This window comes from Gemmatimonadaceae bacterium (assembly GCA_019752115.1).
Lineage (GTDB): Bacteria > Gemmatimonadota > Gemmatimonadetes > Gemmatimonadales > Gemmatimonadaceae > Gemmatimonas.
The window spans coordinates 173,015-220,539 of the sequence record JAIEMN010000002.1 but is presented as its reverse complement, the minus strand read 5'-3'; the positions used below and the strand labels follow the sequence as shown (position 1 = coordinate 220,539).

Sequence of the window (47,525 nt, the reverse complement as noted above, 5' to 3'; positions counted from 1 at the left end):
TCTACCGCACCCAAGCGGCTCCTGCGGAGCGCTTGGCACTCAATTAACCGAGTCTCCTCCAAACCCGGGGCGGTTCAAGGAGTTCTGGCAACTACTGCCAAGAGTTCCGGAGGCCGTCACCGGGGTCGGGCCGGGTGTTCGATTTCGGTACGCCCTTGACCGAGAAATCTCGTAGTAGAACTGCCAGATCGCCGTCTGCGCACCGTGAGTACTACTGCTCGGTGGCGCCCTTTGGCGGGAAATCGGCCGAGGCGTGCCGATGCTGTCGCCCGGAAATCATCTGATCAGGAATTATGGCGAACGCCGAACCGGAGTTCTGGTGGCCGACACGCTCTGGATTGGCTTTCATCAGTTCTGGCACCAGCATCATGACGTCCAGCCAAGACGTACCTCGAGCTCTTGGATGCGCTGCACAAACGGATCGCGCTTGCGATGACCAACGTCGACAAAACGACGGCGCCCGTTGAGGCGGGCCTCGGCACGCTTGAACTCGAACTCCTCGCCGATCGCGGCGCAATACTCATTACCGTGGAGACCCGAAATCAATCGCTGCAGATCTTAGAAGCTGCCCAAGTCGCAGCCAACGCTCCATGGCCACCCGACCATGCCGGCCAAGCCAACCGCAGAATCGAAGTCCTAGAGAAGCTAACGAGGGCGGCGACCGTTCTCATGGATTTGCTTCGATTTAGTTAGGTTGACCCCAGGTGAGACACGAATCCTCCGTATGGTGTACCCACACGGAGGATTCGTGGACAATTGCGAAGAGCGATCGTCGGCTACTGTCGTGCAATCCTTTCGCCGGTACTTGGCGCAATACCCAGAACGGTCATCTACGTTAGTTGACACGTTGGCGGCTGAAATCAGAGATCGCGCGACGGCGGCAAACTGCGCCGACGACTACAACCAGCGGATCATCAACGCGTGTCGAGACGACACCCCAGAGAACGTGGCGCCTTACTTCGCGCTGCTTCTCGCCCTCGGGGATGCGGGCGTCTCCGGGTTACGCCCGTCCCCGGATTGTCGTAGCTGATAGGGCACCGCCAGTTTGACAGCATGGTCAAGCCTTTTGGTCCACCCTTACTTCGCCTTCTATAACCGCTCGCGCGTCGCTTGTCTTGCGAGGGAGCGCGAAGTCTCTGGTCTCCGGGGTCGTTCACCTTGCAAATGCAACGCGGTGGTCGTTTAGTGAAGGTAACCCGGAGGCACGATGACAATCGCGACCAATCACGAGCTGAACCTCGAGGCGCTCAGCAAGCGAGGTGAGAAGCTCGGCCTTGAGCTGCAGGAGCTGGCGGGCATCCTCGGTGTGGACCAGAGCACGTTCTACCGATGGCGCCATGGACAGGCGGCCCCACGGGCGCTCGCCATTTCTCGCATCGAGCAGACCCAGGAGCTCTTCGAGCTGCTTCGTCGACTCTTTGCCGGTCCCGACTTGGCGCGCACGTGGCTTCGCACAGCAAAGCCGGCATCCCTCGGGGGCGCCGCGACGCCGATCGAAGTCATGCTGCAAGGCCGCATCGACCGCGTGCTTGCGGTGCTGCACACGCTGGCGTCCGGCGGGTAGCCAGCCGGCCTCGCGCCCCGCGCCAAGACCGGGCGCGGTGCGCAAACCGCGTCGTTCATGCACTCGCCCAGAGCGACGTCCGCCAGAAGTCGTGATCAAGCATTCTCGGGCGTCCGCATCGCTACACTGTGGTCGACTTTCGACCAAGCCAAGCCCGCCAGCAGCAGTACTAATGTTGGGCCAACGGTGGATGGATAGTTCTATTGAGGCTCGCGCAAAATCGGGCTGTACCGACATCGGGCAGCCTGGCGTACACGATCCGTGCCCGGCGGCACTCGATCAGTTTCTCGCTCTTCATAGGCCGGACGGTCTCAAATTGAGACCGTCCGGGCCGCCGGCGCCTGTGATATGGCCTAGTGGTCATATTTTCGCCGGATGGACCGATGAGCTCGCGCGCTATCCGACTTTTGGACGGGACTTGCGAGAGCATAGCAAAACTGCTATCCTGTGAGGAGTAGATGGGCAAATCGCCCGTGCGGTTCCGAAAGCCGCTCAAGTTTGTTCCTGGAGTGGAGAAGGCGGTTAAGGAGCTGCCATCAGATGTTCAGGACGTCTTCGGTAAGGCCTTGATGGCCGCGCAGTACGGTGACCCGGTGCCGGGGGCACGGCCGTTTGGCGAAGGGGTGCCCCGCGACGTTCTGAAGCTCGTTGAAGATGACGATGGGGAGACCTACCGGGCCGCGTTTGTTGTGGCGTTTGAAGGGCTGGTGTATCTGCTCGACGTGTTTCAGAAGAAATCGAAATCGGGAAAAGCTACCCCCAAAGCCGATATCGATCGCGTGACCGCACGATACCAGGCGGCGGCGCTGGACTATGCGGCTAACAAGGCTGAATACCTCCGCGCGACGGCAGCCGCGAAGGCCGCCGCTACTGCGAAGGCCGCGCAATCCGCCGTACCGCGCGCAGTGAGATCGAGACGGGGCAAGAAATCATGACGAACCACTTCGGAGTGCGACGGATGCCAGCAACACGAAAGCCCAAAGCGTCAGCAACACGCACCAAATCATCGCCTGCCCCGACTCCACAGGCCAGCGCGACAGCGTCCGTGGCATTCAGTGCGATGCACGACAACTTCTTCGAGGCAATGGGCCTGCCCGATAGCGCGGAACGGGTTGCCAAAGCAGAGATGGCGTTGGCGATTGAGCGCGTGGTTCGGGCTAACGGATGGAATCAGAAGCGTACCGCTGAAGTGCTCGGTATCGCGGCCTCTGACGTCTCAGACTTGTTCCGGGGCAAATTGGCGCGCTTCAGCCAAGAGCGGCTTGAGAGGCTGCTCAATGCGCTCGACCTCGATGTCGTGATTCAGATCGGACCGCGTCCAGCCTGGAAAACCCACGCGAGTGTCACGGTGGAGCAAGTGGCGCAATTTGGTCGCGCCTCGTAGCGCTTCGCTCAGGTCATAAACAACAGCGCGGCGCCCTTCATACTCGGAGGGCGCCGTTTTTTGTGCGACTGTCGCGCGACTGACATCACGGAAAACTCGCCCGATCAGGACGTATGGCAAACCCGAACCGGACTTCCGGAAACTACAGCCAAGAGTTCCGGAGGCCGTCAGCCAGGACACGCCTCCGGAGGGGTGACCGGTTTCGGTACACCCATGGCTCGCACTTCGCGAAGTAGAACTACTTCCGTGACCCAATACTGAGTAGCTACTGCTGCTCACCGGTCCGGTTCGCCCGGATATCATACAAACTGCCGCGATACTGACGTCCGAACTTCAGTCGCTCAGGAATTATGGTGACGCTCGCTCCGGAATTCTGGTAGCCGACAGCGCGATCACGCCATCGCCGTGATCGCGCGCAACGCCCCGTACGCGGCGCGATAGCGCGCGTACGCGGGCGCGTAGGCGAGCCAGGCGCCAGGCGCCGGCTCGGTCACCCCCTCGGCATGCACCGTTTGCGCCGCCGCGTCGGCCACCGACGCGAAGGCGCCGACCCCAACGCCGGCGAGCAGGGCGGCGCCGAACGCGGGCCCCTCGTCGCGGTTTACCGTCCACACGGGCCGGTCATAAATCTCCGCCTGCAGCTGCCGCAGGAAGGGGCTGCGGGCGCCACCGCCGGTCAGGCGCAGTTCGCGCGGGCTGATGCCCAACTCCGCCAGCACGCCGAGCGCGTCTTTCATGGCAAAGCCGATTCCTTCGAGCACCGCGCGCGTGGTGTGCGCCCGCCCGTGCGCCAGGCTGAGCCCCAGGAACGCGCCGCGTGCCGACGCATCGCGATGCGGAGTCCGCTCGCCCTGCAGGTACGGCACGAAGGTGATGCCGTCGGCACCCGGAGGAATGGTCGCCGCCTCCGCATCGAGCAGGGCATCGGTCGCTCCACGCGCGAACTGCTCGCGATACCACGCGAACGCACCGCCCGCCGACAGCACCACACCCATCACATACCACGTCTCCGGCGCCACATGCGCAAAGGTGTGCGCCCGCATGGCGGGGTCCACGAGCGGCTGCGCCGTGGGCGCGAGCACCGTGCCTGATGTCCCCCAGCTGGCCACGGCGCTCCCCGGCGTCACCACGCCCACGCCGAGGGCGCCACAGGCGTTGTCGGCGCCACCGCCCACCACCGGCGTGCCGGCGCGTAATCCCGTGAGCGTCGCGGCCTCGCTGGAGACCACGCTGTGCACGACCGCCGACGCCTCCACTGGTGGCAACAGATCAGCCGAGAGTTCCATCGTGCGGAGCAGTTCCGCCTGCCACGCGCCGCGCACCGGGTCGAACATCAGCGTGCCGGACGCGTCACTGGGTTCGCTCGTGGCCCGGCCGGTGAGCCGCAGGCGAATGAAGTCCTTGGCGAGCAGCACCGTCCGCACCCGCGCGAATGCCTCGGGTTCGTGGGTGCGCAGCCAGAGCACCTTGGGTAACGTGAAGCCTTCGAGGGCGGGGTTCGCCACCCACTCGCGCAGCTGCGCGTCGCCGCCGGCGCGTGTCACGATCTCGCGGCACTCGGCGGTGGTGCGACCGTCGCACCACAGCAGGGCAGGGCGCACCACTGCGCCGCTGGCATCGAGGAAGACCGACGAATGCATCTGCCCGGACAGACCGATCGCCGCAATCTCCACGGCTGGGTGCTGCTCGAGCAGCGTGCGGATGCTGACACACGTGGCGCGCCACCAGTCATCGGGATGCTGCTCCGCCCACCCCGGGAAAGGCGTCGCGAGGGAGAGCGGCGTATGCGCCTGCGCGAGACACCCCCCGCTCGCCTCGACGAGCATGGCCTTCACCCCACTGGTTCCGATATCGAGACCCAGCAGCACTGCAGTGGCAGCAGACATACCGTGACGGTCAAAGGGCACAGCGATAGCTTGGACCGATGCAATCTCTCGATCCATCGGGCGTCTCGCCATCAAGCGCGGGGCGCGGCGTCATCCGCGCCCCGTTCGGCGCCGACGACCTGGGGCGCCCCGTTGACGTGTTCACGCTCCGCAATGCCACGGGCGCCGAGGTGGAGGTCCTTTCGCTCGGCGGCATCATCCGGGCGCTGCGGGTCCCCGATCGGCACGGCGTGCTCGGTGATGTGGTGCTCGGCCATGACGACGCGGCGTCGTATCGCACGAGTGGCTACTATCTGGGCGCGCTGGTCGGCCGCTATGCCAATCGCCTCGCCGACGGTGCGTTTTCGATTGATGGCGTGCGCTACGAAGTGCCCGCGAACAACGGGACCAACGCGCTGCACGGCGGCCCCGAGGGCTTTGATCATCGCCTCTGGCAGGTCGAGCCGTTCGTGCACGACGACGCGGTGGGCGTGGTGTTGCAGCTCACGAGCCCCGATGGGGATCAGGGATTTCCCGGCGAGCTCGCCGTGCAGGTCACGTATCGCTGGCGCGACGACCACACACTCGTGGTGGACTATCACGCCACGACTACCGCGCCGACGCCGGTGAACCTGACGCAGCACAGCTACTTCAATCTGCGGGGCGATGCGAGCGCCACGGTGCTGGGGCACCAGCTCACGATACACGCCTCACGCTTCACGCCGGTGGACGAGCGGCAGATTCCCACGGGCGAGCTCCCATTCGTGGATGGGACGCCCTTCGACTTCCGCTTCCCGCGCGCGATTGGCGAGCGCATCCGCGAGCGCAATCCACAGCTCGCCACGGGGCACGGTTACGATCACAACTGGGTGCTCGATCACGCGAGTGGCGCGTGCGTGGAAGCGGCGCGGCTTCATGATCCGGTAAGTGGGCGTGAGGTGGTCATCGCCACCACGGAGCCGGGCCTTCAGGTGTACACCGGTAACCACTTGAACGGCAGTACGCCGGGAAAGGGTGGCGCGCCAATCGCGAAACACAGCGGCGTCGCGCTCGAAACGCAGCACTTCCCGGACTCGCCCAATCAGCCCGCGTTTCCCAGCACCATCGTGCGGCCCACGCAGCCCTATACATCGTGTACGCGTTTTCATTTTCGCGTCACTGAATAATTGCTGCGCGCTTCATCATGGGCGGCGCGCCGTTTCTCCGATCTCAGGACGGGGAATCCCCGATGACGTGATCCGCAGTCCGCGTCGACATTCACAATGCGTACGATGCGGAACGCGGGTTCGACGACGAACGGCGTCCGGTCGTGGCCGCCCCGTGATTGGTCCCGCCTATGTCGAATCTCACCGGAAGTCTCGAGCGGTTCGCGCTGCCGGTATTATTGGTGGAGCCGGAATCGAGCATCATCGTTGAGATGAACACGGCCGCGGCGACATTGTGTGGATCGCGCGCCGCCGGTCGTCGGCTTGTCGACTTTCTGGGATTGCCGTCGCAGGCCACGCGTGCGCTGCTCAGTGCGGGCATGAGCGTGGGGCTCTGCGAGAAGCCTGTGCAGTGGACGATCGTCGGCGGCGCTCCGCGTGACGTCGTCATCGATGCGTGGGCGTGGCCCGAATCGCGGCGTCCGCTCCTGCTGGTCGTGGTGCGCGACGTGAGTCAGCGTGTACTCCTCGTACAGACGCTGGAACGGACACAACGGCTGCTCGACTTCTGCACCAAGGCGTCGGCGCTCGCCACGGCACAGCCGCGTGTCTCCGATCCCTTCGATGCCATCTGTCGGCTCGCCGTCACCACCGGCATTGCGGTGGGGGCGCGGATCACCCATGTCGCCGCCAACGGCCTCACGCAGTCCGTGTCCGCCGCCGGCCATGTCTCACGCACGGGAGTCGATGGCGCGGTGCTTGGCGTCCAGGAGATTCCCTTCGCTGGCGCGACGGGTGCGCGCGGTGAACTGCAGCTGTTCCACCTCAAGCAGCAGCTGCCGATTGCCGACGAGCCACTGCTGGCGCATCTCGTGGGGCTGTTGGCCTCCGAGCTGGACGCGCATGTTCGCGCCGAGGGACCGGAACCACCGGCGCCCGCGGCGACCGTGCAGGCGGATGAGGGGCGCCTCGGCGTGTTCGAATTCCGAATGGAACGCGGCGAGGGCACCTGCAACGAAGATTTTGCTCTCATGCTCGGATACGATCCGTCGACGTTCGAGCTGACGTACACCTGGTGGCAGTCGCACATTCATCCCGATGATCTGCCGCGCGTGCTGGAGCACCGGCAGGCCATGCTCCACGGCGAACTGCGCCAGCTGCACACCGAGTTCCGGATGCGAACCGCCGATGGGCAGTATCGGTGGTTACGGGCCGCGGTGCATGCCACCGACCCGGACAGCCGCGGGCATCCGCGTCGCCTCATCGGTACGCATACGGATATCACGACGCAGCGCACGACCGAACATGCCGCGGCCCGTCGCGGACGTGGGGCGCATGCCACCCTCGAGATGCCGGCGCTCGCCGAATCGCTTGAACCCATGGCATTCCTGCAGGCTGGGCTCGACATCGCCGAGCGCCTGACCGACAGCCGCATCGGCTTCCTGCACTTCGTGAAGGGGCCGCAGCAGGATATCGAACTGGTGACGTGGTCTACCGCCACGCTGCAGTCGTACTGCACCATGAGCGAGGGGAGCCGCCATTACCCATTGGCGAAGGCGGGCATCTGGGCCGATGCCTGTCGCACCCGGCGCGCCATCATCGTGAACGACTACGCCGGCCACATCGGTCGCACGTCGTTGCCGGAGGGCCACGCGTTTCTCGATCGCTTCACCGTCGTGCCGGTCATTGAACGGGGCGCGGTGGTCATGCTGATCGGCGTGGGGAACAAGAAGGTCGATTACGACGAGGTCGATACGATGAGCCTGCAGATTCTCGCGGACGAGATCTGGCGCCTGTATCGCTGGCGGCAGGATGAAGCGGCGCTCCGCAAGGCGTCGCAGTTCCACCAGGTGCTGCTGGAGTCGCTCGAATCGGCGGTGTTCACCTGCGACCGGGACGGGCAGGTCACGATGCACAATCGTGTGGCGCGGGAGTGGCTGGGTGTCCCCGTCGATGCCCGGGCGCCGATCTCCAGTGCGGATCTCGTGCCCCTGCTCCACACGGCCGACGGGGCGCGGCCGCTGCGAGCCGAAGAGATGCCACTCCTGCGGCTGCTCGCGGGAGCCGAGGTGCGCGGGGAGGAACTGCGGCTTCGCGTCCCGGACCGACCCGATCGGCTCTGTCGGTGCGTGGGGCGTCGGTGGGCCGACAAGACGGGCCAGTCGCTCGGTGCGCTGCTCGTGATGCAGGAGGTCAGCGCCTGACGCCAGCGCTAGCTTGAGGCCATGGCTCGCTTCGAACCCCTCGCCCACGAGCGCCTGTCGGCGGCTGAGACCGCGCGTCGCGCCGCCGACTTTGTCGCGCACATGCATCGCCGCCGCACCACGCGCCACTTCTCGCCCGAGCCGGTGCCACGGGCGTGGATCGAAGAGGCTATTCGTGCGGCCGGAACGTCGCCGAGCGGCGCGCACCAGCAGCCGTGGACCTTCGTGGCGGTGAGTGATCCGGCCCTCAAGCAGCGCATGCGCGAGGCCGCTGAAGCCGAGGAGCGCGAGTTCTATGCACGTCGCATCACGCCGGAGTGGCGGGCGGCGCTCGAGCCGCTGGGCACGGATGAGGTGAAGACCCATCTCACCGACGCGCCGTGGGTGGTGGTGCTCTTCCGGCAGAGCCACGGGCTCGATGCGAACGGCGAGAAGCGCACCTTCTACTACACGCAGGAGAGCTGCGGCATTGCCGCCGGTTTCTTCATTGCGGCGGTGCATACGATGGGGCTGGTGACGCTCACGCACACGCCGTCGCCGATGGGGTTTCTGGGCGAGCTCCTCGAGCGGCCGGCAAACGAGAAGGCGTTTCTCGTGATGCCGGTGGGCTATCCGGCACCCGACGCGCAGGTGCCGGCGCTCACGCGCAAACCGCTCGAGGAGATTGCCGTGTTTCGCTGACGGGCGCGGTGGTCAGGGCAGGGCCGGCGGCGGCGTGCGCCGCTTCGTGACCTGCTCCAGCGCATACGCGAGCCCGATCAGCTTGGGCTCGCTGCACGCGCGTCCGGTGATCATCACGCCATACGGGGAGGGCCTCGGCGTGAAGCCCGGCGGGAAGGGCGCGTTCGCGGGGGCCACCACGGGCACCGTGCCCATCGGCACCGTGATGGAGGGATAGCCGGCGCGCGCGCTCATGTCGGCGCCACTGCTGCCGGGGAAGACGAGCACATCGAGCTGCTGGCCATCGAGCGCGGCGTCGAGCCCCTGCGTGCGGGTGAGGCGCAGGTCGCGGCGGCGATCGGCGTCGTAGCGCTCGCGATCGGTGCGCAGGTCTATCTCATCCGAGATGTCGAAGCGCCCTTGCCCGTACTTGATGGCCCCCGCGCGCTGATGCGCGATGTTCCACTCGCGGAGCGCCGCCAGCGTCTTCACCGGCGCGCGATCACCGAGGGTGGCAAGCCAGCGGTCGAAATCGCGCTTCATGCCGTACTTGATCACCACCGAGCAGTTGTCGTCGCGTCCGCGCGACTGCTCGGCGAGCTGACAGAACGGAAAGTCGGTGAAGTTGTCCTCGCGCTTGGGGGCCATCACGCTCGGGATGTTCGCCGGATCCACCACGGTGGCGCCGGCGGCCTTGAGGGCGGCGATGACCTCGTTCATCACGGCCTGCTGCCCCGCGTTCAGGCCACCGCGCGGTGTGCTGCTGCTGCCGGCAGCGATGGGCTCGTAGAAGAACGCGCGCGGAATGCCTATGCGCGCGCCCTTGAGCGCGTTCACATCGAGGAACTTGGCATAGTCGCGCCCCGGTGGTGGCGTGCAGACGGTCGTGGCGCTGTCGTTCGGATCGGGCGCGGGGCTTTCCATGGCGCCCATGAGATACGCGACATCGGTCACCGTGCGCGCCATCGGCCCGGGCGTGTCCTGCGTGCCGGTGATCGGGATGACGCCCCACCGTGACAACCGCCCGGTCGTGGGGCGAATGCCCACGAGCATCGTCTGAATGGACGGCGAGATGATCGAGCCGCCGGTGTCGGTACCACCATTGCCCAGCCAGAAGGACATGCTCGTGCCCACGCCGCTCGAGGAGCCACCGGTGGCGAGCACGGCGCGGCCGTCATCGAGGCCGCTGCGCGGATCGGTGCGCGGGTCCCATGGATTGAGCCCCTGCCCACCCACGGCCGTGTAGTTGCCCGGCATCGCGCTGGCGACCCAGTTGGCGAGTTCGGTGAGCTGCGTCTTGGCGAGAATGATCGCCCCGGCATCACGCAGGTTCTTCGTGATGGTGGCGTCGTAGGGCGGCACGAGATCGGCGAACGCCAGCGCGCCGCCGGTGGTGCGCATGTCGTTCGTGTGGATGTTGTCCTTGAGCGCCACCGGTATGCCGTGCAGCGGCCCGCGCACCTTGCCCTGCGCGCGTTCGCGGTCGAGCCGGTCCGCTTCGTCGAGCGCACGCGGGTTCACGCTGATCACGGCCTTGAGCTGGTGATCGTACATCGCGATGCGGGCGAGATACTGTTCCACCAGCTGTCGCGAGGTAAGGCGCTTGCTCTCGAGCGCGGCGCGCAGTTCGGGGACGCCGGCCTCCACCACGGAGAAGGGCGCGGCCGTCTTGGCCGCCGGCTTCTGGGCGCGAACGGATGGCGCGGCGAGGAGCAGCGCCGTGCTGACGATGAGGAGTCGACGCATTGCGTGGGCAGCGGGAGCGAGAGGAGGTTAGTGCTTCGCGGACTTGTGCGCCGGCAGACTACCGAGATACGCCGCGGCGGCGACCATGTCGTTGATGCTGAGCGCATTCACGATGGGGCGCATCAGCACACTGGCCGAGTCGGCGCGGGCGCCGGTGCGGAAGCTGACCAGCTGGCGGAGCAAACTGGATGGGCTCCGGCCGGCGAGCGGTGGCGTACCGGCCATGCCCAGGAGATCCGGGCCGTGGCAGGTCGTGCAGGCGGTCGCGATGCCTGCTGGGCCCTGCGTGACGACGCGCCGGCCGCGCGCCACGGTGCCCGGCGGCACGTAGGTGGTATAGAGCACGGTGGGATCGCGCAACTCGTGGCGATGAAACTCATCCGGGACTTCAATGAGCCGCCCGGCGATCGGCTCCGTCCCCTCGTCGGTCTTGGCATAGAGCATCGTTTCGACCCGCGTCTTGGGTACCGTCGTCGATTCGACGATGCGATTGGGGCGGGTCAGCCTGAGCGTCTCAAAGTAGGCGGCGGCCTCGCGCACGTCGTCGTCGGTGACGCCGGCGGCTACCGCGTGCATCGAGCCGATGGCCCAATCCTTCGAGGCGCTCTTCCGCGACGAATCGCGGAAGGCTCGCACCTGCGCGAGCGTGTATGCCGCAGGCAAGCCGGCGAGCGTGGCGTTCTCCGGGCGACCCGCGCCATTGGGCAGATGGCAGTAGCCGCACGCGCGCCCGTTCGGGCGTCGGCCGGTCAGCACGCTGGTGGGAGCGCGGGGGTGCTCGTCCGGGAACCAATCGGGGATGTCGAAGGCGTTGCCGATCTGCTTCATGGTGTATGCCCGTGGCGATCCGGGCACATGATGCCAGACGGTGCTATCCGGCTTGGGCACCACCGCTGGTGCCGGCGCACTGGGAATGGCCCACGCGGGCACCGTGAACGGCTTGAGTGGCACGATCGGCGCGGGCTTCGCCGCTTTACTTTGCCCGAGCGCGATGGAAGGAACGAGCAGCAGCGTTAGCGCTCTCACGGACGAATCCCCGTCACGACCGGCAGCACGATCTTGGAGGCCTGCGTCTTGGTGTGGTACACGCGCTGCGTCGCCGCGCGGAAGTCACTCGGCTTGGCTTCGAAGATATTCGGCACAAATGTTTGTGGGTTGCGATCGATGAGCGGGAACCAGCTGCTCTGCACCTGTACCATGACCCGGTGCCCCTTCTTGAACGTGTACGCCTGCGTGTGCAAGTCGACCGTCACCGCCTCCGGTACGTTCGGGGTGAGCGGCGTGGGCTTCTCGAGGCTCTTCCGGAAGCGGGCGCGCGTGACGTCGTTGGCCACCATGAACTGGTAGCCGTTCATCTTGAGGTCCTTCATCCCGGAGTCGGGATAGACATCAATGAGCTTCACGACGTAATCGGCATCGGTGCCCGTCGTGGCCACGTGCAGCGTGACGGTGAGATCGCCGGCGATGGTGAGATCCTCCTGCAGTGTGGGGAGCTCCCAGCTCAGCACGTCGGGCCGATTGTGCACGAAGCGCTGGTCTTCGGTGAGCCACGTGCTCCACGTGGAGCCTGGACCGTACGTCATCTGCACCGGGCGCTGGCGATAGGGCACCGGTTTGGCGGGATCGGAGACATACGCATCGAAGGGGGGCGCACTGGCCGGCGCGGGCTCCCAGCCCAGAGCGCCGCCTTCCCGCATGTAGAGGGCGCGCGGCGACACGGCCTGCTTGGGCGGCCACGCGTCGTAGCGCTTCCACACGTTGCTCCCCGCCTCGAACACCAGCGCTTCCGGCATGCTGACTCGCGGGCCGTCCTTGAGGTGCATCGCGAAGAACGGCGCCATGACGGAGTCGCGGAAGAAGCGTGCCGTGGGCGAACCGAACTGGATGGGACCGAGCGAACTGCCGTCACCGCGCATCCACCCGCCGTGATTCCACGGGCCCACGACGAGGAAGTTCACATTGGTCTGGTCGTGCTTCTCAAGCTCGCGGTAGATGGTGACGGGCCCATAGAAGTCCTCCTGATCCCACCACCCCGCGACGTGCAACGCCGGCACAGTGACCTTATCGAGATAGCCGGCCATCGCCTGCCGCTGCCAGAAGCCATCGAAGTTGGGATGCTGCGCAAAGTCGTTCCACGTCGGGATCGCGCCCTTGAGCAGCTTGTCGTTCACCGTCTTGAGCGAGCCGAGGCGCAGATACCACTCGTAGGTATCGTACGCATCCATGTTGAACTGCTTCACGTCTTTGCCGGACTCCATCATGGTGGCGTACTCGAACCCGTAGCTCAGTCGGAACGCGCCATTGTGATGGAAGTCATCGCCCTTCCACATGTCCGCCGGCGACGCCTGCGGTGACGCGGCCTTGAGCGCCGGGTGCGGATCGAGCATCGCCATGGCCGTCGTCCAGCCGGGATACGACACGCCGGTCATGCCCACACGCCCATTGTTGCTGGGCACGTTTTTGAGCAGCCACTCGATCGTGTCGTAGGCATCGGTGCTTTCATCGATCGCCTTGGGGTCCGCGCGGTTCTGCCGCGGCGGGCGCTGCATGACGAACTGACCTTCGCTCTTGAACTTCCCGCGAATGTCCTGAAAGACATAGATGTAGCCGTTCTCGGCGGGGCCCTGGTTCATGAACCCCCAGCCCGTCGCGACGCTCTGCGGCGTGTTGCCATCCACCCCGTACGGCGTGCGCACGAAGAGGAAGGGGAGAGGCCGCGCGGGTTTGGCGGGCGCGAGAATGCGGGTGTACAGCTTGACGCCATCCCGCATGGGGACCATGGCCTCGGTGAGCTGATAGCCCGAGGACTGCGCGGCCGCCGGGCGCGCGAGGAGAACGGCGGCGAGGAGGATTCTGGAGAGGCGCATGCGATAACATGCGCGCTGCGGAAGGCGCTGACTACCGACCTTTGGATCAGCTGTCGGACGTTGGTCTACGGACCACTATGGACATTCGGAATCGGGATCAGGCTCGGAGGTGGGGGTCGGCTTGCCGGGGGCACCGGCTTGCTGCGCGCCGCAGGTGGTGATCAGACGTCCGAGGCCGTCAGAGCGCCGCCGCCCAGCGACTCAGGTCGTCCCCGAACCGCTCCGCGAACCGGTGGCTCCGGTGGGGGAAGTGGTCGCTCCCTTCATAGAAGTGCATCGAGGCCCCCGGGTTCACGGCGGCCACGCGGGCGGCCTGGTCGGCCAGGAGGGCGGCGCCGTAGCGGTCGTCGGCGTGAATCACCGTGGTGGGGCAGCGGAACGGCTCGAGCGGGTCGAAGCCCCCGAACGCGTCGGAGACGGGCGTCTGCCAGCAGGCGACGTCCTGGCGTTGCAGCGCGGAGGCGTGCGCGGCGATGAGGCGGGACGGGGTGTGGTCGGCAAAAACGCCACCCCACGGATGGGGCGACTGGCCGACCGTCTCCACCCACACGGCGTGGGGCGCGTCCGCCGCGCGGAGGCGGGCAATCGTCCCCTGCAGCAGCGCGAAGCGACGCGGGTAGACCGACCGGGCGAACTCGTCGGGCACGCCGAAGAACCACGCCGGATCGACCAGCAGCGCCGCCTGCACCAGCGGGTGTCCGCGCTGCGCGAGCCGCCCGGCCACGGTGCCGCCGAGCGAGTGACCCACCACCCGTGTCGGTTCCCCCAGCCACGCCAGCGCGGCTTCGGCGTCGCGCACATAGTCGGCCAGATGATAGCGCGCGGCGCGCGCCGAATGGCCGTGCCCGCGGAAGTCGAGTGTGAGCACGCGATGCCGCGGCGCGAGCCCCATCGCCCAGTCGAACCAGGTGTCGCGGGCGTTGCCGATGCCATGCAGGAAGAGCAGCGGCGGGCCACTGGCGTCGCCAAACAGCGAGGCGGCCAACGACAGGTCGCCGCCGGCAATGCTGATGTCGATCATCCTGCTCAGAACAGCAGCGCGTTCGCCAACTGCTGCGCCATGCCCTTGGCATCGGCGTTCGGGTCACCGGTGAGGATCAGGATGACGGTGCGCTGCTCGGGGTAGCGCACCCACGCGGCCTGCTTGCCGTCGGTGGTGCCATAGACCGCGAAGCGCGGCGTGCCGTGGTCGAGATCGCGCGTGAACACGCTCGGCACCGTGTTCGTATCGCGCGCGCCGGGCGCGACGACGAAGCGGCCCTGCTCAAAGCGATAGAGATCGTCCACGCTCCCCTTCCAGACCTTGGCTGTGCTGTCGTATTGCAGCCGCTGCGCGCCGCCGATCGTGAGCACGCGCCGCAGCGCCGCACCGGTGGGCGCGCCATTGAGCGACGCGGCCAGCACGCCGCCCAGACCACCGAGCGGAAAGTTGGGCATCGCCGTTTCCGGCATGTAGCGCCGCTGCGCGGGCACACCGTACGCCGTGTTCACCAGCACCTTCCCGGCGCGCGCCACCACCACCGTCGCACCACCCTTTGTGGCGTTGGTGTACGGCGCAAAGATCTGATCGACCGCGGCCCGCGTGAGCTTCGTGCCATCCGCCGCGCGTGACATCACGCGCCGCGCCCCGAGGTTGTAGCGATCGCCCGGATGCAACGTGAGAAAGGGCCGCCCGGCATCGTTCGCATCGCGTCCGTTGTACACGAACGCCTTGTTGCGCCCGATGATCTCGGCCGTATCGCCCTTCACCACCCACACCGTGCCTTCGTCTTCCGAGATCGCGAGCAGGTCCTTGCGCGTGATCGTGAGCGAGTCGTAGAGGTCGGGGAGACGCTCACGGGCCACGACGTGCTGGTCGATCGCCGTGTTCCTGAGGTACGCGAAGCCCTTCAGGTACTGCGGGTGGTTCATGATGTTGTTGTTGTTCGACGGCGCGCCACGCACGAGATAGTCGCCCTGAATGGACGCGCCGGCGCTGGTGCCGGCGATGACGCCGCCACGCGCAAGCACCGCTTCGAACGCCTGCTGGCTGCGCGTGCCCATGTAGCTGTCCACCAGGCGATAGTGCCGCCCGCCGTCGAACCAGATCCCCTTGGCGTTGGCGATCTTCGCCACGAACGCGGGATCATCGGCTTGCTTGCGATCCTTGGTGTGGTACACGACCACATTCCGGGCGCCCGCATCGCGCAGCATCTTGCCGGCGGTCGTGAGATCGATGGAGTCACCACCGGCGGTGGGCACATCGACAATGAGCGCGTCCGGCCCGCCGGCGGCCGCAATGAACGTGGCCCACGTCTCCGGGCCCTGGGCGCCGCCGCCCACGACCATGATGGTCCCCTTGGCCGGCCCCACTTGCGGCGCACCACCGGGCGACGGCGCATTCGACGGGGTACCGCGCGCGCAGGCGGCAAGTGCACAGACTGGCAGGAGCAGAGCGAGCTGAATTCGCATAGGGCAGCTGGTTGGAGTCGCCCTACGATACGTGTTTCGGGGCGTTCCCGCTGCGTTCTTGGTGCCGCTCTCGTGTTGAACTGAGTGCATCCAAGGCGTCCAAGGAAACCCGAGCCATCCGAGTTGCTTGGGTGGCTTGGATACCTCGGACGACTCGGATGCGATCAGTTCCGCTCACCCCTCGCCGTTCGCGCTCTCAACGATCCAAGCGGAACTGAAACGGCTGCACCACTCGCTGCGGCACCTTGCGGCCGCCGACCTCGGCGGGGAGGAAGCGCATCCCGGCCAACGCGCGCTTTACGGCGGTGGTGAAGAACGCGTGGTCGCTGCGCACGACGGTGAGGCTGTTCAGGTCGGCGCGGCCGAGCGTGTCGACGACGAACTGCACCACCACGAGCCCTTCCACGCCGGCGTCGCGGAGCAGCGACGGATACTCCGGCCCGCGGCCCCCGGGCACGGCTGCCGCCATCCGCTCGACTTCCCACTCATTGTAGACCGCCTCGCCGCCGAGCCCGCGCCCCGTGCCACCGGGGACACCGCCCGGCGCGCCTCCGGGTTGGCGGCGCCCGCCGCGTTCGAAGTCCTCGAGCGCGATGGGCGACCGGGCATAATCGATATTAGGGAGCACCGTGGGGATGTTGATCGGCGGCACCAGCGCCGGGACGGCGATGTCCGGCGCCTGCTGTGCGCGCAGATCACGCAGCGCCTGTTCGCCAATCGGCGGCGATGGTGGTGGCGGTGTCTCGATCGCGGTGATCGTGAGCGGCACTTCCTCGGGCTTCTCGAAGCGCGCCACCGTGGCGTTCGCCGTAGCGCGCACGAGCGCAGCGACGACCAACGTGTGCAACAGAATGGAGACCGCCGTTCCACCAGGGCGTCGCGCGCGGTGCGCGCGCGATTCGGGCAAGTGCTGCAGCATGGATCGCCTCCGGATATGGGTGTGGAGGCAGCATGCAACCGACGGCTTAGGGAGCGGTTAGGCCTTCGTGAACGGCGGCTTTCGCGGGCGTGAGGTGTTGGTGAGGGGCAGGTTAGGGGAAGATGAAGGTGGTTGGGATTTCCTTTGAGAACTGAGAGCTGAGCCTTGGGCATCGAGATACGAGATCGGAGACGTGAGTCTCACCACTCCTCGCTCGCTGCTCACGGCTCGGCTCTCGGTTCTCAGAGACGACCCCAACCCACCACCTCAGCCCAGCGCCGCCATCCCCTTGCGTGCTTCCGCCTCCCGGATCGCCCGCTGCGCGATGCGGGTGATCGTCACCGTCAGCATCACCGTCGCGGCGATGCCGAGTCCGAGGAGCCAGGTGGGCTTCTCGGCGCCCGTCTGCACGCCGGCATGGCCGAAGGCGGCGAAGGCGAACATGGTGGGGATCATGCCGAACATGGCGAGCACGAAGTCGCGGAGCCGCACGGTCGTGACGCCCAGCGCGTAGTTCGTGAGCACGAAGGGCGCCATCCCCGACAGGCGAATGAGGAACATCAGCTTGAGCCCGTCCTCGCCGATCACGCGGTCGATCACGGTGAGGGTGGCGTTGCGCTGGACTTGCTGCGCCACGCGCTCCCGCAGGATGGTGCGGCCGAGGGTGAAGGCGATCACGGCGCCGATCGTGGAGCCAATGAAGACGAGGATCGTCCCCTGCAGGACCCCGAACACCGCGCCGCCGGCCATGGTGAGCAGAAAGGCCGGCATCATGCAGATCGTTACCAGGACGTAGCCCAGCACGAACGCGATGGGGGCAAAGGCGCCGAGGCTGTGGACCCACGCCGAGAAGCCGGGCAGGTAGGGCGACGCCAATTGGCCCACCCCGACACCGAGGGCGATGGGGAGGGCAAGGCTGGCCAGCTTGGCCACCGTGGTGAGCTGCTCGCGAAGGGTCCGGGCCATGACGCAATATAGACGCATGACTCCTTCTCCCATTTCAGCACCCCGGCGGCGTCTGGGCCGTGTCGTGGCCCTGGCCGGAACCGCCGTGCTGCTCGCGGCCTGCGCCGACCGCACCGCCAAGACGGTCACGCTCGCCATCGTGAACGGCCATGTCTGGACCGGCGACAGTGCCAAGCCGTGGGCCGAGGCCGTCGCGGTCGCGGACCACGAGATCGTGGCCGTGGGCACGAGCGACGAGATCCGCCGAATGACCGGCGAAGCCCGTGTGATCGATGCGGCGGGCGCCATGGTCACGCCCGGCTTCATCGATAGTCACGTGCATTTCCTCGATGGCGGTTTCGCGCTGGCCTCGGTCAAGCTGCGCGACGCCAAGACCAAGGAGGAATTCATCCGGCGCATTGCCGAGTTCGCGAAGACCGCCCCCGCGGGCGCGTGGATCCGCAACGGCGACTGGGATCACACCAACTGGGGCGGCGAACTCCCGACGCACGAGTGGATCGATTCGGTGACGCCCAACAATCCGGTGTGGATCAATCGCCTGGATGGGCACATGAATCTGGCGAATGCGCTGGCGCTGGCGGCCGCGCATGTCGATCGCACGACCAAGGACGTGGCCGGCGGCACCATCGTGCGCGACGCGAAGGGCAACCCCACGGGGGTGCTCAAGGACAACGCGATGAGCCTGGTGGACGCCGTGCAGCCGCCGCGCTCGGACGCGGAGGCCGATGTCGCCCTCGACTCGGCGATGCACTATGTCGCCTCGAATGGCGTGACGAGTGTGCATCACATGGGTGAGATGGCGCACCACGCCATCTTCCGTCGGGCCGCATCGGCGAACCGGCTGATCACGCGCATCGTGGCCCAGGTGCCGCTCGCGCAATGGGCCGCACTGCGCGATACCGTGAAGGCGCGCGGCAACGGCGACAGCTGGCTGCGCATCGGTGGGCTCAAGGGTTTCGTGGATGGTTCGCTCGGCTCGCACACGGCCGCCATGCTCGCCCCCTTCAGCGACGCGCCGCAGGATACCGGCCTCTTCGTGACGCCGCCCGACAGTCTGTATGCGTGGACGAAGGCTGCCGATGCCGCTGGGCTGCAGGTGATGGTGCACGCAATCGGCGACCGCGCCATTCGCACGCAGCTCGACATCTTCGACCGCGTGACGAAGGAGAACGGCCCGCGCGACCGTCGCTTTCGCATTGAGCACGCGCAGCACATCGCGCCCGAGGATATCGCCCGCTTCGCGCAGATCGGGGTGATTGCCAGCATGCAGCCGTACCATGCGGCCGACGACGGCCGCTGGGCTGATCGCGTCATCGGCGCCGATCGCGCGAAGGGCTCGTACGCATGGAAGTCGCTGCTCGATGCCAAGGCGGCGCTCGCCTTCGGCAGTGACTGGTTCGTGGCGCCGCCCACCCCGCTCGAAGGGATCAAGGCGGCGATGACGCGCCGAACCCTCGACGGCGCGAACCCCGGTGGCTGGGTGCCCGAGCAGCGCATCACGCTGGAGCAGGCGCTCACCGCCTACACGAAGGGCTCCGCCTACGCCGGATTCCAGGACACGCAACTCGGCATCATCGCGCCGGGTCGCCTCGCGGACCTCGTGGTGCTCGATCGCGACCTGTCGACGAGCAAGGCGGAGGAGATCGATCAGGCGCGGGTGCGGGTGACGATCGTGGGGGGGAAAGTCGTGTTTGAGCGGAAGTGATTGGGTTGCCTTGAGAGGCGAGAGGCGAGTCGGAGTGGGAGTGTGAGAGGGAAGTGGAAGGGGCCGGTCGACTGTCGTCGCCCGGCCCCTCGTCACTCACGGCTCAAGGCTCCAACTCCTACTCGCCTCTCGCCTCTCAATCGAAACAGACGCCTTCCTTACATCGCCTTCTTGGGCTTCTCAAACCCACCATCCAGCGCATTGAGGAACAGCTTGTACGTCCCATGCGGCTGCGACCGGAACAGGATTTCAGGCCCGAACATCCAGAGCGTGCCCTTACCGATGGTGGCTTCGGCCATCGCGGTGCCGCCCTCGAGCAGGTCCTGACCCCAGGCCCAGCCGGAGCGGAGCGGCGTCTTATTGTCGAAGGTGGCGAGCGCGCGAACGCCCTTGGCTGCCGCATCGGGGCCGAGCTTCATGACCGGGCTCGCATCGAACATCACGACCGGGCGCGGGTTCATGCCGGTGGCGATCGTGGCACTCGTGTCGAGCTTCACTTCGAGCAGCGAACCGGGGATGTAGTACTTCTCGCCCGGATACGCGCGGCCGTTGGCGTCGGCCATGTAGTTGTCGATCGGGAGCCCCATCGCCTTGCCGAGGCCGATCGACGAACCGATCGCGACCACGCGACCACCCGCTTCCACGAACGCCTTCACGGCCGGCACCGACTTCTCGGCGCTCACGCGACCGATCTGCTTGCGCAGCTCCGCCGGGATGAGCGTGGTGTCGGGCGAACCGCCGAAGCCCGCACCCGGACCGGCGCGATCGGTGAACATGCCGTCGGTGAACACCAGCACGTCGTACTTCGCCTTCAGGTTGCCGGCGTCGAGCTCCTGCGGGTACACGACCGTGAACGGATACTCGAACTTCTCGAGGATCAGACGCGTCCAGCCGCTCGGCATGTTGCCGCCGTACCGATCAACGAGGCCGATGCGCAGCGGCTGCACTGGCTGCGCCGTGCCCGGCTTGCTGTTGGCCGCCGCGAAGTTCACGCCGAGGTCCTTGGCGGCCTGCGCGACCACTGCGTCACCCTTGCCACCCGCGGGGATGAACCAGGTGCCGGCGGGCCATGTCGTGCTGCCATCCTTGAAGCCGGTCGGCACACGCGACGCCTTCACGTTCACCTTGGCGAGACGATTGGCCACCGTGGCCGCGTCGTTCACTTCGGGGTGGATGTAGTACCCGGCCTTGCCCTTGGCCACGGTGCCCGCGACCATCGGCGTGATCCCCTTCACGTCTTCGAATGGGCCATTCAGGCCGTCGAGCACGCGCTCGAACTTCACGTCCATCTGGTAGGCGAGCGTCCAGCCGGCGTTGTCGTACGGCGGGATCGGCGGACCACCCGGATAGCGGAAGTCATTCGGGTGATCCTGCGGCTCGAACATGTCGAGCACATGCGCACGGAACGCCTGGCCGGTGGGCACCACCCACGAGCCAGCGGGAAACTGCTTGCCGTTCGCGGTGAACGCAGCGGTCGCACGCTGCACCTTGATGCCCGAGTACTGCAGGGCGCGAATGAACTTGGTCGCCGTGGCGAAGTCGTTCTGTGCACTGCTCAGGATGTACGCGCGCGGATCGCGGTTCTCCGGCTTGCGCAGTTCCGCCATGTAGCGGTCGTTGGCGACCGCGCTGGCAATGTTCACCGGGCCACCGCCACCGCGACGGCCACCCGCGGCGGCTTCACCCTGCGCGGCGCCACGGTCGGCGGTGATCTTCGCGATCATCGCGTCCACCCGCTTGGGCGAGATCGTCCAGTTGTCCTTCTGGCCGGCCTTGATGGCATCGGTCGCCATCACCCAGCGGTTGAACAGAAACTCTTCGCGGTAGCGCGACGCCATGTCGAGGAACGCGTAGTTCGCCGACACCGAGTAGTCGATGGACTGGCGGAAGTGCCATTCCTGCGGCTCCACCGGCAGCGGCAGCCCTGCCGAGCGGAGCTGACGCTCCGGCACCAGCGAGACGCGCATCGGCGTCGGGTTGCCGATCGTTTCGGTGAGGATGCCGATCATGTTGTGGAAGTAGCCCACCGTGCGCAGCCCGCCGTTCCACCACGTGCTGTAGTTCGAGCCGGCGCGGAAGGTGAGCCCCGGCTTGTGCTCGAGCACGAAGCGATGGTTGAGCGCGGCGCCGACGAGATCGAGCCCCGTGATCATGGCCGGGTGGAACCAGTAGTTGGCCGGATCGCGATACGGCGGCGCGGCCATCACCGTGCCGGTCGGGCCGGTCTGGTGATGATTGTACATGATCTGCGGATGCCAGTCGATGAACATCGCCTTCGACATGTTCTGCGTCTCGGCGAGGGCATTCATGTACGCGTCACGGTTGTTGTCGTGCCCGGCGTACTTCTCGTAGAGCCGCGGAATGTTCATGTTGCGGCGCTTCGGATCCTGCTCCTGCATGTACCAGTTCGAGACGAGCTCCATGCCGTCCGGATTGGCGTGCACCATGAGGATGATGCAATCGTCCAGAATGCGCTTGGTTTCGTCGTCGTTACGGCTGTTGAGCTGCCAGAACGATTCGATGAGCTGCTGCGCGCCAAGCACTTCGGTTGCGTGCAGCCCGCCGTCGATCCAGAAGACCACCTTGCCTTCCTTGGCGAGGCGCGCGGCTTCCGCCGAGTCGATGCCCTCGCCGAGCGCGAGCTTGCGCGAGATCTCCTTGTACTTCGCGAGATTCTTGAGATTCTCAGGGCTCGAGACGATCGCCATGATCTGCGGCCGCCCCTCTTCCGTGCGCCCGATCGTATCGAGCTTCACACGGGGGCTCTGCTTGGCGATGGTGACGAAGTACTCGTGGAGCTTGGTGTAGTTGGGGAGCTGGTAGTCGGCGCCGATGTCATGGCCGAAGAACTCCTTCGGTGACGTCAGGCGCTGCGCTTGGAGCGCAAACGGCGTGGCGGCGGCGAACAGAATCGCAGCAGACAGCCGGGTAGCACGACCGAGGCGTGGCATGCGGGGGACTGGTGGATGTGGCAGGGGACGAGCCGCGGAGGGGTCGCCCGGAATGCCCGGAGGGGCCGGGACACCGAGCATACGATGGGCGCAGGGGGGGCGTTGGGCCAGAGCGGCGGACACCCCAGGGAGCGCCTGTATTGTCTGGCCCCCGCTGGGGTATGAGCTTTCCCGAACCCGGCCCGGTGGCCGGTTCCCGTCCCGAACCCGGAGTGTTCTCAATGCAGCGTTTCTGCACCGGCGCCCTGATGGGCGCCCTCTTAATGGCGGCGCCGCTCGCGGCCCAGAAGCCGGCGCCCAAGGACACGGCCAAGAGTGGCATGGCCGGTATGGCTGGCATGGATCACAGCAAGATGGGCGGCATGGATCACGCCGCCATGCACGAGCAGATGATGAAGGGGCAGAAGGGGGAGAGCTGGAAGGAGCTCGACGCCTACCACCAGCTCATGATGGCCACCTGGCACCCCGCCAAGGACAGCAGCAACCTGGCGCCGTTCCGCGCCAAGGCGGCTGAGATGGTCGCGGCCGCCAAGACGGTCGCCGCCTCGAAGGCGCCGGCCTCGTGCGGCGGGAAGGCGGAAATCGCCGCCGCCCAGAAGGCGCTCCCGGCCGAGACGGAAAAGGCCGCCGCGCTGGCCGCAGGCAAGACGTCCGATGCCGACCTCAAGGCGGCCCTCAAGGCGCTCCACGACAAGTTCGAAGTCCTGGAAATGGGGTGCGGCGGCATGGATATGAAGGGAATGGCCCCGAAGAAGTAAGATTTCGGGATCCAGTCCAGACCGGCCAGCGTTGGTGGGGCATGAACCCCGCCAACCTGGCTGTTCCGCCAGCGGCCGCGCCTGCCCCGGTCGCCCCTCCGCAGCTCGAAGTGCCCACGGTGCTCACCCTTGGTGAGCCCAGTGCCCGCGAAATCGGCACGCTGGTGACGGTCCTGTTGCGCGCGGCCGGGGTTGGTGCCGCGTTTGCCAGTCGGGCCGAGGATATGCGCGATCTGATGCAGGATCGCGAGGTCGGCGCGCTGGTCTTCAAGCTCTCGGCCGATGCGATCGCCTCGTATGAGATGCCGGTCACCCGTGCCGACGTCGTGGTGATGGCCAGCGTGCCGACCGATGATGTCGATGCCCTGCTCGTCGCGGCGCACACGGTCGGACCGAATGGCCGGCTGGTGCTCAACGCCGATGTGCCGGCGCTGGTGAGCTTCGCGCGGCTGCTTGATACGCCAGTGATCTGGTACAGCGCCAATCCCGAAAACGGCGCGGTACTCGATGGGGTGGCGTCATGGGGCGATGGCGCGACGATCGCCGACGGCCGCCTGATGGTCGCGCGCGACAGTGCGTGGTGTGACGCGGGGAGTGTGGCCAAGCTGCCGCCGCACATGGCACCGCAAACCGCCCTCGCTGCCGCGCTCGCGGCCATGTGCGTGGGCGTGCCGCTCGCGAAGGTCGTGGCGGCGCTGCCGGCGTAAGCCGCCAGCCGGTCGCCACGACGCCGCTCGACTACTCGAAGGTCCCGCGCACCACGGGCTCGCCGTTCTCGACGAGCCAGCGTCCGCGCGCCATCACGGCGCGGATCTGCAACGCCGCATCGAGCACGAGGAAATCCGCGTCCGCGCCCTCGGCGATGCGCCCCTTGCGCGGCAGTCGCAACAGCGACGCGGGCGTCTGCGTGAAGGCCGGCAGCACCGCGTCCAGCGGCAGACCGGCCGCCACACACGTCTGCACCGCCTGCCAGAGCCCGAACGCATTGCCCACGCCCATGCGGTCCACGCGGCCATCGGCGTCGAAGTGCGGCAGGCAGCCGCCACTATCGCTGCTCACGGTGAGCCGCTCGATGGGGAGGCCGGCGTCCACGTAGCGCCGAATGGCCTCGGCGGCGGTCCAGCCGTCTTCGTCGGGGCCCACATCGAAGGCACTCAGGTCAATCGTCACGCCCTGACGCGCCAGCTCCAACGCCTCGTCGAACAGCGCGCGGCGGCGATTCACGTGCGTCGGATGAAAGACACGCGGCGGCAGCTCACTCACTTCGAGCGCCTCGCGCACGAGCGCCAGGCCGCGCGGGCCGTCGCCCAGATGCAGGTGCAGCACGCCCGCCTTGCCCGTCATCAGGCCGCCCACGTGCGCCTCGGCGGCGACCCGCAGCAGTTCATCGAGTGTCGGCTGGCTCGAGCGGTGGTCACTGATCGCCACCTCCCCGACGCCGATGATGCGATCGATGAGCGTAATGTCGCCGCGCACGCTGCCGGTGATGGTCGCTGGGGGCAGGTGGTACCCGCCGCAGTGGCACCAGGCGGACAGCCCTTCGGCCTCCAGGCCGCGGGCCGCCGTCACCAGATCGGCCACCGAGCGCGTGATCGAGTCGGTGCCCAACACCCCCACGACCGAGGTGACACCGGCCCGGGTGTATTGCGTGAGCGTGGGCGCCGGCACGCGCGTCTGGGGGCCGGCCTCACCGCCGCCGCCGGTCAGGTGCGCGTGCCCGTCGACCAGCCCGGGGGTCACGGTGGCGCCGTCGAGGTCCACCACGGTGCAGGGGACACCGACGAGTGTTGGACGCTCAGCGAAGACGCCAACCACGCGCTCGCCGCTCACCAGCAGATGTCGTACGCCGAGCGGCTCCGGCGCAAAAACTCGTGCATTGGAAAGAAGCAGCATGCGAAGACGTTAGTCGGGCGCGCCTGAAACCGTTAGCTTTCGGTGGAGTCCGAACCCTTTCCCCACTCGCATGCGCGGCTGGATCATCCCCATCGGCGGCAAGCTCTTCACGTCGGACATCCTCGACCAGTTTGTGCGACTGGCCGGTGGGTCCGCCGCCCGAATCGTCATCATCCCCACCGCGTCGAATGAACCGGACATGGGGGTGTACTACGAGCGGGTTTTCGCGCGGCACGGCGTGCGCTCGGCGCATGCGCTGAATCTGCAGCACCGCTCCGATTGCGATGACGCCGACTGGCTCGCGCGGCTGGGCGACGCGACGGGGGTCTTTCTCACCGGCGGTAATCAGCTCAAGCTCTCGAGCATTCTGGGCGGCACGCCGGTGGCCAAGCTCCTGCGCATCCGCAACGCCGAAGGGGTCCCGGTGGCTGGCACGAGTGCCGGGGCGGCGTATCTCAGCGAACACATGATCGCGTGGGGCGACGAAGGCGCCAAGCCGCGCGTGGGTATGGTGTCGCTGTGCGCGGGGCTGGGGCTCACCAACCGCATCATCGTCGATCAGCACTTTCGGCAGCGCGATCGCCTGGGGCGGCTGCTGACGGCCATCGCCTACAATCCGTTCTGTGTGGGACTGGGCGTGGATGAAGACACGGCCGCCTTCATCGGCCCGGATGAGACCTGCCATGTCGTGGGCACCGGGGCCGTCACCATCGTCGATCCGAGTCAGCTCGCGTACAGCTCGGTGGCGGTGGCCCAGCCGGGTGAGCACATCGACGTTGAAGGGGTGCAGCTCCATCTGCTGACCGCCGGCGCCACGTTCAACCTGCATACCCGCCACGCGGAGCACGCGGTGCGTTCCATGATCCTGTCCGAGGTGTAACGCATGCGCGTCCTGGAATCGAATGTGTTCGTGGGGCCGAGTCACTACGCCCACTTCCCGGTGATTCGCCTGGTCGTGGATCTTGGCGAGCTCGAAGCCTGGCCCACCGCGCGACTCGGCGCCTCCTTCATCGACGGCCTGCTTGCTGCGCTGCCCGGACTCGCCGAGCATGGATGCTCGTACGGTGAGCCGGGCGGATTCATTCGGCGCATGCGTGAAGGCGAGGGCACCTGGTTGGGGCACGTGCTCGAACACGTCGCGATCGAGCTGCAGAATGCCGCCGGCGGGCACGTCACCTTCGGTAAGACGCGCGAAACGACGCAGTCGGGCGTCTACGACGTGGTGTTCGAGTACGAGCAGGAAGATGTCGGACTCGAAGCGGCCGACGCGGCGCTGGAGCTGCTGCGCTTCCTGCTTCCCGAGGCGCTGCGGGGCGGAGCCGACATGGCGTCGTTCGACCTGCAGGAGCATCTGTCGGCGTTCATCCGCTTTGCGCAGCGTCGCGCGCTGGGACCGAGCACCGCGAGCCTCGTGCGCGCAGCGGAAGCGCAGGGCATCCCGTGGTTGCGTCTCAACGAGCAGAGCCTCATCCAGCTCGGCTACGGCTGCCGACAGCAGCGTATTCAGGCCACGATCACCGGCCGCACGCCGCACATCGCCGTCGAACTGGCGAGCGACAAGGAAGAAACGAATCGCATTCTCGCGCGCCTCGGCCTGCCGGTGCCGAAGCAGCGGCTGGTCCAAACGGCTGAGCGTGCCGTGGCGGCCGCCGAGCGCATCGGGTATCCCGTGGTGACGAAGCCGTACAACGGCAATCACGGGCGTGGCGTGTCGGTCGGGTTGACCACGAGCGACGAGGTGCAGGCCGGCTTTGCGCGTGCGCAGGAGATCTCGCGCAGCGTGATCGTCGAAAGCTTCATCACCGGCCACGATCACCGGCTGCTCGTGGTGAATGGCGAGCTCGTGGCCGCCAGCAAGCGCGAGCCGGGCAAGGTCACCGGCGATGGCGTGCACACGATCGAAGAGTTGGTGGCGATCACCAACCTGGATCCCCGCCGCGGGATCGGGCATGAGAAGGTACTGACGCAGCTGGAGCTCGACGAGCAGGCGCTCACCCTGCTCGCCAAGCGCGGCCTGACGCCCGCGAGTGTGCCGGGGGCCGGTGAGGATGTGCACCTCCGGCTCACCGCCAATCTCTCGACCGGCGGCACCGCGGTGGACGTGACCGATGTCATTCACCCCGACAATGCCGAGATGGCGGTGCGGGCGATTCAGGCGATCGGGCTCGACGTGGGCGGCGTGGATTTTCTCTCCCCCGACATCACGCAGAGCTACAAGGACATCGGTGGCGCCATCTGCGAAGTGAATGCCGCACCCGGGTTCCGCATGCACATGGCGCCCTCGGAGGGGAAGCCGCGGGATGTTGCCGCCGCGGTGATCGACATGCTCTTCCCCGATCGCGCGCCCAGCACGATCCCGATTGCGGCGATCACCGGCACCAACGGCAAGACCACCACGTCGCGCCTGCTCGCGCACATCCACAAGCTCGCCGGGCATCGCGTGGGGCTCACCACCACCGACGGCATCTACATCGACGGCCAGCGCACCGTCGAGGGCGACATGACCGGCCCGACCAGCGCGCGCATCGTGCTGTCGGATCCGCAGGTCGAAGTGGCGGTGCTGGAGACGGCGCGTGGTGGGTTGCTGCGCGCCGGCATGGCAATGCGCCATGTGGATGTCGCGTGCGTGCTGAACGTCCAGCCGGACCACCTCGGGCAGAGGGGCATCGAGTCGCTCGAGCAGCTCGCCGAAGTGAAGCGCACCGTGGTGGAGATCGCGACCGATACGGCCGTCCTCAACGCCGACGATCCGCTCACGTTGCGCATGGCGGCGTCCACCAAGGCCCAGCATCTCTGCTATGTGACGATGGACCCGGCGCACGAGCTGGTGCGCGCACACATTCGGGCCGGCGGCCGCGCGATAGCCCTCGAGGCCGGCATCAACGGGCAGATGATCACGATCTACGATCGTGAAAAGCACATTCCGCTGCTCTGGACCCACCTCATTCCGGCCACGCTTGAAGGGCGCGCGACCTTCAATGTACAGAACGCGATGTTCGCGGCGGCGATGGCCTACGCCATGGGCGTGCGCCTCGAGGATATCCGCCACGGCCTGCGCACCTTCGACACCTCGTTCTTCCAGGCGCCGGGCCGCCTGAACGTGTACGACGAGCATCCGTTCAAGGTGCTCTTCGATTACGGACACAATGCGCATGCCGTCGGTGCGCTCTGCGAACTCGTGAACCGCATGCGCCCGGCTGGTCGGCGCCTGTGCGTCCTGTCGGCGCCCGGCGACCGTCGCGATGAGGATATTCTCGCCATCGCCCGCGTGGCAGCCGAGGCGGGCTTCGATCACTACATCTGCCGCCGGGACGATCCCACGCGCGGGCGTGGGGAGGACGAAGTCCCGCGCATGCTCGTGGAGGGGCTGCGCGCCAACGGCATCGGCGCGGAGCAGATCACGATGATCGTCGATGAGCAGGAGGCGATCACCGCGGCATTGCGCATGGCCCAGCCCGGTGATCTGCTCCTCATCTTTGCCGACGCCCTGGCGCGTGGCTGGAAGCAGATCGTGAACTTCCGTCCCGACATGTCGGCATCACCGCCACCGGTGGTGCGTGCGGCGCGGGCCGTGCCACGCGCGACCGTGCAGGAGGAGGCACCCGCCGAAGATCACGAACCGGCGCGTCCGCATCCCGTGCCGTCGCGCCCGGCGCCCCGTTGGCAGGATCGCGGTGATGACTTTGTGGTGCTGACGGATCGGCGGGGCGTGATCCTTGCGCCGGAGCAGAGCGACTGACGCGGGAGCCTGACGCTGGAGCGTGGTGCATGACGGGGCGTCGAGCGATCGACACGCGCGCATGACCGAGAGCTATCCGTCGCCGGCCATCCTGGCGTCGCGACGCCTGCTGGGCCCCAACTGGTATGCGGCCGAGGCCGGTGCGTTGTTGGAGCTGCGCGTGGCCGATGCGGCCGCGCGCGATGCGCTCGCCCGATGGCCCGAAACCCTCCGCCGCTTCATCGGCGCCCTGGGGTGGCCCACCGGCATCGTGCTCGTGCGTGAGGTTGGCGCGAAGGAGGCGCACGCCTTCTGTTCCGCGCCGCTCGACGGCCTGATGACGGCGACCACGGTTGCCGAGCAGGCGTGGGTGCTCGCGGAAGGCACCGCCGCGGAGGATGAGGCGGCGGTGATCGCGGGTCTGCAACAGGCGTATCGCGAGGAGCAGCAGCACCTCGCGGCGGCCTCACAGTTGGTGCTGGCCGCCCGTGCGCGTGGCTTCTCCGCGCGCATGGATGACGACGTGGTGACGATCGGGAGTGGTCGCGGCGCGCGATCGTGGCCACTGGTGGATGCCCCGCGCGTCGAGGCCGTGGTGTGGCGTGCGATTGCGGATGTCCCGACGGCGCTCGTCACCGGGAGTAACGGCAAGACCACGACGACGCGCCTGGTCGCCGCGATGCTGCGTGCCGCCGGGCATGCGGTGGGGTGGAGCAGCAGCGATGGCGCCTTCGTGGAGAGTGTCGACGGTCGAACCACGCTTGAGGCCGGCGATCTGACAGGACCCGCCGGCGCGCGACAGGTGCTGGCGGATGCGCGCGTGAGTGCGGCCGTGCTCGAGACCGCCCGTGGCGGTCTGCTGCGACGTGGGTTGGTCGCCGATCGCGCCGACGCGGCGGTGATCACCAACATCTCACTGGATCACCTGGGCGACTACGGCGTCCAGTCGCTGCGGGATCTCGCCGACGTCAAGTCCACGGTGGCGTACGCGCTCTCGGCGACCGGGCGACTCATTCTGAACGCCGACGATGAGACGCTACGCGCGCTCGCGACATCAGGGCGATTGCCTGCGCAGGTGCCGGTGGTGTGGTTCAGCATGGATGCCACCTCCGACCTGGTACAGGCGGGCGTCGACGCGTTCGGTGACGGCGCCGTGGCCATCGACGGGCACCTGCTGGTGGCCCACGACGGCATCTGGAGTGATGTCGGGCATCTGCGCGACATGCCGCTCACGCTCGACGGCGGGGCCGGGCACAACATCGCCAATCTGCTGGCGAGCACACTCACGGCGGCGGTGCTGCAGGCGCCGCTCGACGCCCTGCATCGCGTCGCGCACACCTTTGGCACCGATCCCCTCGACAACGCGGGGCGACTGTACCGCCAGCAGGTCGGCGGCGTCAGCATTGTGACCGACTACGCGCACAATCCAGCGGGGCTGCGGGCGCTCCTCCAGACGGTGCGCACGTGGCCCGCGACGCGACGCCTGCTGGTGTTGGGACAGGCGGGCGACCGTGATGATGCGCAGCTCACGGAGCTTGCCCAGGCGGCGCTCGACGGCCCGCCGTTCGATTGCATCATCGTGAAGGAGATGGTGCACGCCTTGCGCGGCCGCGCGTTCGGCGAGGTCTCTCGGGTGCTGACGACCGCGTTGCGCGAGCGAGGGGGCGCGGTGCTCGACATTCGCCAGGCGCCCAGCGAGTGGCAGGCGGTGCGCGACGCGCTGACGTGGGCGCGGTCGGGGGATCTGCTGGTCTTACCCACGCATATCAGCAAGCGTGAGGTGCGTGAACTGCTGGCCACGTTGCAGGCGACGGGCTGGTCGGCGGGCGATCCGCTCCCTCCGGACGCCAGCGGCGGTCAGCACAACCCCTACAACCGCCCCTCGAACATCTGAATTGACCGCCCGACGTTCCGGCCCCATCGTGGTGGCGCGTGCCATGCAGTGCGCCCATCCCACCGGAGGTCTCATGCGTCGACTCGTGCTCGGCCTCGCCATCGTGGCGAGCTGTGCCATCCCCACGCTGCTGGTCGCTCAGGCCAAGCCCGCCGCACCCGCCAAGGCCCCGCCCGCGCCGGCGCCGGTGCAGAAGATTGATCTCGTGACCGTGAGCGGCATCGACTACGCCTTCGCGCTGCCGCAGGTCCTGAGCGCCGGCACGATCACGTTCAATCTCGTGAACAACGGCGAGGACGTGCACGCGATGACGTTGTTACAGCTGCCGGACAATCACACCATGCGCGACTTCCTCGATACCTATCATCGTGGCGGGATCATCCCCGCGTGGATGACGACGCTCGGGCAGACGTCGACGATTGCGCCCAAGCAGGAAGCTTTCCTCACCGCACGGCTCAAGCCGGGTAAGTATGTGCTCGCCTGCCTGATCCCGACGCGCGATGGTCGGGCGCACACGGAAAAGGGGATGGTCCAGTCATTCTCGGTGAAGTAACCGCACGCGCATGCAAAAAACGGCGGGGTCTGGCTTGCCAGACCCCGCCGTTCTGTATGCCGGCGCTGCGACTACATCGCGATCTTCTTGAGCTGCAGCTTCTTGGCCTGCTCGCGCAGGTGTTCATCCATCTTGAGGCGCGGAATGCCGTTCTTGAGCCACTCCGGTGCCGGCTGCGCCTTGAGATATGTGTCCCAGTATTCGATGAGGCGCTGGCTGTAGTCCTTGCGGTTGCGGAGCTGCGCGAGGCCGTGATTCTCGCCCACGTACTCGAGCAGGATCACATCCTTGTTCAGCTGGCGCAGCGTGTTGTAGTAGGTGATGCCCTGGTTGAAGTCCACCGCGCCGTCCTTGTCGTCGTGCAGGATGATCAGCGGTGTCTTCACCTTGTCGGCAAAGCGGTTGGGGGAATTGCGCTCGTAGGCGTCCTTGTTCTCGAGGAAGTTCCCCTTGAAGCGCCCCTGCGAGCTCTGGAAGATTCCCTGATTCGCGCCGCCGGTGTTCCAGTAGACCGAGCTGTACATGCTCACCATGTCGGTGAGCGGGGCGCCGGCCACGGCACTCTTGAAGATGTTGGTCTGCGTGACGAGGAAGCTGGTCTGGTAACCGCCCCACGAGTGGCCGTGCAGCCCCACGTTGGCCGAATCCACGATGCCGGTCTTGATGGCGGCCTTCACGGCCGGGACCACGCTCCACACGGCGCTCATCCCCGGATCGTTGATCTTGTACACGATGTCGGGGAGGAACACGGCGTAGCCACGCGAGGTGTGCACGCCGATCAGGGCATTCGGTGAGCTCGAGAAGGTCGGGGAGTAGAAGCTGTTGAGTGCATCCGACTGCAGTTCGTAGATGAACGTGAGCGTCGGATACGTCTTCCCTTCCTGATACCCCGCGGGCAGGTACAGCACGCCCTGCAGCGAGTCGCCCTTTTCGGTGACGTAGTCCACCAGCCGGGAGCCGGGGCTCCAGGCCACGCCGTTCATGTTGGGGTTGGCATCGGAGAGGCGCACCGAGTCGGCCAGCGCGTTGTTTGCGAACGCCACGCGCCAGTAATCGGGGAAGCGCGCCGACGTCTGGATGGACGCCACCCACACCTCGGCATCCTTTGCCTTCATGGGCGCGATGCGCGTGTCGCGCCAGCCGCTGACGGCCACCACGCCACCCTTGACGCCATCGACACGCACCATCGCTTCCTTCTTGGTGCGGGCCTGCATGGCCATCACGTACATCGGCTTGGTGAGATCGATGGCGCGCTCGCGCGGGTCGAAGCCCACGCGCCGCTGGTAGCGGATGCGCTTGGCCTTGCCGTCGCTGGTGAGGTTGAGGTACGACCCGCCGGCGAGCCCGACCCGCCAGATGTCATAGTTGTCCTGCAGCAACACCGACTTGCCATCCTTGCTGAAGCCGATGACCTGCGTGGGCGGCCGGTCGACATTGTGGTCGTCTTCGGTGTCGACAAAGCTCACCGGTGCGGCCTTGGTGATGTTCGTCGTCACCTTGGTGGCGACGTCGTACGCCTGCCAGTGGCCGTCATCCCAGAAGAGCACCGTGCGCCCGTCGGGCGAGAGCTGCGAGACCGAGTGCGCCTCTTTCTTGACCAGCGTCTTCTCGCCGGTGCGCGCGTCAATCACGTACACATCGCGGCGCTGAATGCCGTCCACGCTCGTCTGGCGTTCGTACGGCGAGACATCCGTGCCCAGAAGCTTGCTGTCACGGCCGGCGAAGGTGGCGGTGCGCACCTTGTCGTCGGTGAGCTGGACCACCTGCTGCGTGGCCGGGAAGTAGGTCGCGAGGAAGGAGAAGCCCTTGTCGGCCTGCTCCTGCACGAGCTGCATGCTCTGGAGACGCGGGTCCTTGTGGTGCCACAGAATGAGCGTGGGCTTTTCGTCGTCTTCGAGCAGTTCGCTCTTCGGCACTGGCGGCGTGGCGACGCGCAGGCCAATCACCAGGCCATCGAGCGACTCCATCCACCGCGGCGCGCGGTCGGGGCTGACTTCCATCCCGGTGGGAAGCGTGGCCTTGCCACCGAGTCCGACCTGCACCTGCTGCATCGCCGGCGTGGCGACCTTGCTGACGCCAATTGCGGCCCACGTGGTGTCGGTGCCGGCGCTATCGGCGGTGCCCTTGAGGAACGCGAACGCATCGAGCGAATCGCTCCACGCGAGGCGACGGTAGAGCGCCTTGCTGGCGTCGATCACCTTCACCGTGCCGTTGGCGAGGTCACGCAACTGCACGCCGTTGCCGGCCATCTCGCGCGCATCGATCGCGTACGCGAGCCAGCGACCCTTTTCGTCGAACGCGAAGTCGGCGACGTTGCCGACATTGAACACATTGGACGTGCCGAGCTCGTAGAGGAGCATGTCGGTGCCATCCACGCGGCCGCCGCCACCGCCGAGCGGATTGCCGCCCATCCCCGGCGCACCGGGCTGCGGGCCGCCAGCACCACCGCCGCCGCCACCACCACCGGGGGCGTCAGCGCCATAGAGCTGCAGGCCGAGGAACTTGGGGCTCTCGCCGCCGAAGGCGATGCGACGCACCCGCTCGAACTCGCGCTGCTCTCCGGTGGCGAGGTTCACCACCAGCGCCTTGCTCTGCACGGGGCGGCGCTGCTGCCGCATCCGCTTCTGCTCGGCGCTCTTGGGATAGACCAGCATGGCGACCCACTTGCCGTCGCCGGACAGGATCAGCCCACCACCACCGCCACCGCCCGGGCCACCACCGGCGGCGGGCGCCTCGCCGATGGGGTAACGGCGCACGGTGCCGGCGGCCGTGGTCTGGCGCACGATCACTTCGGCGTCGCCTTCATTGGGCGCCTGGATGTAGGCGAACCAGCTGCCGTCGTTCGAGAGCTGCTGGCTGCGAATGTTCTTCCAGGCCGAGATGTCGGCGGCGGTGATGGGGCGCGGGGCGGCGCCTTGCGCCGCGAGGGGCGCGGAGGACGCGGAGAGGACGCAGAGCGCGGAGGCGGTCAGCGTCAGATGCAGACGGAGGGTCATGAAAACTCCGGGGGAAAGGAGGGACGCCGGAGTCTACGAGATGGCCGCGGTCGGCGCTGCGGGGGGCGGTTCGGTCGCCGTGCTTGCGTTTTAGTGTACTAGGACAGATAGTACACTCGTGCTCCCCTTTCCGGTCACCCTCGTTCCGGGCGAATCGCCCTACCGGCAGGTCGTCTACGCGGCCACCAAGGCGGTCGTCAGTGGCGTCATGCCGCCGGGGGCGCCCTTTCCGTCGGTGCGGGAGCTGAGTCAGGCGCTCAAGATCAATCCCAACACCGCCCACAAGGTGGTGCAGGAGCTGGTGCGCAACGGGGTGCTGCAGGTGCTCCCCGGGGTTGGCACGGTCGTGGCGGAAGCCGCCCGGTCGTCGCGAGCCGAGCGGCGCGCGCTGCTCAGCACGCAGGTGGAGCAGTTGGTAGTGGAAGCGCGCCGACTGGGCGTGCGTGAGCAGGATGTCCTGGATGCGGTGTCGGCACGCTGGGCGGAGTTGTCCGGCGGATCCACGTCTTCACGGGCCGCATCGGATGATGCGGACGAACTGGAGTGACGCATGGCCAATGAGTCAGTGCGCGCCGCGATTGCGTTGCGCGGCGTTTCGCATCGCTACGGGCGCAAGGTGGTGCTCGACCAGCTCGACCTCACCGTCCCCGAGGGGGCGATGTATGTGCTGCTCGGCGCAAACGGCGCCGGCAAGACCACGCTGCTGCGGCTGCTGATTGGTGTGGAGCGCGCGCGTGCCGGGTCGGTGGAGATCTTTGGCACACCCGTAAGCAAGCTCACGCTCGCGCAGCGGCAGCAGATCGCTTACGTGGCCGAAGGGCAGCAGCTCCCCGACTGGATGCGTGAGGAGCAGCTCGAGGCGTACTGCGCGCCGCTCTATCCCACGTGGGACACGGCGCTCGCGGCATCGCTGCGTGAGCGCTTCGATCTCGACCCCAAGCAGAAGCTCGGCAAGATGTCGCGCGGGCAGCGCATGAAGGCGGCGCTGCTCTGCGCGCTCGCGCCGCGTCCCAAGGTGTTGCTGATGGACGAGCCCTTCACCGGCATGGACGTCGCGGTGAAGGACGAGCTGGTGCGAGGCCTGCTCGATGTCGCCGGCGACGAGGGGTGGAGTGTGCTCATGAGCACGCATGACATCGCCGAGGTGGACACGGTGGTGGACTACGCGGGGTTCCTGAAGGGGGCGAAGCTGCAGCTGGAAGGGCCGGTGGAGCAGTTGCGGGAGATGTACCGGCGCGTGGAGTTCACGTTGAATGGGGCGGCGAGCGACGTGCGCGTGCCGGATTCGTGGAAGCAGGTGGAGCGGGCGGGGCAGCGATTGATGGCGGTGGTGCCGGCCAGTGAAAGGCTGACACCGGACCTGTTCGCTGGCGCAGTCCTGGAGCAGCCCGCACGACCGCTGACGCTGAAAGAGCTGTATCTCGCGGTGCAGGCGGGCGCATGAACGCGTGGCGCATGGTCTGGCACCTGGCGAAGTGGGATCTGGTACGGATGCGGTGGTGGATCGTGAGTGTGAGCGTGCTGCTTGCCGTCCAGACGGGCGTCTCGATGCGCACGTGGACCACTGATCCAACCTTTTGGATCACGGCGCTCGGAGGGCTACTTATTCCGCTCTCGGTGATTGTGACCGTGCAAGGCGATGCGCCGCTGTCACCAGACGCGTTCTACCGTGGACGGCCCATTCGCTGGTGGGCCGTGCCGGTCAGCAAGATGATGGTGCTGACGCTCGCGATTGGCGTCCCGTCCTTGGTTCTCGCTGTTGGGCCGCTATCGCAGTTCCAGGAGCCGATGCCCGTGCGCCTCGCACACCTCGGCGGAATCGTGGTTGGAGTCGGTGCGCTCGTGTTCGGCTGGCTGTGTTGGGGCGCGGCGACGACCAGTCTGGTCGCGTGTGGAGCCGTTTGGTTGGCGTCGCTGCTGGTCAATGCACTTGCCAGTTGGGCGCTGCACAGCTCCGCTTGGTGGAGCAACCCTGAGGTCCCGTGGGTCGCCTCGCTTGCGCTGACGATCATTGTTGCGGCGCTCTATCGCTGGAAGTGGTCACCTCGGGCGGCGGCGACGGCGATGCTGTGTGTGACAGTGCTCGAAAGTCTGGTGAGCACGAAGTCACAGCTGTACCGCCCCGGCATGAGCAGAAGCGCTAGAAGTGCCATCATTCGCGACTCGCTCCCGATGACCATCGATTCGGTTTCGTTCGAACAGCCGCACGTATTGCGCGTCGCGTTTCATCTTTCCACCGTCGGTCGCGCTGATGGTGTTCGGCTCTCGAATCTGTTCGTGCGCACCGAGGGCCTCAGCACGGTATTCAATCTGGTCGGGGCAAATCAGGTGTCCGGGGCGCGAGTCGTGCCGTCACGTCACTCGGCTGATTCCATCTCAATCACGGATGCGTCGGGAGCAGGGCGTGTGGAGTTTCGAATGAACGGGATGTCGAGCTCCGGAAGTGGTGCGTCGACGACTCGTGATCTGTTCTTTTCGGCACCTGACGCCGCTGGCGTGCGCCACGCGACGGGTGTTCTCGTCGTGGCGACCGTTGATACCGCGCTCTCGAGAGTCCAGAAGCTCTCACTGAGCGGAACAGTCGCGACGTTCTCCGCCACACCCGAAGGGAGGCTCTCCTTGCGGGCCGGTGCCGCGCCAAGCCGTGGGCCAGTGCAGTGGCACGTTGAGCAGCAGCTCGCAGAGGGGCGTCTGGAATGGGGACTGGTACGCACGTCGATCGGAGCCGCTCCGCCGATCGACGAATCGTCAGAAGATCCTCTCTTCTTTGGACATTACGCGACGCGCTTGTGGAGGAACGGACGCGCGAACGCAGAGGCGGTATCCATGAATGGATCCAATTCCATGTACAGCGCCATGATCCTTCCGGGATTGTACAAGCGTGTGGAGACTCTCAGCTTTACCCCTCCGCCGCTTGCCGCCCGATCGGTCGATAGTCTCGAGGTGTTTCGACTGTCGGCGCCCCAACGCGCTCAGGTGCGCGCGACGTTTGCACCTGCGACCCAGCTAGGGCGCTTCCCGTGACGTCGCCTGGGCACGTGCTTCACCTACTGCGGTGGGAACTCAAACGGGCCATTTGGTGGCTCGCGGCCATTGGAGCGCTGTCCGTGCTCGCAGCAAGCGCCGCCGCGTTCGACGTATGGGGCACCGGAGTCGCCGTGATTCCGGTCTTCGTGCTGGTCGTCGCCGGTGTGGCCGTTGCCGTTCTGATGGTCAGCGACGCTCCGCTGGATGCGACGGCGCATTGGGTGGGCAGGCCAATCGACGCCGCGAGCCTATTTCTGGCAAAATTGATTGCGGCGCTGGTGTGCTTCTTTGGTGTACCGCTTGCTATGCAATGGGTGGTGCAGGTGCGCGGAGGCGTGCCGATCGAACGGGCCTTCGGCGATCTCGTGCTGAGCGCGCAGATGGTCCTGAGTTGGCTGCTCGTTGCGATGGCGGTCGGGGCCGTCTCCCGCAGCATTCGCGGAATCGTTGTAGGCACACTCGTCGTCATGCTGTTCACGGGACTCAGTAGTCTGCTGTTATACAACGCCGCCTTCGGGTTTTCGGTTGGCGTGCGGGCGCCGCTGAATCCGGCGGTGCTCACTGCGCTGTATCGGATCAGTCTGCTCGCTCCGGTTGCAATCGTCGGCTGGGTTTACCTGCGGCGCCCGAGTGTTGTGTGGGCGCGAAGCGCTGTCGTTCTGCTATTGCTTTTTCGGGTGTTCACGTTGCTGTTGACGCTGGGGCGTGGCGGTGACCCGGGCGCTCTTCGCGCGGTGCGGGACGCGTGGGTCATTGATTCCGTCAGCCTTGAAGACTCCATCCGACTGCGGGTGGCTTATCATGTCAACGGACAGACGGACAGCACCGGGATCCTACCCGAGGTCGCCCGAGGGCAGTACCTCTTGCGGACCAATCGGATCGACACCGCGTACTTCGTCGGAGAAGTTCGTGAAAATGAGCCGGCCGATTCGAGAGGGGCGATGCGCGACCTGACGGATCGCGGGGATATGCGATCGCTGCGCAGGAAGCTCGTGCGCTCCGGGGTGCTCCTCTTACAGTCGCCGCGCCCGCTGGTATCGGGCGGAAGCCTCGATGCTTCGATCCTCGCGGCGCAATTCCGTCTGGGCGATTCGATCAGCGCGCCACTAAGAATCGGGACCGTGTTTCAGCATCGGTCTCGCCGAATTGGTCTCCTGCTTGATTCAAGTCGAGGCGATGCCCACGAGCGGGTACACACTTGGTTGTTCCTGGGCGACCTCAGCGGAGGCGTACAGATGCCGGTGGCCGCCGAGTTAAATCCCCTGCAGTATCTCGAATTATCGGTCGCGAGTACTCAGCACGGCTGCTGCACGCCACTAGAGACGAGATACGCCTTGGTCGAGGAAAGCGGCATTGTTTTCCCGGGCATTCGGCGAATCCGCCAGAAGGCGCTGCTTGGCGACGGTCCGCCGCGCTTTGCCGCTGACGAAATGAGGCTGGTTCTGCGCGAATGGAAGCTTGTCGATGTGCTTGAGCACCGCGCATCGGCGCACTTCGAGCCGCCGGTTCGGCGATAGGGGCCTCAGTTCCCCACAACAACAGGAGGCTTCAGGAGCGCGGTGCACCCTCAACCGCCTTTCCCGCCGAGGTTGCCTCTTCTTCATCAACCCATACCTTTGCGGCATCCTCTCACCCCGAGTCGATTCCGCATGGTTCAGCTCGCTCGCATAGCCGCCGGCACCCTCGCCGGCGTGGCGCTCCTCAGCGCGGCCAAGCCGGCGCCGCGCCCGGCCAAGCCCGTCACGCCTTCCCCCGTCGCCGCCCCGCGCGCGACGGGCCTCACCTTCAAGTATCGCGTCTCTTCCACGGCGTCGGACAAGAAGCAGCGAGAAGCCAAGAGCTTCTTTGCCACCGTCCGCATTGCGGAGGGGAATGTCCGCATGGACTACCTCGAAGGGACGACGCCCATGGGCAAGAAGGGCGGGTACGTCATCGTGAAGGGCGATCCGGCGCAGTTCATCATGGTGGACCCGAACGAGAAGCAGGCCATGATCATGAGCGCCGAGCTCATGGGCAGCGGCTTGGGCGCGATGGCCAACAACCCGATGCTCAAGATCTCGTACTCCGATCAGTCGTTCCGCTTCCAGGATCTGGGCGCGGGCGAAGTGATCCTCGGCTACAAGACCCGCAAGGTGCGCACCTTCTACACCAGCACGGTGGAGACCAAGGTGCTCATGATGAACAACAAGGTCACCACCACCGACACCAGCGATCAGTGGATCGCGAGCGGCATCAAGATGGATCCCGGGTCGCTCGAGAAGTGGTCGAAGAGCTTTGCCAGTGGCGTGAAGAGCACCAATCCCGAACTCGCAGCGCAGATGGCCAAGTACCAGAACGAGTACGGCAAGACGGGCATGGCGCTCAAGACGGTCACCTACAGCACCGCCGTGGACAAGAAGGGCAAGGCGACGATCGATACGCTCACGATGGAAGTGACCGAGCTGTCGAATGGTGCCATCGACATGAGCATTTATGAAGTCCCGGCCGACTACAAGGTCACCGATCTCCAGCAGGTGGTGAACGGCGTCAAGGCGCAGGCTGATAGTGCCGCCAAAGCCGACGAGGAGAAGGACGGCAAGAAGGACGAGAAGAAGAAGGAAGAGAAGCCCAGCGCGAAGGATGCGCTCAAGCAAGGACTGGGCGGCATGTTCAAAAAGAAGCCCCCGATGTGAGCATTCGGCACGCGCACGGCGTCAGGGTTTCCTTTATATAGCCCGGCCCCGGACGGGACGACACAACCGAGTGATGCGCCGAAGCGTCTGCTGGGCGACGTAGTTCACAGCGCTCGGTCAGTGTCAGTCCCGTCCGGGGAACTGTTATGCAGTGGTATTTGGATCGCTCTATCAGTGCGAAACTGCTGATCGCTTTTGCGATCGTCGCGCTGAGTGCCGCCGTCGCCGGTGTCGAAAGCATTCGCACCATGCGTCAGATGTCGCAGGCCGACGCAACGCTGTACCGCGACATCACCGTGCCGCTCGGTGATATTGGTAACGCCGCCAAGAACTTCCAGCGCACGCGCGTGAATCTGCGCGATGCGATCTACAACTCGCCGACGCCCGCCAAGCTGGACGAGCGCGTCGCAACGCTGGCGTCGCTCAATCGGGCGATCGACTCGATTCTCGCCAAGTTCGAGCCGTCACTGATCGATGCGCAGATCCGCGCCGAGTTCGATACGCTCAAGCAGAATCGACAGGCCTTCCTGCCCTATCAGGACAGCATCCTCGCCTTCGCGCGCGCCGGGAAGCAGGCCGCCGCGGTGGCCGTGCTCAACGGCGACGCGCTCGCGGCCGCCAAGCGCGTCGAACAGAGTTTCGAGGACGTGATGGACGCGAAGGTGCTGGATGCCGATACGGTCGCCACTACCAACGCCGCCGCCGCGAGTGAATCCACGTGGCTCATCGTGGGGCTGGTGATCTTCTCGGTGTTCGTGGCGATCAGTGCGGGGATATCGCTGGCGCGGCTCATTGGCCGTCCGCTCCAGGCCATGGCACAGTCGGCCCGTCAGCTCGCCATTGGCGACATCACCATGATCACGCCCATCGCCCGCAAGGACGAGACGGGTGTGCTGTCGCAGGCCTTCGTGGAGATGATTACGGCGCAGCAGGCACTGGCCACCGCCGCCACGCGCATTGCCCAAGGTGATCTCTCGATGCCGGTGCAGGCGCGCAGTGAGCGCGACGAACTCGGACGCAGCTTTGGCGCGCTGCAGCACACGCTGCAGGGGCTGATCGATGAAAGCCTTCGGCTCGCCAAGGCGGGTACCGACGGCCAGCTGAGCACGCGTGGGGACGCCGCCAAGTTCCATGGCGCGTTCAAGGAACTGATCGGCGGTTTCAATGCCACGCTTGATGCGGTGATCCAGCCGGTCCAGGAAGCGGCTGCCGTGCTGCAACGGCTGGCCGATCGCGACCTGACGGTGCATGTCGACGGGCAGTATCGCGGCGATCACGCACAGATCAAGGACGCGCTCAACCGCGCCATCGACGCGCTGCGCGCCACCATGGAGAATGTGGCGGCCTCCACCTCGCAGATCGCGAGCGCCGCCAACCAGATCGCTACGACCAGTCAGTCGCTGGCGCAGGGCGCGAGCGAACAGGCGGCGTCGCTCGAAGAGACCTCCGCGAGCCTGGCGGAACTCGGAGGCTCCGCCGAGCGCAATGCGTCCTCGTCACGCGCTGTGCAGGTGCAGGCCACGCAGGCCCGTGAGACCACGCAAGCCGGCGTGCAGGCCATGCAGCAGTTGCTCACGGCGGTCGAAGAGATTGGCCGCTCGGCCAACGAAACGGCGCAGATCGTGAAGAGCATCGACAGCATTTCGTTCCAGACCAACCTGCTGGCGCTCAACGCCGCCGTTGAAGCGGCGCGCGCGGGCGACGCCGGCAAGGGCTTCGCGGTCGTGGCGGAGGAGGTCCGCGCGCTCGCCATTCGGTCCGCCGATGCCGCCCGCCAGACCGCCGCGCTCATCGAACAGAGCGTCACCAGCGCCAAACGCGGCGCCGAGCTGACGCGGCAGGTCGAAGGGCGCCTCACGCAGATCGACAAACAGGTCGAGGGCGTCTACGACGCCGTGGGCGACATCACCACCGCCTCCGAAGGCCAGCGCGAAGGCGTCGGTCAGGTCAACCTGGCGATGGGGCAGATGAACGCCGTCACCCAGAGCGTGGCGGCCAGCGCCGAAGAGAGCTCCAGCGCCAGCGAAGAGCTGGCCGGGCAGAGCCAGATGCTGGCGGCGTTGGTGGGGGAGTTCAAGCTGAGTGCAGCGGGGGGGCGAACGCTGAAGCGGGTGGCCTAACACAGAACGCACAACCAAAAACCCGAAACCCTGAACCGATCAGTTCAGGGCTTCGGGTTTTTGGTTCTGGGTCGTGGGTGTTCGGGCGCCTAGAACTTCACGATGTCCAGGTACGCCTCCCGGAACGTGCTCACCTGCGGCAGCGTCGCGTCTTCGAGGCTCGGCGCGTAGCCGACCCAGGTGTCGGCGCTGGCAACGCGCTTCACCGGGGCGTCGAGCCACGCGAAGCACTCGTCGGCGATCGCGGCGGCGATCTCGGCGCCGTAGCCCCAGGAGAGCGAGTCTTCGGTGCCCACGATCACGCGGCCGGTCTTCTTCACGCTGGCGAATACCGTTTCCTTGTCCCACGGCGAGAGCGTGCGAAGGTCGATCACTTCCACGCTCGGCCCCCCTTCTTCGGCCAGCTGCTTGGCCGCCACCAGCGCGCGCTGCACCGTGGCGCCGTACGTCACGAGCGTGACGTCGCTGCCTTCGCGCAGAATGTTCGCCTTGCCGAACGGGATCATGAAGTTCGGGCCGGGATACTGCGCCTTGTTGTACGTCTGGCGATACAGGTGCTTGTGCTCGAGGAAGATCACCGGATCGTCGCAGCGGATGGCCGTGCGGAGCAGGCCGTTCGCGTCGAGTGCGTTGCTCGGGCACACGACCCGGAGTCCGGGGTTGTGTGTGAAAAGCGATGCGCCGGTCTGCGAGTGATAGATGGCGCCGCGGATGTAGCCGCCGTACGTGGTGCGCACCACCACCGGGCTCGCCCACGCGTTGTTCGAGCGCCAGCGCATGGTGGCGAGCTCGTCACGGATCTGCATGAACGCCGGCCAGATGTAATCGAAGAACTGAATTTCGACCACCGGCTTGTAGCCGCGGTGCGCGAGACCGATCGCGCGGCCCAGAATGTTGGCTTCGGCGAGCGGCGAGTTGTACACGCGCGCGCTGCCGTACTTGGTCTGCAGGCCGTGTGTCACCTTGAATACGCCGCCCTTGCCCTTGACCTTGCCGAGGTACTGATCGCGCGACACGTCGGCCACATCTTCGCCGAAGACCAGGATGCGTTCGTCGCGCGCCATTTCGTCGCGCATGCAGGCGTTGAGCAGGTCCACCATCGTGGTGGGCTCACCGCTGAACTGCGGATCGTCCTCGGTGTCGAAGCGCTCCGAGGTCGGATCCACATCGGGCGAGTAGACCGCGTACATGACCGTGTCGGCGCCCGGCATCGGCTGCGCGAGCGCGTCGTCGGTGGCCGCCAGAATCTCGGCGTCGGCTTCGTCGCGGATGGCCTGCAGCTCAGCTTCGGTCGCGTAGCCTTCGGCCAGCAGGAACGCCGGGAAGGTCTTGAGCGGATCACGCGCCGCGTCGGCGTCGCGCTCTTCGGGCGGGCGATAGAACACTTCGTCGTCCGAGAGCGAGTGTGAGTACGGGCGGATCACCTTGGCGTGCACGAACGCCGGGCCCTTCCGCTCGCGGGCATGCTGGACGGCGCGGTGCAGGACCTCGTACGACGCGAGGAAGTCGCAGCCATCGACTTCCTGGATGTAGAGATCGGGGAAGCCGGAGACGACCTTGGAGATCGAGCCGCCGGCGGTGTTCACCTCGACCGGCACCGAGATCGCGTAGCCGTTGTCTTCGACGAGGTAGACGATCGGCAGCTTGAGGTTGGTCGCCGTGTTGAGCGACTCCCAGAACTCGCCTTCCGACGTGGTGCCGTCGCCGGTGGTGACGAGCACGACTTCATCGCCCGGGAAGCCATCGGTGATGCCGAGCTGGCTGGCCCGTAGCGTCGCTTCGGCGGCGCCGACCGCCTGGAGGAACTGCGTCCCGGTCGGGGAGCTCACCGACACGACGTTCAGCTCCTTCTTGCCCCAGTGGCTGGGCATCTGGCGGCCGCCCGAGTTCGGGTCGATCGCGGCGCCGACGGCGCTGTACAGCATCTCGGCCGGCGACATCCCCAGCTGCAGCATGAGGGCGCGGTCACGGTAGTACAGATAGAACCAGTCGTGCGCCGGGCGGAGCACGTGGCCGGCGGCCGCGGCGAGCGCTTCGTGGCCGGCGCCGGAGATCTGGAAGAAGATCCGGTTCTGCCGCTTCAGCTGGATTTCCTTGTCGTCGAGGCGCCGCGACGTGTACATGGTGCGGTACGCCTGCAGCAGCTGCTCGGGCGTGAGCGCAGGCGCGCTGCCGGCGGACTCGGCGCCGGCGCCCTTGCGGACGCGGCTCGGACGGGTGGACGTAGCCATCGAAAACCCTGGGAAAAAGCGGCGGAAATGCTAACGGGCGGAAATTAGCGGCGCGGCCGGCGAACCACAGGGCTTGACGGCCGGCCAGCCCGCTGGGATACGTCCCGCCGCCCCGGGGTGCTGGCCGCCGGTGCGTATTCCGCCGACGGGATCAGCCGCCGCTTGCCGCGCGTTGGTCCGGAACGCACGTTGCCTACTCGTTCCTCCCCAATTGCACGCATGCAAGCGCCCACCGCACCGATGAAGCCGTCCACTGGCCACTGCATTTTCTGTGACCTGATCCGCGGCGCCGCCGAAGTCTCCATCTGCTATGAAGACTCCACGGCGATCGCCTTCCTCGACATCCAACCGGTCAACCCGGGTCACGTGCTGGTGGTCCCGCGGGAGCACTACGAGACCCTGCAGGACATCCCCGGGGACGTCGGGCTCCATCTGTACCAGACGGCCGTGAAGCTCATTCCGGTCGTGCAGACGGCGGCGGGCGCCAGCGACATGAACATCGTCGTGAACTCGGGGCAGGCGGCCGGCCAGAACGTGATGCACTACCACATCCATCTGATCCCACGAAAGGATGGCGACGGCTTTGATGTGCCGCTGCCGTTCCCGGGGTCCGAGATGCCGAACCGGCAGCAACTCGACGCCATGGCCGCCCGGATCGGCTCAATGCTTCGGGATCCGATGAAGCGGAGCTAAGCCGGCCGGACACTCCCGTGACGTAGCGGCATCACAAAGCTACTTGACGGGAGCAGATCCGTGATCAATACTCGCGACAGCGGTTTGCGTGGTCCACCCAGTCCTTCTGGAGGATGATGCGTTCCACTCGCGGCAGCACCCCTGCGCTCCTCGGCACCGGCGACCATGCGGTCGCGGGCCGGGCGCTCCACCGGTCGCCGCGTCTGTCGGCACCGGTCGCTCCCTCCGCCGCCTTCGCTCCTCAACGCCCCGACGCGAGATCGCTGATCTCCGCCGGGGCGTCGTCTTTGCGAGGGGCATAGGCATGGCGAAACGACCGACGCTCAAGCTCAGCCGCAGCGGGACCGACCGCAGCGGCACCGACCGCGGGGGCACCGCCCGCGGCGGACGCCCTTCCCGACGCGCCGCCGTGCGCACGCGGGCGACCCGCGATGCGCGTGGCCGCAAGCAGACGGCGCCGCGCTCCCGACAGGCCCAGGTGGCCCGCGGCGTCATGCTGCATGTCGCGATGAAGCGCGCGCTGCGCAAAGGGGCGCTCCGCGACTGCAGCCAGCGCTGTGTGTACTGCGCCACCCCCCTCGACCAGCACACGGCCACGCTCGATCATGTCGTGCCGCTGGCACGCGGTGGGGCGCACGATCCGGGCAACGTCGTGGCCGCCTGCGGGCCGTGCAACCGGCTCAAGGGTGACCTGCTGCCGTTCGAGTTCTTCGCTCGGCATCCGTGGGCCGGGCTCAACTTCGTGCGCTTTGCGCGCAACGTGCACCGCGCACTCAAGCGTGGGGCGCGTCGGGCGGTGAGTCTCGCCTGCGCGCGCGAGACCGATCTGGCAGCGTAGGCGACCATTATGCCCCGCGTCGTCAAACCCATCGCCCTCGTGCCGTTGCTGCTGCTGGTCCTGCTGACCACCGTCATTCTGCTCGAGATCTGACCGCCTCACCGGCGGCGACACCGAAACGGCGCAGCGCGGTATCTTCCGCGCATGCGCCGTTCTCGTTGGCTTTCGTGCATGATGGGTTCGCTGCGGCCGCTCCTGCGCTCCATCCCGCGGCTGGGCGGCGTGGCGATGACTGTGACCACGACCGCAGCCACGACCGCGGCCGCGCAGTCGCTGGCCTCGCAGCCGTCGGACAGCATCGTGCGGCTGGCCATCGATCCGGCCCGCGCTGGCGCGCGCGGCGTAGTGGTCCTGCTCGACGAAAGCGTGTTGCGCGTAGAGCCCGATGGGCGCTGGACCCAGCAGGTGCGTCAGGTGGTGCAACTGCTCGATGCCGCGATGGCGCCGCAGGTGGCCGAGCGTGCGCTGGGGTACGCACGTGATCATCAGACGCTGCGCCTGGACTGGACGCGCGTGCTGCGCCCCGATGGGCGCGTGGTGAGTGATCGGCCGGCGCAGGATCAGGAAGGGGATCTCGCGGCGGCGCTCAACAATCCCGTCTACAGCGATCAGCGCGTGCGGCGCGTGTCACTCGCCGGCGTCGCCGCCGGCGTGATCGTGGACATGGCCTACACGCTCGAGGAACGGGCCCCGCGTCGCCCGGGCGATTTCTTCGTGCAGTGGGGGCTCAACGGACCGGTCCCGCTGCGTCGTGCGCAGCTGGTGGTCGATGCGCCCGTGGGCTACGAGCCGCGCATCGTGGAACGCAATCTCGTAGTGCGCCGGCAGGAACCGGTGATCGGCAATCGCCGGCGCTTCATCTGGCGCAGCGCCGATCAGGATCCCGTGCCGGCTGAGGCGTTCGCGCCCGACTCCAACGACCTGCAGCAAGTGGTCGCGGTCGCCGGCCCGGCGAGCTGGAACGATCTCGCGCGCTGGTACGACAGTCTCGCCCGCAGTCGGTACGCGCTGCCGCCCGCAGTACAGCGCGCCGCCGATTCGGTGATCAGCGCCAGTCGAGCCGCGACCCGCGCCGACAGCATCCGGGCGTGGCATCGCTGGGTGGCGCAGGACATTCGCTACGTGAGCGTCGCGCTCGGCATGGGGAGCTACCAGCCGCGCAGCGCCGAGGAGGTCCTCGCGTCGGGCGTGGGAGACTGCAAGGACAAGGCGACGCTGTTTGTGGCGCTGCTACGCCGGGCCCGCATCGAGGCGCAGCCCGTGCTGCTGCATCTCTCGGGGCGCGTGATCGAGGGCGCGCCCAGCATCGCGCAGTTCAATCATGCCATCGCCGCCGTGCGGGATGGCGCCGCGTGGACGTTCACCGATCTCACCGCCAACCTCGTGCCGTACGGCGAGCTGCCGCCCTCATATCAGGGCGGGCGGGCGCTACGGCTCACCGCTTCCGGCGACGGCGAACTGGTTACGCTGCCGGCCAGCAGCGCCACTACCACCACGGCATCGCTGCAGTTGGTCTATCGCATGGACTCCAGCGGCACCGCAGTGGGGAGCGGGCGCGAGCGCGCCGCCGGGACGCCCGCGCTCGGTACGCGGGCCCTGTTCGCCACGCCGCTCGACGATGTGCGTCGCGCCGCCGTGGCGCGTCAGATTGCGCAGACGATCATTGGCACCGACGGCGGCGTCGACGCGCGTATTGACTCGCTGG

Annotated in this window: 36 protein-coding genes (1 of these 36 cut by a window edge); 23 read left to right on the top strand and 13 right to left on the bottom strand. The window is 66.8% G+C overall.

All coding sequences use genetic code 11. The annotated features are described in order from the left end of the window. Positions 1-211 precede the first annotated feature (211 nt). Positions 212-370 carry a hypothetical protein gene (locus K2R93_01240; GenBank protein MBY0488438.1) on the bottom strand — a complete coding sequence of 53 codons (159 nt, stop codon included), beginning with the start codon at positions 368-370 and terminating at the stop codon, positions 212-214. Positions 371-399: 29 nt separating this feature from the next. Here K2R93_01240 and K2R93_01235 point away from each other — a divergent pair, with 29 nt between their 5' ends. The 4 genes from K2R93_01235 to K2R93_01220 all read left to right on the top strand — a co-directional run bounded on the left by K2R93_01235 (position 400) and on the right by K2R93_01220 (position 2,948). Then, positions 400-693, top strand: coding sequence for a hypothetical protein (locus K2R93_01235; protein MBY0488437.1), 294 nt, complete (start codon positions 400-402; stop codon positions 691-693). A 514-nt stretch (positions 694-1,207) separates the two neighbouring features. Further along, on the top strand, positions 1,208-1,564 hold the full coding sequence (locus tag K2R93_01230) for a DUF2384 domain-containing protein (protein MBY0488436.1): 357 nt from the start codon (positions 1,208-1,210) through the stop codon (positions 1,562-1,564). Between the two features lie 458 nt (positions 1,565-2,022). Continuing rightward, positions 2,023-2,499 carry a type II toxin-antitoxin system RelE/ParE family toxin gene (locus tag K2R93_01225; GenBank protein MBY0488435.1) on the top strand — a complete coding sequence of 159 codons (477 nt, stop codon included), beginning with the start codon at positions 2,023-2,025 and terminating at the stop codon, positions 2,497-2,499. A 125-nt stretch (positions 2,500-2,624) separates the two neighbouring features. After that, positions 2,625-2,948 carry a helix-turn-helix domain-containing protein gene (locus tag K2R93_01220; GenBank protein ID MBY0488434.1) on the top strand — a complete coding sequence of 108 codons (324 nt, stop codon included), beginning with the start codon at positions 2,625-2,627 and terminating at the stop codon, positions 2,946-2,948. A 392-nt stretch (positions 2,949-3,340) separates the two neighbouring features. Here K2R93_01220 and xylB read toward each other — a convergent pair whose 3' ends face one another. Then, positions 3,341-4,834 (bottom strand): xylulokinase, encoded by a 1,494-nt coding sequence (gene xylB, locus K2R93_01215; GenBank protein ID MBY0488433.1) that lies wholly within the window; start codon positions 4,832-4,834, stop codon positions 3,341-3,343. A gap of 38 nt (positions 4,835-4,872) precedes the next feature. On the opposite strand from xylB, the gene K2R93_01210 reads away from it, so the two are divergent. From K2R93_01210 to K2R93_01200, 3 genes are all read left to right on the top strand, one after another. Beyond that, positions 4,873-5,979: a galactose mutarotase gene (locus tag K2R93_01210; GenBank protein ID MBY0488432.1), complete on the top strand. Its 1,107-nt coding sequence runs from the start codon at positions 4,873-4,875 to the stop codon at positions 5,977-5,979. Positions 5,980-6,149: 170 nt separating this feature from the next. Beyond that, positions 6,150-8,162: a GAF domain-containing protein gene (locus tag K2R93_01205; protein MBY0488431.1), complete on the top strand. Its 2,013-nt coding sequence runs from the start codon at positions 6,150-6,152 to the stop codon at positions 8,160-8,162. Between the two features lie 21 nt (positions 8,163-8,183). Then, positions 8,184-8,843, top strand: a complete 660-nt coding sequence (locus K2R93_01200; GenBank protein MBY0488430.1) for a nitroreductase family protein — start codon at positions 8,184-8,186, stop codon at positions 8,841-8,843. Positions 8,844-8,855: 12 nt separating this feature from the next. Here K2R93_01200 and K2R93_01195 read toward each other — a convergent pair whose 3' ends face one another. The 7 genes from K2R93_01195 to K2R93_01165 form a co-directional block, all read right to left on the bottom strand. After that, on the bottom strand, positions 8,856-10,568 hold the full coding sequence (locus tag K2R93_01195) for a hypothetical protein (protein MBY0488429.1): 1,713 nt from the start codon (positions 10,566-10,568) through the stop codon (positions 8,856-8,858). 27 nt (positions 10,569-10,595) lie between these two features. Next, positions 10,596-11,594, bottom strand: a complete 999-nt coding sequence (locus K2R93_01190) for a c-type cytochrome (GenBank protein MBY0488428.1) — start codon at positions 11,592-11,594, stop codon at positions 10,596-10,598. Beyond that, positions 11,591-13,435, bottom strand: coding sequence for a CocE/NonD family hydrolase (locus tag K2R93_01185; protein ID MBY0488427.1), 1,845 nt, complete (start codon positions 13,433-13,435; stop codon positions 11,591-11,593). The genes K2R93_01190 and K2R93_01185 overlap by 4 nt, the downstream gene beginning before the upstream one ends. A 178-nt stretch (positions 13,436-13,613) precedes the next feature. After that, positions 13,614-14,456, bottom strand: a complete 843-nt coding sequence (locus tag K2R93_01180) for an alpha/beta hydrolase (GenBank protein MBY0488426.1) — start codon at positions 14,454-14,456, stop codon at positions 13,614-13,616. A 5-nt stretch (positions 14,457-14,461) separates the two neighbouring features. Further along, positions 14,462-15,886, bottom strand: a complete 1,425-nt coding sequence (locus tag K2R93_01175) for a cyanophycinase (protein MBY0488425.1) — start codon at positions 15,884-15,886, stop codon at positions 14,462-14,464. 196 nt (positions 15,887-16,082) lie between these two features. Next, positions 16,083-16,805: an energy transducer TonB gene (locus K2R93_01170; GenBank protein MBY0488424.1), complete on the bottom strand. Its 723-nt coding sequence runs from the start codon at positions 16,803-16,805 to the stop codon at positions 16,083-16,085. Positions 16,806-17,072: 267 nt separating this feature from the next. Further along, complete coding sequence (locus K2R93_01165) at positions 17,073-17,771, bottom strand: TVP38/TMEM64 family protein (GenBank protein MBY0488423.1); 699 nt, start codon at positions 17,769-17,771, stop codon at positions 17,073-17,075. Between K2R93_01165 and K2R93_01160 the strand changes: the two genes are divergently transcribed. Further along, complete coding sequence (locus tag K2R93_01160; protein ID MBY0488422.1) at positions 17,770-19,476, top strand: amidohydrolase; 1,707 nt, start codon at positions 17,770-17,772, stop codon at positions 19,474-19,476. The genes K2R93_01165 and K2R93_01160 overlap by 2 nt on opposite strands. A 158-nt stretch (positions 19,477-19,634) precedes the next feature. Here K2R93_01160 and K2R93_01155 read toward each other — a convergent pair whose 3' ends face one another. Then, positions 19,635-22,508 carry a peptidase gene (locus tag K2R93_01155; protein MBY0488421.1) on the bottom strand — a complete coding sequence of 958 codons (2,874 nt, stop codon included), beginning with the start codon at positions 22,506-22,508 and terminating at the stop codon, positions 19,635-19,637. A 140-nt stretch (positions 22,509-22,648) separates the two neighbouring features. Between K2R93_01155 and K2R93_01150 the strand changes: the two genes are divergently transcribed. Together K2R93_01150 and K2R93_01145 are read left to right on the top strand one after the other, a co-directional pair. After that, positions 22,649-23,185, top strand: a complete 537-nt coding sequence (locus K2R93_01150; protein ID MBY0488420.1) for a hypothetical protein — start codon at positions 22,649-22,651, stop codon at positions 23,183-23,185. A gap of 41 nt (positions 23,186-23,226) precedes the next feature. After that, positions 23,227-23,892: a hypothetical protein gene (locus K2R93_01145; GenBank protein MBY0488419.1), complete on the top strand. Its 666-nt coding sequence runs from the start codon at positions 23,227-23,229 to the stop codon at positions 23,890-23,892. Between the two features lie 31 nt (positions 23,893-23,923). Here the strand turns inward: K2R93_01145 and iadA are convergent, their stop codons facing one another. Beyond that, positions 23,924-25,078, bottom strand: a complete 1,155-nt coding sequence (iadA, locus tag K2R93_01140) for a beta-aspartyl-peptidase (GenBank protein MBY0488418.1) — start codon at positions 25,076-25,078, stop codon at positions 23,924-23,926. Between the two features lie 70 nt (positions 25,079-25,148). Here iadA and K2R93_01135 point away from each other — a divergent pair, with 70 nt between their 5' ends. The 4 genes from K2R93_01135 (at position 25,149) to K2R93_01120 (ending at position 31,243) form a co-directional block, all read left to right on the top strand. After that, on the top strand, positions 25,149-25,958 hold the full coding sequence (locus tag K2R93_01135) for a cyanophycinase (GenBank protein ID MBY0488417.1): 810 nt from the start codon (positions 25,149-25,151) through the stop codon (positions 25,956-25,958). Positions 25,959-25,961: 3 nt separating this feature from the next. Next, on the top strand, positions 25,962-28,817 hold the full coding sequence (gene cphA / locus K2R93_01130; protein ID MBY0488416.1) for a cyanophycin synthetase: 2,856 nt from the start codon (positions 25,962-25,964) through the stop codon (positions 28,815-28,817). A gap of 61 nt (positions 28,818-28,878) precedes the next feature. Next, positions 28,879-30,690: a hypothetical protein gene (locus tag K2R93_01125; GenBank protein MBY0488415.1), complete on the top strand. Its 1,812-nt coding sequence runs from the start codon at positions 28,879-28,881 to the stop codon at positions 30,688-30,690. Between the two features lie 73 nt (positions 30,691-30,763). Next, on the top strand, positions 30,764-31,243 hold the full coding sequence (locus K2R93_01120) for a hypothetical protein (protein ID MBY0488414.1): 480 nt from the start codon (positions 30,764-30,766) through the stop codon (positions 31,241-31,243). 71 nt (positions 31,244-31,314) lie between these two features. On the opposite strand, the gene K2R93_01115 is transcribed toward K2R93_01120, so the two are convergent. Beyond that, positions 31,315-34,239 carry a prolyl oligopeptidase family serine peptidase gene (locus K2R93_01115; GenBank protein MBY0488413.1) on the bottom strand — a complete coding sequence of 975 codons (2,925 nt, stop codon included), beginning with the start codon at positions 34,237-34,239 and terminating at the stop codon, positions 31,315-31,317. A gap of 118 nt (positions 34,240-34,357) precedes the next feature. On the opposite strand from K2R93_01115, the gene K2R93_01110 reads away from it, so the two are divergent. From K2R93_01110 to K2R93_01085, 6 genes are all read left to right on the top strand, one after another. Next, positions 34,358-34,786: a GntR family transcriptional regulator gene (locus K2R93_01110; protein ID MBY0488412.1), complete on the top strand. Its 429-nt coding sequence runs from the start codon at positions 34,358-34,360 to the stop codon at positions 34,784-34,786. A gap of 3 nt (positions 34,787-34,789) precedes the next feature. Continuing rightward, positions 34,790-35,683 carry an ABC transporter ATP-binding protein gene (locus K2R93_01105; GenBank protein ID MBY0488411.1) on the top strand — a complete coding sequence of 298 codons (894 nt, stop codon included), beginning with the start codon at positions 34,790-34,792 and terminating at the stop codon, positions 35,681-35,683. Next, complete coding sequence (locus K2R93_01100; GenBank protein MBY0488410.1) at positions 35,680-37,263, top strand: hypothetical protein; 1,584 nt, start codon at positions 35,680-35,682, stop codon at positions 37,261-37,263. Before K2R93_01105 ends, K2R93_01100 begins: the two co-directional genes overlap by 4 nt. Before the next feature lie 14 nt (positions 37,264-37,277). After that, a complete protein-coding gene (locus tag K2R93_01095; protein ID MBY0488409.1) occupies positions 37,278-38,783 on the top strand; it encodes a hypothetical protein in 1,506 nt (501 codons plus the stop codon). Between the two features lie 132 nt (positions 38,784-38,915). Continuing rightward, on the top strand, positions 38,916-39,938 hold the full coding sequence (locus K2R93_01090) for a DUF4412 domain-containing protein (GenBank protein ID MBY0488408.1): 1,023 nt from the start codon (positions 38,916-38,918) through the stop codon (positions 39,936-39,938). A 158-nt stretch (positions 39,939-40,096) separates the two neighbouring features. Further along, complete coding sequence (locus K2R93_01085; GenBank protein MBY0488407.1) at positions 40,097-42,058, top strand: MCP four helix bundle domain-containing protein; 1,962 nt, start codon at positions 40,097-40,099, stop codon at positions 42,056-42,058. A gap of 89 nt (positions 42,059-42,147) precedes the next feature. Here the strand turns inward: K2R93_01085 and K2R93_01080 are convergent, their stop codons facing one another. Then, on the bottom strand, positions 42,148-44,289 hold the full coding sequence (locus K2R93_01080) for a dehydrogenase E1 component subunit alpha/beta (protein ID MBY0488406.1): 2,142 nt from the start codon (positions 44,287-44,289) through the stop codon (positions 42,148-42,150). 219 nt (positions 44,290-44,508) lie between these two features. Between K2R93_01080 and K2R93_01075 the strand changes: the two genes are divergently transcribed. From K2R93_01075 to K2R93_01065, 3 genes are all read left to right on the top strand, one after another. Beyond that, the gene (locus tag K2R93_01075) at positions 44,509-44,982 is read left to right on the top strand and encodes an HIT family protein (protein ID MBY0488405.1); all 474 of its coding nucleotides are present in this window, start codon (positions 44,509-44,511) and stop codon (positions 44,980-44,982) included. Positions 44,983-45,286: 304 nt separating this feature from the next. Further along, on the top strand, positions 45,287-45,820 hold the full coding sequence (locus K2R93_01070; GenBank protein MBY0488404.1) for an HNH endonuclease: 534 nt from the start codon (positions 45,287-45,289) through the stop codon (positions 45,818-45,820). Between the two features lie 144 nt (positions 45,821-45,964). Continuing rightward, positions 45,965-47,525: the 5' portion of a DUF3857 domain-containing transglutaminase family protein gene (locus tag K2R93_01065; GenBank protein MBY0488403.1), read on the top strand. It continues 494 nt past the right edge of the window; only the first 1,561 of its 2,055 coding nucleotides appear in the window; its start codon is at positions 45,965-45,967; its stop codon lies beyond the right edge, outside the window.

Excerpts from the sequence above, each read along its gene's own strand:
- K2R93_01150 (MBY0488420.1), top strand. The coding sequence starts at position 22,649 with ATGCAGCGTTTCTGCACCGGCGCCCTGATGGGCGCCCTCTTAATGGCG.
- K2R93_01165 (MBY0488423.1), bottom strand. The coding sequence starts at position 17,771 with ATGGCCCGGACCCTTCGCGAGCAGCTCACCACGGTGGCCAAGCTGGCC.
- K2R93_01205 (MBY0488431.1), top strand. The coding sequence starts at position 6,150 with ATGTCGAATCTCACCGGAAGTCTCGAGCGGTTCGCGCTGCCGGTATTA.
- K2R93_01075 (MBY0488405.1), top strand. The coding sequence starts at position 44,509 with ATGCAAGCGCCCACCGCACCGATGAAGCCGTCCACTGGCCACTGCATT.
- K2R93_01200 (MBY0488430.1), top strand. The coding sequence starts at position 8,184 with ATGGCTCGCTTCGAACCCCTCGCCCACGAGCGCCTGTCGGCGGCTGAG.
- K2R93_01100 (MBY0488410.1), top strand. The coding sequence starts at position 35,680 with ATGAACGCGTGGCGCATGGTCTGGCACCTGGCGAAGTGGGATCTGGTA.
- K2R93_01180 (MBY0488426.1), bottom strand. The coding sequence starts at position 14,456 with ATGATCGACATCAGCATTGCCGGCGGCGACCTGTCGTTGGCCGCCTCG.
- K2R93_01225 (MBY0488435.1), top strand. The coding sequence starts at position 2,023 with ATGGGCAAATCGCCCGTGCGGTTCCGAAAGCCGCTCAAGTTTGTTCCT.
- K2R93_01115 (MBY0488413.1), bottom strand. The coding sequence starts at position 34,239 with ATGACCCTCCGTCTGCATCTGACGCTGACCGCCTCCGCGCTCTGCGTC.
- K2R93_01105 (MBY0488411.1), top strand. The coding sequence starts at position 34,790 with ATGGCCAATGAGTCAGTGCGCGCCGCGATTGCGTTGCGCGGCGTTTCG.
- K2R93_01210 (MBY0488432.1), top strand. The coding sequence starts at position 4,873 with ATGCAATCTCTCGATCCATCGGGCGTCTCGCCATCAAGCGCGGGGCGC.
- K2R93_01070 (MBY0488404.1), top strand. The coding sequence starts at position 45,287 with ATGGCGAAACGACCGACGCTCAAGCTCAGCCGCAGCGGGACCGACCGC.
- K2R93_01185 (MBY0488427.1), bottom strand. The coding sequence starts at position 13,435 with ATGCGCCTCTCCAGAATCCTCCTCGCCGCCGTTCTCCTCGCGCGCCCG.
- K2R93_01080 (MBY0488406.1), bottom strand. The coding sequence starts at position 44,289 with ATGGCTACGTCCACCCGTCCGAGCCGCGTCCGCAAGGGCGCCGGCGCC.
- K2R93_01220 (MBY0488434.1), top strand. The coding sequence starts at position 2,625 with ATGCACGACAACTTCTTCGAGGCAATGGGCCTGCCCGATAGCGCGGAA.
- cphA (MBY0488416.1), top strand. The coding sequence starts at position 25,962 with ATGCGCGTCCTGGAATCGAATGTGTTCGTGGGGCCGAGTCACTACGCC.
- K2R93_01120 (MBY0488414.1), top strand. The coding sequence starts at position 30,764 with ATGCGTCGACTCGTGCTCGGCCTCGCCATCGTGGCGAGCTGTGCCATC.
- K2R93_01230 (MBY0488436.1), top strand. The coding sequence starts at position 1,208 with ATGACAATCGCGACCAATCACGAGCTGAACCTCGAGGCGCTCAGCAAG.
- K2R93_01240 (MBY0488438.1), bottom strand. The coding sequence starts at position 370 with ATGATGCTGGTGCCAGAACTGATGAAAGCCAATCCAGAGCGTGTCGGC.
- K2R93_01135 (MBY0488417.1), top strand. The coding sequence starts at position 25,149 with ATGCGCGGCTGGATCATCCCCATCGGCGGCAAGCTCTTCACGTCGGAC.
- K2R93_01155 (MBY0488421.1), bottom strand. The coding sequence starts at position 22,508 with ATGCTCGGTGTCCCGGCCCCTCCGGGCATTCCGGGCGACCCCTCCGCG.
- xylB (MBY0488433.1), bottom strand. The coding sequence starts at position 4,834 with ATGTCTGCTGCCACTGCAGTGCTGCTGGGTCTCGATATCGGAACCAGT.
- iadA (MBY0488418.1), bottom strand. The coding sequence starts at position 25,078 with ATGCTGCTTCTTTCCAATGCACGAGTTTTTGCGCCGGAGCCGCTCGGC.
- K2R93_01145 (MBY0488419.1), top strand. The coding sequence starts at position 23,227 with ATGAACCCCGCCAACCTGGCTGTTCCGCCAGCGGCCGCGCCTGCCCCG.
- K2R93_01175 (MBY0488425.1), bottom strand. The coding sequence starts at position 15,886 with ATGCGAATTCAGCTCGCTCTGCTCCTGCCAGTCTGTGCACTTGCCGCC.
- K2R93_01125 (MBY0488415.1), top strand. The coding sequence starts at position 28,879 with ATGACCGAGAGCTATCCGTCGCCGGCCATCCTGGCGTCGCGACGCCTG.
- K2R93_01160 (MBY0488422.1), top strand. The coding sequence starts at position 17,770 with ATGACGCAATATAGACGCATGACTCCTTCTCCCATTTCAGCACCCCGG.
- K2R93_01170 (MBY0488424.1), bottom strand. The coding sequence starts at position 16,805 with ATGCTGCAGCACTTGCCCGAATCGCGCGCGCACCGCGCGCGACGCCCT.
- K2R93_01195 (MBY0488429.1), bottom strand. The coding sequence starts at position 10,568 with ATGCGTCGACTCCTCATCGTCAGCACGGCGCTGCTCCTCGCCGCGCCA.
- K2R93_01090 (MBY0488408.1), top strand. The coding sequence starts at position 38,916 with ATGGTTCAGCTCGCTCGCATAGCCGCCGGCACCCTCGCCGGCGTGGCG.